Origin of the sequence: Bacillus sp. TH13, from assembly GCF_016651175.1 — a bacterium.
Classification (GTDB): Bacteria; Bacillota; Bacilli; order Bacillales; family Bacillaceae_G; genus Bacillus_A; species Bacillus_A thuringiensis_S.
On record NZ_JAEKEJ010000004.1, the window covers coordinates 1 to 46565 of the forward strand.

Sequence of the window (46565 nt, forward strand, 5' to 3'; positions counted from 1 at the left end):
AAAGTAAACTTAAAAGGGTGCGTCCAAGTTTGGGCGCACCCTTTTTTTACATCCAAAAGTCATCATAATGTACATCTTTGTTAGTTAATTTCTTTAATGCTTTTATAATCTTTTGTGCGTTCTTCATAGTTGGGGAAAATTTATCTCCCTGGCATACACGACTAATAGTTGATTTACTTACTCCGCTTCTTTCTGCTAATTCCTGTTGAGTAATTTTGTTTTTCTCCAGAAAATTGGAGAGCTTCGATTTTCTCCCTTTACCAGAAATAAGCCACTTCACTGTAATCACTCCTGTTTTAAGTTCTTAGTACAAGAGTGGTCAAAGATTTCATTTTTTAAACATCCCGAAAATAGGAATCTTAAACATTATGAAAATCTCCGTTTTAACAAAGATAACTTCTTTCCAGGCTCTGCAGCGTAATGCTTCATATAATCACACATTAAAATGTTAATTAGTTTATCCGCTGTATATCCGTGCATAGGGAAGGTATGAGCCATATCTGAAAAAAACACTTCAATTCGTCTCAATGTCCGTCTATCAATTTTTACAGAAAGTGTACCGTATCGATCATCATTTTCATTAAAATCCAAATTAAAATCCGTATAGTGTTTCTTACTCTCTAAGATTTGATACAGTTGCTCCATACTATTTTTAGAGCGTATATGCTCAAGGAAGTCCTCGACAAGTATCTCAGCTAGATCACTTGCCGTACACTCGTAATCTTCCTCTTCCATATCTTCAATGATAATATTCATCCGGAATAAGTAAATCTTGAGCATCTTTACTTCAAATCGGTATTTCTCTTTTAAGGTCCATTCAATTTTCGTTCGTTCCCACCAACTGTTAGCGCTCATAAGTTGTATTTCTTTAGTCATAACGTCGTATTTACTATACATGCTGTCACCTCACATTGTGCGTAATGCAAAACAAAGGATACGTGTTGCAGCTGCTCGTTGTGACACTCCCCACTCAATAGCTAATTGGACAAGCTGAGAGTGCGTTTTTTGCTCCAATTTCGCGTGAATGTACTTTTTGGTGTCTTTATATTCATACGCATGAATTCGGCTTATATAATCGATTCTGAGATGTTGTGTGATTAATTTGGACATATATTGTGTAGTGGTTATTCCTTCTTTAAAGGCTGAGGATCTTATTAACTGTCGTTGAATTTCATTTACTGGAATTTTTATATCTTTCTTTTTATCTGATCGAGTTTTACGAGGTTGTTGGTTTGTTATTGTAGTAGATTGTTTTCGAGGTTCAAACATAGGGTTGATTACACTCATGTAGCTCCCCTCTTTCGAAAAATCACCCCTTCCCTCTCTTTTATCTCAGGGCCACTTTTCCAAAATTCCATCATTCCATGAAAAAGCGTTGAGAGAGAGGGAGGAGTGGTATTTTCTTTAAATAATTATTTACCAGGTACCATTATTGATGTTATTAATCAAATCCATAGCATTATCAACAGCATTTTCAGAAGGTTTTTCTTCTACTCCTTCATCGTTCTGTATGCCATGAGTATTTATATTGATTAGTAACTTCTTAACTAATTGAAGTGGATCTTCTTCTCCTGCAACTTCAGCAAGTACTTGGTACATTTCTAATCTCTTTTTAATCTGCTTATTTACGTAACCTTTTTGGCCTTTTCCCTGTTCCTCTAATCGAGTTACAAAGTTATAAAGAACCTTATCGTTGTTAGGGTTAAGCTCAATTTGCAGCTTTTTCTTTTGTAAGTTTGTCAAAAACATCACATCCTAAATAGTAGTATCCTAATAGGTTAGCTTCTTGACCATTTTCTAGAACCGCAAATGTAGGGAATTGCTCTTTTTTCTTTTCAATACGCTTTTTATGAAGAGCAGCCATTCCACCAGTCCAGACGATTTTATCGTATACAGCTAAGTTGAACTTTTGAGAAACTTCACGTAATGCTGCATCGTAATGGGTTTGTAATACATCGCTTACTTTTTCCGCTACATCTTTATGAGTGTATAAGTCGTATAGAGAGCCATTGTACTTATAGCCATTCTCTAAGATGTAGTGCATGTTAGAGACGCTTAAATCAGGAGTTTCGCCAATGTTATCACGAACGATTTGCTCAATAGCCATGAACGCTTTCTCACAGCCTAATTCAGTTCCTAGACGATCAATAACAGCATTACCAGACATATCAGTAACGTCAAATGTACCAAAACCACCATCGATAATAAGAATACGATCTTCTTTATTAATAATTTCTTTCTTCACTAAGTAATACTGAGTGCCGACGGGTTGCGGAATAACTAAGCATTGTTTCACTTTAATTGTGATTAACTGGCCATTTACTTTTACTGCAGTTTCTTCCATAGCTACTTTTTGAATCGATTCACGTTGATTACCAAAGTGTGATACTGGAAGACCTGTAACAAGTAATGGAATAGTTACGTTCTTTTTAAAGTCTTTTGCAATGAATCCGAATAGTTGTTTCTTAAACGTTGGATCTTCATAACGTTTCGCTTTATTCTCTCCAAGAGCACGGATTAATGGAAGCTTCGATTTTCTAGCTTCTTCTCCTATGTAGTATGGGAAGTCAGTGTTTGTTAGTTCAATTTTCGTGAAACTAGCTTCATTGTAGTAGTCGTCTACAGGAGCCAACACAGATAATTCTGTAATAACATCTGCCTCTAGTGATTTATTTTTCCTTGAAGCACGCTTTGTAAAGCCATTTCCTAAGTCAATCGCATATGGATTTCCTAATAACATATATATTCCCCTTTCATAACCATTGATTAGTCATTGGTAATTTTGATTCTAACAGATGTTTACGCCTAAATTCAATGAAATATACCAAAAACAACAAAAATATCATTGGTTAATCATTGATTAGTCATTGGATAATGCATTGCGAGGTCGTTAGTCTTCGCAATAACCTCGCAAAATCTATAAAAATGAATGTTACAAAGCAGGGAATCTATAGGCTTGTCCTCCCTAAAATTCGCTGAAATCCCTTATATACTGAGTTTTGAAATATATAAAAATAGTACGGTGTGTGAAATTTTACACTGTCATTAATTCTCTAGATCCTAAATCAAGCGAATTAAATTTATCTAACGATTCCGCTGCTCCAACAAATTCTAAAATCTTGGGTATTTCAAATTTAGATTGAAAATAAACTGTCTTTGCTCTTGGAACCTTTTGGTCACTTTGCAATTTTTTAAATCCAACATTTAATTCATTGTGGAGGACCCGACCAATATTGTTTAATACATCAACTGATCCATGAATTCGTAATCGCGGACGGACTATCATTCTACCTTTTCTTTTTTCTCGAATTGTTCCTAAATCGTGCAATAGTAGAATAAAAGTCTTTACGAACACTATTTCATTAAAATCGCCTATCGGAAAAGAACGCTCCTCTTTAGTAACTTGGGACCATCCCATTTCAACTAGCATGTTCACTAAAGGGTGATTTAAGCATACTGCTCCTTCCCAATAAGGTTCATCGCCTCCATATTCGCAATATCTTATAGACCAACTTCTTTCAACCAACTCTGAAAAACGAGTAACAATCCATTTTCTTTGACTTCTTATTGAAAAACTGTCATTTCGTTTGGAACCGTATCTCCAGGCGATAGCTAATACTTCTGCAAATTCATCTGTCGTAACAAAATGATCAAATCGTAATTGTTCTTCTTCAGTAAACTTGAATTTTCTTGGCATACGTATTCATCCCCTATATGATATTAAGCTCTTTTATATTTCTTTAATACGTCCTCTAAACGTTTACGCTCGTCTTCAGATGCTTGTCCATTTTCCGCTCTGGTTGATGTTGTACTTTCTTCTTCACCAACCCATTCTGGAACCATTTCTTTACGTACCGTTTTATTTTTAGGATTATAGTTACCTTTAGCTTTAATCTGTTTTTTGTTATTACGATGTTTTTCTTCGTACATTTGAATATCCTCAAATGTATCGCAATTGGCAGCATTCCAATTAGTAATTGTTTTCTTTATGTATGCAATAGGTTTATCGGCTTCACCATCAATAGCGCGTTTAATCGATTCAAATACTAATACTGCATTTTCTTCTTCACACATTTTAGTTAATTCAATTTTTGCGTACTTAGTTGTTTTGAAATATTGATTATAAAAATCAATAATGAGATCAGGGATACTCTTACCTACATACTTACTAAAGTAAGTAAAATCGTTCTGTATATTAAATACTTTTGTATTCTCTAAAGAATCTTTAGTCACGTGACTAAAGTTATTTAAGTCACCATTTTTTGCAGAATCCTCATTTTCCTGGTGACTAAAGTTATTTAAGTCACCAATAGATGGTTGAGATTCGTCGTCTTTCTTTTGAGCTTTTTCAGCTCTTTTCTTTTCTTTTAATTTTTTAACACGCTCATTTTTCTTTTCTTTTTTCTGCTTACGTAACTCATCTAATTCAGACATATACGTCCAGTTATCTGTTGTTAATTCCGGTTCTAGTACATATAAACGGTTGGCTTCGTCTTTTACAGATACTTCTTCAAGTAGGGCAGCTGCATGTAATTCTTTTTTCGCTTTAATTGCTGTTGGTTCTGATACTGTTAATAGATAACTAAGTTCAGTGTTATCTAGAATACAGAAAATATTTCCGTCTTCATCGATAAAAGTATCTTTTACTTGCGAAGTTTGTACTGAAAGTTTGTATCGATCACGCAAGATAGAATATAAGACGCGAGCATTGTTGCTTAGCTTTCTATATTTTGGTTCATAAAATAAGTACTGGAATAATTGAAAATATAAATCTGTACTTGCTTTCATACCATTAATACGTCGTTCTTTATTACTTTGAGTCATAACAAAAAATCCTCCAATTTCCACCCCGCCCAAAAATGGGTATAGGAAAATAGAGGATTGTAGTTCACATTTTCTAAAGTATATGCTATCATAGACCTAGCGATATAACTTTAAATATGTTAATACAAACCTCGATCTCCAGTTTCTAATTTTCATCGGTTTAGTAGGCGGCCAAACTTACATCAACCTTTGAAAATTTCGTCGGGGTTTTTCTATTTGTTTTTTTAAAATTTATATAAAAAATTTACATTTGCAATTTATATATCTACCACTTTATGATAGCAGAACTTTGTAGAAAAAAGAAGAGCAAAAGAGAAGACCGTCAGATAAATGACGGTCTTTTTTGTGGATAATTACGGTTATCCACAACCTATTAGTTAATTATTTTTCTATTTTATCTAATAACCAATCTTGAATTTCGTCTTTTAAATCAATACCGACAGTCAAGGTACCTAATACAACTCCTTTGCCGATTATATGTAGATCGACATTTATAGATGGCTTAAGAGTGTTGATGAAATAGGTAACAGTTTCAATATGACGCAATGGAATACGTACCATATTAATTAAACCGCTACTTTGTAAATAGCCATCATTAGTAACCTCTATTACATTATCTTTCCATGAAAAATTGTTTTCAGTTATTGTTTTTGGATTTTTAGAGCTGAATAATCCCATATTTACACCTCAATTTTCATTTAATTCACATGTACCATAATAGCAGATGATATTATTCAATAGACGTCGAAACTTGTCGAACAAAAATAAAAACGAGAGTAGAAGCTCTCGTTGGTTAAATTGGTAAAAATATGTAAAATTTTACCTCTTTATTTTGGAAAAGTTTTCTTATATTATAAATTCAAATACAATATCTTTAATGTGAAATATAAAGCGCTGCAACGCTTCGTATTTCGTTTTAGAATCTTAATGATAGATTCATATTATCTTAATGTACAAAGATGTTTATACGTGAAAATTTGGAGTGTGATGCCTACATAAAATACTTTTTAACTAAGTAAGTGTACTCGACCAAAAGATTCAATGCTTTCTTTTTAGGTTCCGTGTCTAAAACGGATATTTGATCTAAAATAACTTCAAATTGAGGTGGCATGCGATATTCTCTGCCAACTAAATTATCTAATGAAACATTGTAAATATTGGCTATTTCTATTAGTGTTTTAAGGTCAGGTTCAGCTCGTCCAGCTTCCCAATTCGTATAGGTAGAACGAGCGACATTCAAACGATGAGCAATATCGTTTTGTGTTAATCCTTGTTTTTTACGCAAGTGTATTAATTGTTCTCCTAGCAATGGTTACACCGCCCTTTTTAATCTTCGACAATTATAATCGAAAATGGGCAAAGTATTATATATATTTAGATAAAACGATTATAAATTAAACAAATACAAAATAAATGTTTTAAAAAACAACATTAATAAAACGTGTAGAACAAAAGTTCGTACTTGTGGTAAAATATTGATATGGGTTCGAAAAACATCGAAATGCATAATTGCATATTTCATTCTGTTTAATACAAGAAACGTTGTTGTACAGCGGTTTCCTAACTTTCTCAATAGTTTTCAGATAACTTTTCGACAGAATTTTGGAAAATTTGTGGTATTATGAAAACAATAAAAAACGGACGTAAAAAAGACCCACGGTGTAGGTAGTGCGGCAAACACTCTTACACTGCCCCTAAGTGCCTAGGGAACATTGTCGCGGATCTCTTACATAATTATAACACAACTTAGATTGAAAGTGGCGCGTTTTCCTTTATATGTAATAAAATGGGGTTACGTGTCTTTTTGTCCATAAGGAGGACAAAGATTGTGCGAACTTTATTAGATTTGAGTGACATGCAAGAAAGTTTAAAATCAAATGGGTATACGAATCGAAAATTGGCAACAAGATTTAAAGTAACGCATACAACAGTAAATAGTTATTTTAAAAAACAAGATAAATTTGATTTTATGCACTTAGTTGACGCTCTTAGATTATATAAACCTAAGGATGTAGAGTTTAGAAGGAATTGCATTAAAGAATATATACCAAGACTATCTCATAAAAATTTAAAACTGGCGTTAGAAGTTTTAGATATGTTTGGGGAATATGAACTTCAAGAATTAGTAATTGAACAAATATTGAAATCACAAACAAAAAATGGCGATTCACCAACTGTACGTACTAATGTGAAAATCGCTGAGTATTATAAACTTTTTAGAAAAAGAAGTGAAGGAACCATTACTACAAGGGATTTTTTAAATGAAGTTCAAAAGAAAAGAGAAGTACAAAAAAATGCAGAAAACGATTTAATGATTGTTTCGGATTTCAGTGCGATGTATTCATATTTAGATTTCAGTAATTACGAGAAGGTTAACGAATATATCGAAAGCGTATTACCTCGAATTAAAAATGTTCCGAAACATACAAACCGAAATTCTTTTTTGTTACGTGTAAAAGAAATGCAGGCTTCTATTCATCTACATAACAATGGAGATGTGAACAAAGCCAGAGAAATTTGTTTTGAAATTTTAAATGACCCTTTTAACTACTATATGAGTACCAAGGCAATTGCATATTGTAAGTTAGGTGAAAGTTATGCGCTAAGTGATTACGAAATAGCGAAAAACTACATCTGTAAAGCACTTGAACTCATTGGTGTTCCAGTTAATAAAAAATTAGAAAAAAGAAGAAATAAAATATTAAACGTCTTACTATTCTTGAAAATATATCATGGTAAGGAATTAGATTCAATTGATCGTACAAAACTTGATTTAGCAGAACTTGCGTTTTTTTATATAAGAATAGGGAAAAAAGAAGAAGCTATAGAAATCCTTAGAGGTCTTAAAAAACAAAATGGTTATCTTAGTAGTTTTCAGTTGTATTATATGGGCCTTGCAGTTGGAGGAGAAAAAGGGAAAAGATATCTAGAAATGTCTGTAGAAAGTTTTTCTAAATCAGGTGATTTTTTCTATATTTCTCTACCCATCAACGCACTAAAATGTTATAATTAAATTATATAAGTAAGAGGCGGTGAAACGTTTGAAGTCCAAGGTATTTAAAGTTATTTTGACAATTGCGGCAGCTGCTACTTTTACATTTGCACCAGCTACAAAGCAAGATAAAATTAAACATGTAGACGCGCCAGTAATGTATATGGACCCAAATCCAGGTGGCGGTTGATTTTTATAAATAATAATATTAGAAATGACACTATCGTATTCGATAGTGTCATTTCTGCTTTATAGAGAGTGGAAACTTTTTCGATGAATTAATATAAAAAACGATAAAAACTTTCCAATTTAAACGGTGCATATAAAATAAAGAGGATGTAGGGGGAATTAGTAATGAATGTAGCAGTTTTAAACGTTAAAAAAATTGAATTGTCAAATAATTCAAGAGGACATTTAGCAAATAGATTATGGGATTTACTAGTGCAAGGGGAAATGAATGAGAATGAGGATGTAAAAAAACAATTTGTTACTATAGAAAATGCAATTAAGAATAATAAAAAACACGATTGTTAGTGTCTACTAACAATCGTGTTCTATTTTTTGTCGATACCAAGAGCTGCTTCAAACATTCTTAAATACATTTCTTGTTCATGTTCAGGTTTATCTTGAAGTTCTTGAAATAACTCGTCGAATTTTTTTCTCAATCGTTTATGTTGTCCGCTGTCTAGTCGAGGATCATCAGAGAAACCAAGCAAGTAATCAGGAGTACATCCAAGTGCTTCTGCAAACTTAGAAACATCTTTTTCACTTCGATTTTCTTTATTGTTTTCAATACCGGATATAGTCGATTTTTTTAAGTTAACCGCTGCCCCTAACTGTTCTTGCGTCCAACCCCTCATTTTTCGAACGTATTTCACCCTATCTCCACGCATAAGTACTTCACCCTTTTATATAAAAGTCTCTTAATTCACCATTCTAATTATAAAATCACAACAATATTGTATTACAAAAGTTCGGTTTAAGCAAACTTTTGTAATAATCAATAAAAAAGTTTGGAATTTCCGAATAAAAAAAGTTCACATTTTCCGAACTTTTTGGTATGATGTTAATTGTAAACAATAAGCGAGGTGAAATTAATGAAATTTGACAACGAGAGATTGTCTACCATGCTTAGAAATAAAAAGATTAAACAATCGGAGCTGGCTGCTGCAATTAATCGCGCGCCATCAACGGTTTCAGAATATGTTAATGGTACAGGATCACCAGGGGTTAGTGCTTTAACTGCCATTGCAAGAGCTCTAGATACACCAATAGATAGTCTGATGAGAGCAGATGAAGAAGTAGAAAATATGTAATGTAAAAATCGAACTTTGTACGATTTATTTTTTTAACACTCAGTTCGGAAATCAGGAACTTTTAAGGGGGTGAAAATTATGAATCATTTACAAATCGTTGCTAATGAAATACTACCGGTATACCGGAATGATCTTGGTGATAAATTTGTAAATGCCCGTGAACTCCATGAACAAATGATGGTAGGGAAAGTATTTGCTGCTTGGATGCAAGAACGTATTGAAAAGTATGGATTTGTTGAGGGTGAAGACTTTTTTCCAGTTTCGGAAAAAACAAATGGTAGGCCTAAAGTTGAGTTTTGGCTCACCTTAGATGTAGCTAAAGAAATAGCGATGGTCCAAAACAATGAAATGGGACGAGCAATTCGCAAATACTTTATTGAAGTAGAAAGGCGTTTTCGTCAACAGAAGCCTTTAACAGAATTGCAAGTTTTACAAGGAGCGATTAACCAATTAGTACAGGCAGAACAAAGGATTTCGCATTTAGAAACAGAGGTAAGTAAAACAAATACTCGTGTAGATAATATGAGCCAAATCATAGCGTTGGATACTACGGAATGGCGTAAAGATGCAAACTCTATTTTAAATAAGATCGCTCTGAAATTAGGTGGATATGAAATGTATAGCAAGATCAAAAATGAAAGCTATGACATTTTAGAGAATAGGGCTAAGGCAAATCTAAATATCCGTGTACAAAACAAGCGTAAAAATATGGCTTTAAAAGGTGTAACGAAATCGGAAATTAATAAAGTCTCCAAAATAGATGTTATTAATGATGATAAGAGGTTAACTGAAATTTATTTAGCAGTTGTAAAAGAGATGGCAATTAAATATCAAGTGGATAAAGTTTCATAAGTTTACAGGGAGGTTTTAGAAATGAATATTGATATAAATAGTTTGGCAGAAGGTGCAGTTGCAGAAAAACTAGATACAGAGTTTCAAAAAGTATTAAAAAACATGGTAGATCCTAACACAGACCCTACAAAAGCTAGGTCAATTACTTTAACCCTAACATTTAAGGGGAATAAAAAGCGTGAATTATGGGATTGCTCTGTAAAAGCTGTTTCAAAATTAGCGCCTTCAAAAGATGTTGATTCTACATTTATTATAGGTCGCGATTCAGATGGAACTGTTATTGGCCAAGAGTTATCTTCTGGTATACCAGGTCAAATGTACATTGATCGTGAAGGTGATGTAGCTACTGATGTTGGTGAAAAAGTTCCAGTAGCAGAACAGCAAACAACACCTGCACCTACTGAAAGGCAAGTTGTAGATTTTCGTAAGCAACAAACTAACTAATAAATTGTAAAGGGGAAATGAAAAATGATTAAAGAAGCAATTCAGTACTTAGTGAAATTAGGAAACACAGAAACGAAAGAAATTGATGGCCAAACATTTTCAACGCAGCCATTACATGTTGTTGAAGAACCAACAGCAAGAGCGTTATTAGTACGTAATTTATCTGGACTAGTAGACTATGTTAAATCAAATTTTGATGTAGAGGAGCAACTAATGATTCATATTGCAAGCCCTACTACAGTAAACTGCTTTACAGCTATCAATGGGAACTATAACCGCAGCACATTTGTAAAAACAGAAGCGCTTATTCCTGAATTTGATTTTGGCCATTGGCACGACGTAGAAAATTTTATTATTAGCCTCCAATCGGGTTTTGTACTAAATGATGACCGAGAAGTAATGCTAAAAGTTGTTGGGAATATAAAAGAAGAAAATGTTAAATCTTATGGTGATAGTGGTTACTCACAAATGGTTGTAGCACGTGCAGGAACTCAACTTGCAGCGGATGTAGCAGTTCCTAACCCTGTAGCTTTACAGCCGTACCGAACATTTATTGAGGTAGAACAGCCAGAAAGTAACTTTGTTTTCCGTATGAAAGATGGTCCAAGATGTTCTCTTTTTGAAGCTGACGGTGGCGCATGGAAACTAGAAGCAATTGACAACATTAAAGAGTATTTAACTGCTGAATTAGCAGAGGAAATTGAATCTAAAAAGGTATTTATTATTGCGTAATGGATATTGTCTTAGTTGAGAGTACCAATGCCGTTTGTATCTTTGGTTTAGGACTTGGATTACTAGCATTAGCAGCATACAAAGGCGGCATCTTCATCGAGCGAAAACTCGATGAAGATGACCGCAAACAAGAACGGGAAGTGAATGTAATTGGGAATAAGGGACAGAGTGCTTCCTGAGCATGTACAAAGAGCTGAACTCTTAGAGGGGAAGCTTCGGGAATATATGATGAATCGTAAGTTATTACTCTCTCAATGTGAAAGAGCAATGAATTCTGGTGAGTTTACAGCTGCTCAAGAATTAAAAACACTATGTGACAAGCAATCTAGTGAAGCAGTTGCGATTGAATCGGAACTTATGGATCTGTACATGCAAAAGCAGAAGAACGATCAACAAAATAAAAGTAAAGAAAGAAATGAAGTTTTGAAGGTTGCTAAGCATCTAGAAAAGGTTAGTGGAAGTTCGAAGATAGTAGAAGAAATCAAAAAAAGTGTATAAAAAAATACCCATTTGCGAGATGGGTAGTTAAGAAAGAATTTACATTTGCAATTATAACACATTAGTACACATAAACGCACTAGCGGCCATGCAATAAGTGCGTTATATATAAACGATTAAAAATTAAAGGTTGGGAGATGAAATTTATGTTCAGTGCGTTGTTTGACAATAGTGAATGGTGCGATGTTTGCGGTGATGTAATACCAGAATCCGATGTAACAAATATGCATATTGAGGGATGCGAAAAAACGTTATGTAAATCTTGCCGTGGTGAGATGGAAACAAAATTAAAAGTGGTAGATGTCAATGTTTTAGTAGATATGTTAAAAGCGTTAATTACCAAATATGGACGCGATAAGGTTCGTCAGTTTGATCTAATTAAGGCAGAACAGTATGTGAAAGAAAATGACATTACTTTAAACATAGAAAAGCGTGGTGGGCAATTTAACCAAGAAAAATTAGGTGAATTTGTCTCGCTATCTACAAAAGAAATACTAACGATTATAACACTTTTGCAAAGGAAGATTGGAACTCATCTATGGATGAATGCAGTTATCGGATCAGTATTAGAACGTGGATTCACTGCAACACTGCAAATGCAGTTAGAAGGTGAGCATCATGACGGAACAACTGACACTGTTACTGAATGATTCTATAAAACAACCAGATATATTAGAAAGTTCTCCTTTTGATATAAAGAAGGCGAATGTAAAACAAAGGCGAGGATTGTCAAGCTTTGTAGATGTCATGGCTATTATTCCATGCGATGTCTGGAGCGCGGACGAGCTGCCGCGCTCTACAAAACAGGATAATCACTTTGACATGTTCATGGATTATGTCACAGCCATATGGCGTTATAAGAGAAGTGAAGACAAAAGTTTTCATTGGGATTCCGCAGAGAGGATTTGCTGCGCGGCAAGGGAATCGCAAGAGCCACAGCAGCTAAGAATCTATTTAGATAGTGGATTTAGACCGCAATATGTAACTAAATATCTTAAATAACGAAAGGATGTTAATTACTATGGAAGCTGAATTTAAAAGTATTCTTGACGCAGTAAGAGCAATAAAAATAGGGATGAAAACTTTAGAATATTGGGATGACATCTATTTAATTGCTAACAAGAAAGAAGAAATTTATGTAGTATGTGATGATCCTGGACAATTTATAAAGAACGGTTGGAGTAATTGTGGAACGGATGAAGATCCAAGTAAGTATGCGAAAGAATTTAAGGTATTCCAGTACCAACATATAGATAGAGTACGGGGAGTTAGTAAGAACGGTTTTTATCAGTTAGTTAAATTTAAGAATAAGAAACATGAATATGCTCGTAAGGAAATGGATGTGCAATTTGAACAAAGTGTAGATTTTTGGGTTTAGTACAAATTAAGGAGGAATTAAATATGAAAATGACTGTAGTGAATATACATGTAACAAAAATTATTGTGCCGCCATTTAAAGTAGGAGAATGGGTAGCGTTTGAAGGTAAAGATTACACAATGTTTGCAGAGGTACAGGACATTGCTTTTATCGATCAGTACGAGCGCATTGCAGTATATGGAAATTGGGGTAATGAATCGGTTATGAGTGTAGGAGATAAAGGCTGGCAGTTTGCTGATCAGTGCCGAAAAGCAACAGAAGATGAGCAGTATTGGGAAGAACGCCGCAGAGTATTCGCTGCTAAAGGTAGAAAAAACAACGAATTCCATCCTGGCGACTTCGTGAGTAACGATAAACGTGTTTTAACTGTACTACATCAAGAGCCAGAAACGGGACTTGTGGCCGTACTAGTTAACAATTCAGACGAGAGGTTCCAAATAGATCCTAAAGAACTAGAAATCTACTTTTTTGCAGAAGATATGGCGGGTTAATCCATTATGGATAAGGATACATTAATTGTTTTTGTAATATTCAGTCTTATTATAGCTATAGCAATTAGGGTATTCGATAAGAGTCAAAAGTAAACAGCAGGTGAACAAAGCAATTGGAGAAACAAAAGATAATAAATCGATTAATAGATTTGAAGTGTTATAGGCTCAGAGACCGTCAATTGTGGGAATTGGACGAGCTGGAATTGACGGTCTTGCTAATAGTTACAAATATAAAACAATTAAAGGGGATAAATAATATGAAATTTGAAATTACTTGCTTATGTGGAATGAATATACTGGCTAGTTTGGTTGAAAAGGAATTTGAAAATGAAGGTCCAGTTACATCGGTGTTGCCAATTATCGCGACTGAGGATAACGGAATCGGCGGAATCATGGTAAGCGCAGAAGAAAAAGCTATTCATGTAAAATGCACGAATTGCAACAAAACAGCACGCTTCTTGCTAGAAGTACCTTTAGAGATGGTTAATCAAGAAGAAACAGAAATGGATTGGTCGAAAGTTTCTTTTGCTGAACAGGAGGGAAACTAATGGCTGCTGCTCCTACATACAAGTATCATATTTCAATAGTTTTTCCGCAGTGGAGATGTGACCATATTGTTTTTAAGGAAAGTGAAGAGAAAGCAAAATACCACTATTATAAACAGTTTAAAAAGCAGCACTTTATAGATATGCCATTTGAACAATTTGAAAGATTCATTAGTTGCAAGTACCTGGGAGTGGTAGATATCAAAACGCTCTTTGGACAAGAAAACCCATTCCGGAAAATGTGTAATTACAGAAGAATCCCATTTGCAAAACGTGGGATGCGTGTCGAAGTACAGGGAAGAATGGGGACGATCGTCGGGAATTGTAAAAATGATTTGTACGTTATTTTAGATGGTAATCCGGATAAGTTTCGATTTAATCCGTATTGGGAAATTGCTTACTTCAATGAAAATGGTGGCATTATTAAAGATTATCGTAAAGGAGTGTATGCACAATGAGACATACTACAAACTTAAATACTATTACTCCAGAAGAAACGCAGCAAACATTTGATATTACAGAACTTTTCGAAATGCAAAGAGAGTTAGATAAACGAATTGGATATAAAGGTAACGATAAAGTAGATATGCTTTTCCGCGCGTTATTGGTTGAAATTGGGGAAGCGTGGAATGAGACAAGGGCCTTTAAAATGTGGAGCACAGGATATGGAATCCCAAAAGAAAATCTGCTAGAAGAGCTAGTGGATGGATTTCACTTTTTAATGAACATAGTAATTGAACTGGACAGTTATACGTTAAGACGGAAGCTTGTATCTAACTATTCAAAACAATACATCATGAAGAAAAATATAACGAATGTGAATATGTTGTTCGAGTGGTATATGCAGGATATTTTAACTGCAAAACGTGCATGGTGCCATTATAGGGATTTAAGTACAACATTAACCCATTTACATAAAGCGTTCGGTATTTTCTTCCGCCTTTGCTACTTGTATGGATATAAATTTGTAGACATTGTGTATGCCTACAAAGAAAAAAATAAAGAAAACTTTGAACGTCAATTGAGTGGTTATTAAGACAAAATTTGAATTTTGTTAAGAAATGAGGAATGAGAAATGGTTTCTGCAACATTAACAAGTAAGATCAGTGGGAGAGTTATTGTACGTTCGTATACACCAAGACAAATATTAGATTTTCTTGATGAAGAGGAACTTGTTTTGAATATGACTGAATGTAATTGTCAACCAATTGGTGAAACGAACGTTATAGAGTGCAATTGTGATAGTGAATGGGAAGATTATGTATTAGAACTTGAATAATTTCAAGGAAAACTAAACAAAATAGTTATTTTGGAGGGGAAGAGAGATGGGTACAGTTACAAACCATGTACTAAGTCAAATTAATGCGGAATGGCAGCAACAAGGAAATGATGCTTATGCGTTTTTAACAAACGTCCTAATTTGTCCGTTTCTATACAAACAGCTTGAAGATGAGGGGATTTTAGAAAAGCAAACAGATCAAGATGAAGAGTGGTTTGTTTTTGATCCGAATAAGTTTAATAGCATTGAGGATGGTAATTACTTTGAAATTTTAATCTATAGAGAAGAGATAGATGAGTTAATAACATATGAATTTGAGTGATTTATAACAAAATTCTTATTTGAATGGAAAAGGGGGATATAAATGAAGTTTGTTGTGCTGAAGGTTGAGGATGTGTTAAAAGCAACGTCCGTAAGTGAAGGGGTAGTTTTAGAAGGAATTACACAAAAAATAGCGAGGTTGCGAGAAAAAGAAGGACGTAATCCAGATCCTAAATATCATGTGGTTAATCAAGATGAACCATATGCAGAGGAAGTTCTAAACATCATTAAAAAACACGAAGGTGAAATATAACAAAATCTTTATTTGAGAGGGGAACGAAATCGTGAAATATGATAAACAAGAATGTCCGGAATGTAGTAAGCCAGTAAAAACTTTATATAGACCATCAATGAGTCATCCAGGCCCGAATCTTTGCTATTGGTGTAATAAAAGACGTGTTAAAGAAGAAAAAGAAATGAGCGCACAAAAATAAAACAAAATCGTTATTTGAGAAAAAGGAGAATGGAAATGTCCTTAGTGGGGAATTTGAAAGAACTCCAAGAAAAAGTCATTGATGAAAAGGTATTGGAATTTGCAGAGGAAATGGAATGCGTAATAATCGAAAGTGCTGCAAATGGATATTCAGGTTATAGATATCAAATTCATAAAGAAAATCCAGACAAGCATATTCTGCACTCAAAACCATTTACGGAAAAGTTACAAGAATTAATGGATGGTGTGAAAGTTGAATTTAAGGTAGTAGAAAAGAAAAACATTTTAGGTGGATCTTATTACGAACATTACATCCGTTTTAGTTGGAATGACTAATTTCTTAATAAAAAACGCTATTTTATTAGAAAAGGAGAATATGAAATGAAAGACAGTTGGGATGAGCAAGAGCGTTTAGAGATTGAAGCGGAACAAGAAATGATTGCGCAGGCAGAACGTGAAAATTGGATGATTGCAAACAATATGTTTTATGAATATGAAGCTTAATGTTCGGAATTTGATTAATACTTGCAGCTGCTGTTTAAGGATAATGTTCGGTTTTTAATAAAAACTTCATTTTGTAAAAAAAGGAGAATGAAAAATGAGCTTAAAGGAGTACGTCGTTTATAAAGGTGAATCATTCGTATGTATTGGAACTGCAAAGGAATGCGCTCAACATATGGGCGTACTTCCTGAAACGGTTCGTTATTATACAACTCCAGCTTATCAAAGGAAGTTAGCGAAGCGGAAGAAGGCTAGGAATTACTTAACTGTTACGGTTCTTGAGGAAGATTAGTATAAAAATTTCATTTTGTAGAAAAGAGGAATGGATATGAAATACTTTGAGTTTGATAAACATGGATATTGGGCAATGGTTGCAGCAGAGGATGAAGATAAAGCTATCGAGGTTTATGTAGAAGAAGTTGCTGGAGAAAGCATTGAGGAAATAGAAGAAGAGGGAGAACCTACAGAAATAACAAGAGAGCAAGCATTAAACAGATATATCGAATCGTCAATTTCAGTAGCAGGATATTTAACAATTGAGGAAATAACGAAAGAATTTAATGAGCGTAAGAATACAACATTACTAATTGATTCGTCACTAACATAAAAGAGCAGCTAGCAAAAGCTAACTGCTCATCTCCAAGGGGGAACAAGGAGAAAGTAACTTAATGGGTTGTCTACATTATTGACGGAATATTGAGTTTTATTCAGAAGGGACCGAAATATTTTGAGTAATTTTAACGGGGAGAAGTTAACGGAACTTCGGCATTTATTCGGAATGACTCAAGGACAAGCTGCTGAATTGTTAGATGTCGATATTAATAAGTTGATTGAGATAGAGCGATCAAGAATCATTCCGACATTTAATCAAATACAAGTACTGTGTAGAACATTTCATGTTAAACCAAAGTATTTTTATAGCGAATCATTTGTAACTAGCGTGGTAAATCCGAGTTATATTTCTTTTCGATATTAATAAGGAGGTAGAGGGAAATGATTGAGATTAATCTTAAAAGCGGAAGAAGTTTAGGGTGGATATTTGATACTGAACAGGAAATGAAAAAAACGTGGGAACAAATGAAGAAAGTGGATTATACCAAGAAAGGTGCTATTGAATGTAATGGAACTTTAATTCCTTATAGTAGTATTGAATTTCTAAAAATAAAGAAAAACTGAACAAAATAATCCTTTTAATAGAAAGTGAGGAAGCAACATGGGTTACGCAAATAGAGGAATGGCGTTTGAATTATTATTAAACAATACATGTCGGGTTTATAAGGCAGCAAATGTAGGAGTATTTAATAAACGTCCTACACCGATAAAAGTTATAAAAACGGATAAGAAAGGCAATATCCTCAAAAGCGCATGGAGCAGTAAATCTACAGTGGATTACGATGGCGTATACAAGGGGAGAGCGGTGTATTTTGAAGCCAAGTCTACAAAAGAAACTACTAATTTTCCATTAGATAAAATAAGTAGACATCAAATCGATTATTTAAAAGATACATTAGAACATGGAGCGATATGTTTTTTCTTAATAGAATTCAGAACAGATCATATTGTTTATTTTGTTCCGATTTCATTAATAGCAGAATATTATGAAGCCATGCTATATGATGGTGGCCGTAAATCCATTCCAAGAAAAGAATTTGAGGAACGTGCATATGTAGTAGAACAAACAAAACGCGCTCCAGTTGATTATTTATTGAATGTTGATAAATTAGAATGGCCAAGTATTAGTTAAATTTATAGAAGGTGAAGATATGAATGCTAAAGAGGCGCGTATCAAAATTCTAAATGTACAGGATAAGTATTGTAAAGATTGTGAGTATCGATATCAGCAATTGGATCATTGTAGCTCAAATTGCACCATAGGGAAAGAATTAATAAAACTAGGTGTGTTTCTAGGTGGCAAAGAAGAAGTACAAAAGCGAAAAAGGAAGACGAAAGAAGAATGGGATAGAATTTGTGTGAAAGCTGCAGCTATGAGAGAAGATGGAATGACATACACATCTATAGCTAAATTCTTCGGTATGGCAGATGGGAAAAGAGTAGCAGAGCAGCTGAGGAAAAGAGGCTTAGTGTAAAATTTCACTTACCGTAATGGAAAGAAAAATAAAAATAATAAAAGTAATAGTCCGCATTTAGAGGACGTTGTTTATGTTTGGGATGAGATTTCTTCCTATGTATAGCCAGCGTCCTCTTTTTTATATAAAAGGAGGAACCTGGCTTATGAAAGAGTTAATAAAGCAGTACAAGGAAACGCTAGAGCAATTAGAATTATCAAAGAAAGGTGCTACAGAAAAGGATGCAGAAATAATTGGTGAAATGATATCAGATATAGAATATGTAATAGAGTGGATGTGTACAGCAAAAAAGCCAGGTAATCGCCGAGGCATTGAACGTAGGGCAGCATATCAGCGTGAGAGACCGTGTGATCCGTTATTAATGCAAAGATATACACGTAGTACGGTAATGCCAGTGTATGAATGGGATACGGAAGCGAAAGAGAGTGTCATATCTGAATGGGATCGTATACAGCTAGAAGATGCATTATCAACTCTTACAGAAAGAGAAAAGGAAATATATGTAATGTCTAGAGGGCATGGTTTTACACAGGAAAAGATTTCTAAATATTTAGGTGTAAAGAGAACTACTGTCCAAGAGTATTTAAAAAGAGCAGATAAAAAGATTGGCGAAAGATTGAACGGAAGTTTATTTTGTATATCTTAGAATCCTCTTTTGAAAAAAATGTCGAAATTTGTCGTCAAAAAGCCACCTATATATGAAAGGTTAACGAGACCTGTTCCGATGGTATCTGTTTTGAGTGACCCAGTGTTTGCTCGTATATAGATTCTATAGGAACGTTTTTTTTCAATACACAATGTGTGATGAGATATTGCGAATCTCATTGTTACAAATCATTTAATAAAGGGGTTGGTTCTCATGTAGTAAAAACAAACACACCACCTATTAAAAAGGCGTCGGAAGAAGTGCAAACGTCTTGATATAAATCCTTTATAATTCGATATCGGTCAGCTAAGGCCATGCGACAGCCGAAGTATTGACCATTCCTATTCACAGGGAGGACTATTTTTAGTCTTCTCTCAGTCACTGAACACAGGGCGTGTAGCCATACTAGTTGATGCGGTGGCTGAGAGAAGGTTGAGAGTGATCTTGACCTTTGATTCACATAGACATATCCCCTATGTTCGAACGTGAATTTCTCCCATCCCCTTTAATATTTTTATAAGCCGTAAAAGAACCGTCATTTTAATAGTGGCGGTTTCTTTTTAAAAGAAAGGGTGAGGATATGAGTAATAAAGCAAATATAGAAATAACAATTATAGCGAACAACGAATTGTTAGAGAAACAGTTAAGAAATAGCAATTTAAGTGATGAAGCAGCTGTTAAGGAATTAAGAGTAGTCACCATCCCATTAAGTAACAATAAAATCATTAGTATTCCTTATCTAAAGAGTGAACTGTAGCATCCATAAAGGGTGCTTTTTTCTTTGTTATATAGAAATTACACATTAAACGCACAAGTAAACCTTATACAATCGTGCGCAAGTATTAGTTCGCATTAACAGAAATGTCGTTGTATGAGTATTGTGCGTTGTCTTATATACCTATGGAATATAAGAATCTGAGTAACCGAACGTTACGCAGCTTTATTAGACAAATTAGACACCTAAAAAAGGGGAAGGATGAGGTATAGTGGATAGCTCATATATCGATGCGCAAATTAATCAAGTAGTAGGTCAGGTTAATCAATTGGCAGATACAGTAGAAAGGGTAACAAATGAAGTAGTAATCCTTAAAGATGAGATCGCTACAATTAAACGTTCTGAAATAATTAAAAAAATTAATGATAGCGAACCAGTCGAAATGAATTGTAAAGTTAGCGTTAATTTAGATGGGAAAGCAATAGCTGAAACTACTATTGAACATACAGCAGATTCTATTCATGTAACACCAAATGGCGTATTTACAAGAGAAGAAAATCGAAAGAAACAGTTTTGATTAAATCAATAGCAATTATAGCGGGCGCTGCCTTGATCTGGGTGGCGTCTTGTTTGTTGTTAAGGAAAGATAAGCGCAAACGTGTTGCATTTAAGTTCAAGGGGGTGGAGAGGATGAAATCTAATGTTACATTTTCCATGCACATGAATGGTGTAGAAAAAGATGCAACTGAGTATGTTAATGGGATAGCAAGAGTTGCTATTCTTCTGCTTGATATTACGGATAGAAACATAGTAGATAAATTATTAACTCAGGTTGGCCAAGAAGAGAAGATTTTTATTGAATCTGCCCTAGCTGGAGTGAAACATCATTCTCAATAAATATAGTGTCTCAAAAACATTTGATTGTGAGACGTGCAATTTGTTGGTTTTAAATCCTATTAAATCAACAAATTAAAATCTCAAAATCATGTATCAAAAACAATTGAATTTGAGACAGGGAATTGATACAATATAACCATCAAATATAAAAGGGTGATGGTGTATGATATTCGGTTATGCCAGAGTTTCAACAAAAAAACAAAGTTTAGATATGCAGTTAGATGAATTGAACCGTTATGGATGTGAAGAAATTGTAACAGAAAAGGAAAGTGGCGCTAAGAAAGATAGAAAAGAATTACAGCTGCTCCTTAGTAAACTTCGAAAAGGTGATAAATTAGTTGTCTACAAGTTAGATCGATTGGGCAGAACCATGCACCAACTGGCTAATTTATTACAAGAATTCAATGAAAAAGGAATTAATTTTGTTTCTATTAAGGATGGGATTGATACATCTACTACGATGGGACAATTTTTATTTCATATATTCGGCGCTGTAGCCGAAATGGAACGTGCAGTTATTAATGAACGTGTTGTCAGTGGTGTTGCTGCAGCGAAGGCAAGAGGAAGAGAAGGTGGCAGAAAAAAGGCACATACTCCACAGCAAATTGAGGGTATGATGGAAATGCTATCGTCTGGTAAAACCAAAAAAGAAGTTTGTGAAATGTTTGATGTAGCTAGAGCTACTTTATACCGTTACATAAATGAATATGAAGCTAATACTAAACAATTAAAGTAGCGAATCTGCTGCTTTTTTATTTTGGAGGAGGATGAAGAATGGAGTCTATAACAAAAATAATTGCTGATTTTGAAAAAAGAATTAACGATCTACAAAGAGATAATGAAGGTTTAATTCAAACGTTAAATTGTGTTTCAGCAAGTGTAGAAGCATTAGGTGAAAAGGTTGATATGTTAGAAAAGGGATTAGCAACAAAAGCGGATATAACTCATGTTCAATTAATAAATAAACAATCTGAAATAATTAAGAAGATTAACGATAGTAAATCCATTCCTATGGATTGTAAAGTTGGAGTTTCATTAGATGGAAGAGTTGTAGCGGAATCTATTGTCGAACATACAGCTGATTCAATCAAATGTGGCGTAATTAAAGGGAGTGAGATAAATGAAACTAGATAAACAAGAACAAGCTGTTGTAATTGGTACATTCATTTCAATGTTAGGACAGGATGTTGTAAATGAACGCATTGATAAAAAGAAATTAGAAAGTGTACTTCCTATCTTTAATGAAATGCAAGATAATACAACACCAAAGCAAAAAAGAGAAGCGATGATTAGTTTGCTTGGTAAAACGTTGGATGAATTCTTAGAAAAGTAGCCATAAAAAAACGGAAAAGTAACTCGTATTGGGGACGAATTACTTTTCCTAATGGCAATGTTAACTCTATTATAACAACTTGTATTAATTTGGTAAATATATATTCTTAATTTTCCATAAAATCATTTAGATATTATCGTGAGGTGGTGGTTATGGCCAAAGGTAAGGTACATACATGGCTGACAAAAGAAGGGTTACTAAAAATAGAAGGATGGGCACGTGATGGACTTGTAGACGAACAAATTGCCAAAAACATCGGTATTAGTCGTGCCACGCTTAGTAACTGGAAAAAGAAACACCCACTAATTACAAGAGCATTAACTAAAGGTAAAGAGGTTGTAGATCGTGAAGTAGAAAATGCTCTTTTGAAAAAGGCACTTGGATACACGTATGAAGAAGTTATTACCATGCGGCAGGAAGTAGAAGAGGATGTTTTTCAAGACGTTGAAGTAAAACGTATTAAAAAACAAGTACCACCAGATACGACTGCTATTATTTTTTGGTTAAAGAATAGAAAACAAGATACATGGCGTGACCGTAAAGAATTTGATCATAGCGGTGAAATGAAACAAACAGTAGAGCAAACAACAGATTTAAGCAAGTTGTCAGTAGAGGAGCTGAAGCAAATTGAAAACATCCTTAAAAAAACTACCGACACTTGATGTTATTAGGAAAGAACTTGCCAGAAGGTCATTTGCTGAGTATGTGGAATACGTCCATTTTGGTAATTACCGACACTTTAGGCATACCAGATTAATATGTGACACACTGCAGCGAATTGCAGATGGTGAGCAGTTATATGTACTAATTGAAATGCCACCACGGCATGGTAAGTCAATGACAACGACGGAATCATTCCCGTCTTTTTTTATTGGTAAAAATCCAGAGAAGCGTGTAATTGTTGCTTCGTATTCAGATAATTTAGCTAGAAAGTTTGGTCGTTTGAATAAACAAAAAGTGGCCAACTTTGGTGATGAGTTATTCGGATATAGGCTATCGGATGATAATGCCGCAAAGAACGACTGGTCACTCCAGGATCATAAAGGTGGAATGATTGCAACAGGTATTGGCGGCTCCATTACTGGACAAGGTGCAGATTTATTAATCATAGATGATCCATTCAAAAATGCAGAAGAAGCCAACTCCCCTACTATACGTGAAAAAGTATGGGATGAATGGGAATCTACACTCTCTACCCGTCTTCATAAAGGTGCCTCTGTCATCATTATTATGACGCGTTGGCATGAAGATGATATTATTGGCCGTTTATTAGAGAGAAGTCCTCATGATTGGATTAGGCTACGTTTACCTGCTATTGCAGAAGATGAGGATGATTTACTTGGTCGTGAGATTGGAGAACCTCTATGTCCAGAACTTGGATACGATAAAGAATGGGCCAAAATTAAGAAGGCTGAGGTTGGTACTCGTACATGGTCATCACTATTTCAGCAGAGGCCAAGTCCAGGAGAAGGTGTAATCTTTCAGCGTCAATGGTTTGTTAAATTTTATACAGTTATTCCTTCAGATATAAGTGAACAAATGCAGTCCTGGGACTGTACGTTTAAAGATACAGAATCAAGTGACTTTGTTGTTGGCCAAGTTTGGGGTAAACGAGGTGCTGATAAGTATTTATTAGACCAAGTAAGAGACAGAATGGACTTTCCTGCTACATTACGAGCAATAAGGGCATTAACTGCTAAATGGCCACGCGCAGGAGTAAAACTTATAGAAGATAAGGCAAACGGTTCTGCGGTTATACAAACTTTACAAAGGGAAATACCTGGCATTATAGGAGTAAATCCTGAGGGTGGAAAAATCGCAAGAGCACAAGCGGCAGCACCACAGTTCGAAGCAGGTAATGTGTATTTACCAGATCCATCAATAGCTCCTTGGATTCATGATTTTATCGAAGAATTTATTGTGTTTCCAAATGGTAAGAATGATGATCAGGTAGATGGTACATCACAAGCTTTAAATAGGTGGAACATACCGCAGGAAACGAAGTATGTTGTTGCTCCTGTTATTGGGGGAATTAAGAGGAGGTGAATATTATGGGCATTAGAAATTGGTTCTCTGGTAAGAAAAACAAGAGAAACGATAAGTTAAGAGCAAATGTTTCTGCAGCTGTTCGTTCTTCTGTAAAAGGATTTCAAGGTGGTAAACAAACACAGAACAAATGGGAACAACAATTCATGTGGTATAACGGGCCTATACGACGTTCTGAGTACCGGACAAAAGATGTTATGGAAAGTCTGAGAATGATACGTGACATTGATCCGGATGCGAGTATGGCGATATGGAACTTTATTCGATTGGGTAATAGTGGCCATGAATTAGAATGCTTAAAACCTACTGGTAAACCAGACAAAGCAGCGCAGGAAGTACTTAATGATATTGCTAAACGAGTAGGAAAAATGTATGGAGGCGGTACAGATCAGCTAATTGGTGTACTATTCCTCACTGCTATTACTCAAGGTGCAATTGCATTAGAAGTGGAACTAACAGAAGGAATAGATGATGTAGTTGATTTCCATGCAATTGACCCTTCTACTTTAGATTTCCGTTTTAACAAAGAAGATAAACAATTAGAGTTGGTTCAGAAACAGGACAATGGAGAATACAAAGTCTTAAATCAAGAACAGGTATTCTATTTCCCTCTTGATCCAGACGTAAATGATCCGTATGGGCGCTCTCCTATCCTGCCAATATTGCAAATTATCTTTTTCCAGGTGCAAGTTTTACGTGATTTACAAAAGGTAGTGCACCATCAAGGACATGCTCGGTATGATATTAAAATTGTTGAAGAGTCCATAATGAAAAATATACCACCACATATACAAGGTGATCCTGATGCGGTTCAGCAATACGTCCGAGGTTATATAGACGAAGTAATAAGTATGATGAGCGAATTAGAACCAGACGATGATTTTTACCATACTGATAGCGTGGAAGTGAATATTACAGGTGGTATACAAGGTAAGTCTATGGATGTTACAAAAGTCATTGATGTAATTAACCAACGTGTAACTACTGCGTTAAAGCAGCTGCCTATTTTATTAGGTAGAAATGAGGGAACTACAGAGACACATGGTACCATTCAATGGCAAATCTATGTAGCAGGTATTGAAAACATGCAGCGTGGTATTAAGCGTTTATTAGAGCGTGCTTATAACGTAGCTCTGCAGGTGCATGGCAAACAATCTAAGGCTAGACTTACTTTTAATTCAATACGGGTTAATGACCGCGAAAAAGAAGCAAATGCCGAGAAGATTGAAACAGAAACAAAACAAGCTCAGGTTGCTGCAGGTTGGATTGATAACAACGAAGCAGCACAGCATATGGTTGGCCATGATGCAGTAGCAGAACCGCAAGCTCCCTCTGTTCCACCTGCAGTAGAAAGAGGTAAGCGGCGGCAAATGAAAAAAGAAATTAACATGCGTGCTGATTCTGAGGAAGATGAGTATGTAAAAGAAATTGATTTACCTTGGTCTTCTGAGATTGCAAAAATCACAATAAAAGCTCGTGAGGAAATGCATGCTTTACTGCAGAATCAGTTAGAAAGATATATTGATAAGTTACAAGAAGCACCGGAAGTTCCTACTCGTATATTGGTAGATATACAGCGTATGCCAAAAGGAGAACGAATTCTAGAACCTATTAAAGCGTTTATTGAATGGGTTCGTAAACATATTCTCGGTGATTCTGTTCAAGAAATTGAAGAATGGAATGAACTAGCTTATAAATGGTCTGAGCAAGCCGGATTAGTAGCAGGTGAAGAAAATTTATTTGAAATTGATCCAGAGCTTAATTTTAACTTCCGTGATGAGAAGCTGCTCCGATGGCTTGCAAATCGTGCATATAAAAGTGCAGAACTTATACAAGGCACAACAGATGAAGCTGTTATTATGACTCTCTGGGATGTAGCAGCAGAAGGAAACTATACAATTCAGAAGTTTTCCGATGCACTGCAGGAATCCTTTGAATTTAGTGATACCAGAGCAACTACAATAGCTCGTACAGAAGTAATAAACGCTTCTCGTGCAGGGCAGTTTCACTCTGATGATCAAAGTGGAATGGTAATAGGAAAAGAATGGCGTTCTGCAAGGCAACCAGATAGAACGCGTCCTGGTCATTATGATGCTAATGGACAGATTCAACCATTTGACAAACCGTTTGAAGTAGCAAATGGACAAGGTAGTCTAGAGAAACTAATGTTCCCTGGGGATGATTCTCAAGGAGCTACTGCTAGTAATCTAATTTGTTGCCGTTGCTGGTATAAGCGAATTCTACAAGGCGAGGAGAATAAATTAAAGTGATATTAAAAAAAGTAATTGTGTATTTCAAATTACGCAGTGAAAGAAAATATAGATACGAGTTATTACGTGAGATTCGCCAAGAACGTGATTACGATATTGGGAAACTACAGTTCGCAAATAGGCCTTATTCCAGACCTACATTAAGACCAAATGGAACGCGTGATATTTTAACGACGAGCCGATTTATTCAGAAATTATTGGATGAAGGTGTGCGATTCTAAAATTGCTTAGCTTGGTTTTTTTCCGAAATGCTGGCGGCACCAGAATATAGAAAAGTAAACCATAGTTTATAAAGGTATACCTTTATAAACTGTTTATTAATATCTATGAAACACAAGAAAACCACGTTTATAAAGGTTATAAAAAATAATTTATAAACGTTTATTAATCTTTGATAACTTTGCAAACACTAGGAGGTCCATATAATGTCAAAAACAAATGAACAAATTGAAAACACATTTAGTTATCATCCTCCAGAGGAAGGGCAACCAGAGAAATATGAGGCTTTACGAGAAAAGGCTAAGGAATTTGCATACTTAATCGATGAGTTATGTCCTGCTTCTCGTGAGAAATCAGTGGCTTTAACTAATTTAGAAACTGCAGTAATGTGGGCTAATGCTGCAGTTGCACGTAATTAAATCTACGTTATTTGAGAGGAGGTGAACGATTTATGAGTGAAGCAGCACAGGTTTTACATCTACCTGTTCGTTTAAGCCTTGAGCAAAACCAAGATGTTGATTTAGAACTCATTAATAGGCATACTATTGAGCCGGTTACTATGGAAGAAATATTTACGTTTAGTGGTAACTGTTCAAATGATAGACAAGATTCATATTTTACAAGGATGGACCCAACTACAACATTACGAAACTATGCAGAAGATTTAAAAACAGGTGTTTCATTATTAAATGGTCATGATATCTCTTTAGTTCCATATGGACGTAGCTATGATGGTATTCTTGTCCCTGCTGCAGATGATGCAAATAGTCTCAATGCAGTAAGAGGACACTGGTACATTATGCGAGGACTTACCTTAAATGGTGAGAATACGAATGACACTATTAAAGCTATTCAAGGCGGCATTATTAGAGATATGTCAGTTGGATTTGGTGGAGATAAAATGTCATACCGCTGCGGATCATGTGGCCGTGATTTATGGGATTGGGAATGTCCTCATATACCTGGTTTAGAAGATGAGCACGAGCGAATTTCATTTTCCTGGATTGTAGATGCTCATTTACGAGAAGTATCTACTGTATACAAAGGTTCGACACCAGGGGCCTATATTGATAAAGCGCGTGAATATGTGCAGCAGGGACAACTATCACAACAAAATATCGAAAGACTAGAACGCCAGTTCCAAGTTCGCTTGGATGACAATAAGCGTTCATTTTTTATGTCTAAAAATTCAAAGGGGGCACGTAGTGTGGGATTATTACAACAGATTACAGATGCTATTAGAGAAAACAAAGTCGAGAAACGAGAAATTTATAAATTACTTGGTGAAGAAGGAGAAACTTTCCGTCAACCAGATGATATTGCTATTCGTAATGAGCTTGGTGATAATGCCTCCGTAGCTGGTGTTAAACAACTAAAAGAAGAAGCAGAGCAAGGGCGTACTTATGCTGCTGATATGGTAAATAAAGCTGTTGAGTCACGTACTAGAGCACAAGGTGACAAATTCGATGCTGAAAAATATCGTCAAATGTTAGTTCGTGCTGCTGATTTAGATTTTGTAAAAGAAGAAATTGATACTTATGAAGCAATGGCCAAAGAGCGTTACACACCTGGTCGTCAAGTTGGTGGAGATCCATTAGGTGGAGGAGATCCAGAAGACGATGTAATTGTATCAGAACGATTTGAAGGAGGGAATAAATAATGTTTAACAAAGTAGGCGGTATTGTACCAGATAGTTATGGTTTATCACTCACTGTATTCGCACAAGATGCAACTTCAGAAAGTCCTGTTAAAGCAGGTACACCTTTAAAGTTTGCTACTACGGGACCATATCACGCTAAGAAAGCAGCTGCAGATGATGCGATTGTCATGACTGCAAAGCATACGGTTAAATCCAAAGATGCCCCTTTAGGTGTGCATGTATATGGTTATTCTCGTAATGCAGAATTCCCTTACAGTGGAGCAATTGCTATTGGCGATTCGGTTGTTGCTGATGGCAATGGTGGAGTCAAAAAGGCAGCTGCTGCAAATGGCTCTTATGTTTACTTGGTTAACAGTACGAAAAAAACAGTAGAAGTTTTACTACCTTAAAGGAGGAAGTCACATATGAAATTTAAACATAAAATTAAAAACAGTCGTGGCGAAGTGATTGAACTAGCAAACGGCACTGAATTAACAAGTGCAATTGCAGAGGCTTCTGCTAAAAACGGACGTATCGCAGGACAAGCTGGAGATTTAATTAACAAAAATAGTTCTGCTACTTTCCGTTCTTATCTTGATGCGCAAGGTGTTACGTTAAAAGATGCTATTCGCGCCTTAGGAATTAACGATATAGGTTCCCAAGAAGTACGTGCTTTGTATCAAAATGACAATACAAAACCACTATTTAACGCAGTATTAGAAGATGGTTTCCGTGAAGGATATCTTGCAGCTGGTCGTGCTTCTGAGTTAGTTGGCCAAGTAATCCCTATGGATCAAATGTCTTATCAATATTACACGCTTGAGAATAAAGATAACGATGATTTAGATTTAAGTTTCATTGGACAAGGTGCTCCAATTCCGGTTGTATCAATTAAGCTAGACACAGACCACACAATCTATGTGTATAAACGTGGCAACGGGATTGAGATTACTGACGAGGCGAAATCAATGAAATTTGATATGCTCGCTTTACATCTACGTAAACGTGGTATGCAAATTGGACGTACTGATGAGAAACTGGCAATTCAACGATTATTAAACGGTTACTTTAAAGATGGAACGGACGCTGCTCCAACAATAGGTGTAAAAACTGCGAATGATTGGAAAATCTCAGATATTTGGTATGCTACACAATACGCAAATCAAAAATATGGATTCACTTACAATCGCAGTGTTATGAATTTAAAGACTGCAGAACAATGGGCAACTCAAAAAGAAGCAAACGGGAATTTAATCTTCTTAAATGAATTGAAAAATGGAAGTATGCCAGATGTATTGCATACAACACCATTCATTTCAGAAGATGTACCAGATGGACGTATCATGCTTGTGGATACAAGATTCGCATTAGCTGAATATCAGTACAAACCATTCTCTGTCGAAAGTGACCGAAGTGTTAAAACACAAGTAGATGGATCATATGCAACTGTCACTTCTGATTTTATTCCATTCGATCCAAATGCACGTATGATTCTAACGCTTGACCAAGCTCGCTAATAAGGAGGGCTAAGATATGGCCAAAAAAGATTTAATCGCAGATATTGTTAAAGAAAATCCTTCTTTGGATCCAAAACAGTTAGATGATAACTATACAGTTCCTCAATTGGAGGATTTACAGAAGCAATTGCGAGAAGAAAAAGTTCTTCCTGAGACACCCAAATACAAATTGAAGGACCCTAACACACAGTATGCAGAATGCTATGCGGAAGGGTCTTTTACTTTGGCTGGAGATCAAGAAAAAGAACTACCTGCAGCACCATCAAAAACGCTATTAGATCGAATTGAATATGGTTTTATCGTTGAGGTGAAGTGATATGTATGCTTCTCCTGCAGTTGTAAAAGAAAGGACCTCTTTTATAGAGGTTTCTTCTCTTTCTGATGAAAAACTACAGTTATATATAGACCGTGCTGCTTCATGGATTCATAGAGAAGTGAAACGTACATTCGAAAATGAGACGAATAAACAGACACTCTCAGACCTTCTTACTGCTACCGTATTGCTCGTTGAGTATCTTTGGTACCAAGATCATCCGGAAACGAAAGAGGCGCAGCTGAGCACAGCATCTAGCGAGAAAATAGGGAATTACTCTTATACACTTCGCGATGCATTAGGTGGAAATACTGCAGATGAAATGAAATTCGGAGCAAATAGAACAGGGATTAAAGAATTAGATTTAATTCTCGACTCGTTACGGGCAAATAATACTATTACTGGCTTCAATTTTTTTGGTGTATCTGGACCATCGAGGGTGAAACGATGAGATTTGAAAGCTTGCTAGTCCATCGCTGCACTTTAATAAAACAGAACGTTATTATTGGCCAAGACGATTATGGCCGAGATATATACGGGCAGGAGAATATACCAGATGTCCATTGTCGCTTTGATCAAATAGAAAAACGAGTGACCAATAATGATAACGGTGCCGATATTATTATCCAACCAATCCTTTACTTAGCCGCTTCTCAAGAAATTGAAGAAACCATGCTGATAAAAGATATACGAGATAAGCAAGATAATTCCTTATTACCTGGTGTATATGGAGTTAAGAAATTATCCCGTGAATATAGCAAGATTAGACTCCATCATTATGAAGTGGAGTTAAAAAAGGAGCGTGATTAAATGGGGATTAACATCAATGTAAGGTTAGATCCGCAAGCGCGCCAATTCGCTAGACAAATACCAGGGAAGTTAAAAGAAGCTCGCCAAAAAGCGGTTGAAGCAGCTGGAATGGTATGGGCCGATGAAGCTAAAGAAGTAACACAAGAGGACAATCATATTGATACTTCTCTTTACATTAACTCTATCGGTTATTTAACTAATATTCCTTATACCAACAAAAGCGGTAAGGGTGAACGTGATGCTACTGAAGCAGATGTTGTTCATGAGTTGACAGAGGGTGAAGCTAAAACAAACCTAGAAATTGGCTCTGATGTTTCTTATGCTTCTCATTTAGAAAACAGATATAACATTATGGCCAGAGCATTAGATAGAGCAGAACCGCGTATGCAACAGGTAGCTGAAACGCAGGTTCGATTAATTTTAGAATAGGGGGGATATATTTGACTGATTACGTTGATCCAATCCCTCATATTGTGCGTTTCTTTAAAATATTTGGCGTTAAATGTTATGGGAACACATTCCCTTTAAAAGCAGAATATCCATCGATTTGTGTGAAGGTGGCAGGAGGTAGGGGTTTTACAAGATTACAAGTAACCTCACGCTCTGAAAAAGATGATATTGAAGCTATGAATGTATTAATAAATGCTACAAATATATTAGAACGTCATACTGCGTCCATTACAGGGTTGGAAGTCGAATGGTGTGAAAAAGAGGGTAATCCTACTCCTTCTTTTGATGCAGAAACAAATAAATTCCAAGGTTGGTGCTACATGCGCTTAGAGCACTTGGAAGCATAGAGGTGAATGAATTGACCGAAAAAAAGACAACAAAACAACAGATTTTATGTGAAGGTCCCGTCGAAGGTAACGGGGCTTTATTTTATAGATTGCGTGCTGATTTAGATATCATGCCAGGACAACTATTAGAAATCGGTAATGGTAAAAATGAAACAATTACAAAAGAAGAAGCAGAATTATTACTTGCTGCTCCTTCTTGGAACTTTAGAGAGGTGGCTAAATAATGAGTTTATATAAAGTTACTGCAAAAAATATCGTAGGTGGCGCTGGTCGTTTAGTTTGGGCTCCTTTTGGAACTACTCCTCCAGAAAAAATTGCGGATGTTATGTCTACAGCAGAGCCTTATGATCTGAAAGGACCTTGGAAAGACTTAGGTGCAACAAAAGAAGGAATTGAAATTTCTCGTGGATTTGAGACAGAAGAATTTGAAGTGGATCAATTGAAAGGCCCGGTTGATACGGAAATTACAAATTGGACCCACGCTCTTAATACACAATTAGCAGAAAATACAATTGAAAATCGTCAGTTAGCTTTAATTGGTGGTCCTATTATCGAGACTCCTCCAGAATTAGGAACATCAGTTGATACAACTGGAGAATTAGCAATTAATGCCACGATTATAACGTTCGCTGCTGCTCCTGGAGCTGATTTTAAAGCTGGCGGATATTTAAAGATCGGTAGTCAGGTTTTAAAGATTAATAAAATCTCTGGTAATTCTATCTATCTAACAGAGCCAATTACACAAGCGCAGCCTACAGCAACTAAAGTATATCCAGTGAAAAGCCTTGGAACTAAAAGAATTGGTTATGGTTCTGTAAGTAACATACCAGAAATTATGGTAGCAAATATCAGTCAAAAGAAAGATGGCGGTTTATACATGGCTGTATTCCGCAAATGTAAAGTTAGTGGTGACGAAAAAACACAGACATTCAGCAAGGAGAAACGTGTACTACCATTAGGTTTACAAGCTTTCGCTGTAGAAGGTCTACCAGAGTCAGAAAACATTTATTACGAAATTGAAGAAAGTCGATAATCTTTGAAAAAAGGTAGGAGGAAGAAATTTATGAAAAACATTTTAAATTCAATCGATGTAGACGAGCATATTGGATCAGTCACTCTATCAAATGGGAAGCAGCTACTGCTTCCTAAAATTTCTATGAAAAAAGTAATTCGTATCGTGAAATTCATTGGTGTAGATGGATTTCGTATTTATAATCAAGCACGTGAGATTATGATGGATGAAACGATAGATATTTTTGAAGCATACGCACTAATTTTAGAATCATTAAAAGAAGAACAAATCATTCATATTCTATCTATTTTACTAGACGTTTCGGATGAAGATGCATTAAAACTCGATCCAAATGAAACATTGGAAGTTTTACTTGAGTATGCTGATAAAACTGATTTAGGAAAAACTTTTACTCTAGTCCGTCAGTTAGTGAAGAAGATCTTCAACAAGGAACTGCCGGACTTCAAAACACTAATGGACAAATGGTTTCCAGAGGTAGAGGCGGAGACTCCTGGTCTGAATTTATCGAAGGAATCGTCACCTCAGTAAGCTTTGTAGCTACGCATTATTCTTATAGCGAAGAATATGTACTTGATCATACTCCAGATTGGATAAGAAGAAAGTATAACGACGCTCTAAAACAAAAGTACCAAAATTACAGAGAAACTGTATATGGTCAATTTCAGAGCTTGCTACTATTTGCGGATCAATTGCTTAATGAGGGCAAAAACTTTAATGAAATTCTTCCTCCTACACCTGAGGAAATCCAAAAAGAAGAAATAGAACAAAAACAAGAAAATAGTAAATTTACGCAAGGAACATGGTGGAAGTCTGGGTAAAGTGCCCAGACTTCTTATTTTTTTGGGAAGGAGGAGAATGAATGGGAAATGCAGGACGTTCCTCAATAGATATAACCGCAGACGACAGTCAGGCCAGACGGACCTATCGACAGTTCTTTGATTTTATAGAAGACTCCGGACGAAGAACTCAGCGTAGAATGCGTGATTTTAATCCAATGGAAGGTATTGAACGTGGAATGCGTTCGTTTAGTCCATCTGAAATATTAGATCAAGAAATAAATCGGATGGAGAACCGATTAAGTCGATTTAGTCCCGAACGGCAGATGGAATGGCAAATGAGAAGGATGGCAAGAAGTATAGCCCGTCCTATTTTAAATTTGCCAGAGCATCTGAGACCTTTTCGTAATGACTTAATTCGTACTCGTTTTGAAATACAGCGTATGGGCTTGGTCGGTACTGAATCATTGGATCAACTGGCTGATGCTGCTATAAGGTCTCAAGTTCCGTTAAGTCGGATGATGAGTGCTACAAGCAGTGGTAAAGATGCAGCGAGAGCTATTCAAGAATTAGGCGATACAACAAGAACAACCCAATTAGCCATTATGGGGCTTTCTCGTGACGGAAGAGTGCGGGTCTCAACAGAAGAAGCTCAACAACAAATGCGTCGTTTTAACGAACATGTTAGAGAGACTAGACAACGCTTAGAGCAGTTACGTGATGCCGGTGATATGGCATCTTATCATGAAGGTATGAGACAGCTTGAGCGACAAATGCGAGAAGTAGACAGAGCAATGCAAGCTGCTGCTCGTGGCGGTACTGCTTATACAAATATGTTGGATCAATTAGGGATTCATACGGCCAATACAGCTAACAGAACAGCAATTGCTATGGAGCGTATGAGAGGTAGTTTCATGCGTTCTATTGACCACATGAATGCGATGAAAACTCAATCTCAAAGAATGATGGATGCCTTAGGCGATACAAGTCATATTCAACGGATTGATAGGGCGTTTTTGCAAGTTGGGGACAGATTAGAGCGAATGGCTCGTCAAGGTACTGCAGCAAACATCGCGCTACGACAACTAGGCCCAAATGCTAGTATGAAAGACCTCATGGATCGCGTTCGATTAATTAATACTGGTCTGATGAGAACTCAACAATTAGCTATAGTAGCAGGTATTGCACTTGTTGGATTTACTACTGTAATGGCTAAAGCTTCTTTCGGTCCAGATCCTGCTGAAGTTCGTAAGCAACAAGGGAAAATACAAGAATCTTACAATGAAGCTTATAACAAGCGTTTACAAGAACTTACTGATTGGGCTGGATTATTTGAAAAAGTCGAATTAAATGCTGTTAAACCGAAAGCTTTAAAAGATAATCTACAAGCGCAAGTCACTATCTTTGAAAAATGGGTTGATAATCTAAAAGAACTGACAAGACGTGGCGTGGATAAAGGTCTAATTGCAGAGTTAGAGAAAATGGGACCGAAAGCGCTTGGTGAAATAGAAGCCTTAAATTCGATGTCAGATAAAGAGTTAAATAAATATGTGGAACTTTGGCGGCGTAAAGGTCAATTAGCACGAGAAAAAGTAACGGATGAACTTTCATATTTAAAAGAATCGACTCAAAGACAAATCCGAGAATTAGAGGATTCGCTAAAACCACTTGGTCTGGCTTGGGAGCGATTTAAAAATACCTGGTCTAAAGCAGCTGAACCATTTGTAGAAACCTGGGGACGAGTTGCAGCGACGGTTATTGATGCAGGAAATGCTGTTGGTGAATTTGTTATCAAGCTTAATGAGTTAAACCCTAGTATATCAGCAGCTGCAGGAAACTTTGCATACTTAGTAACAGCAATGACTCTTCTTTTATCTCCTATGGCTATAGGGATTGGAAGAGCAGAAGGAATGAAAGCAGCATTTAATGCTTTATGGATGGTTATTTCCCCTATGGCATTAGGATTCCTTCGTATAGTCGGCATGGCTTCGCTTATATCAGGTGCTCTCGTAATTATAGTTGGATCACTTATGAAAATGTGGGATGCTTCAGAAAAACTACGGGATTCAGTCACTAATGGATGGGACGCAATAAAATCTGCGTTTTCAGCAGGATTTAATTCGGTTAAAAGTGATTCTGAAGAAACCGTCAGTGTATGGCGACAAATGGGAGATGCACTTGCAGGAGTCGTTGATTTTATGGTGATGTGTATAAAACCATTTGCTGAAATTTTTGGTGGAATGGTTGCAAGTATCATTGAGGGCACAAAAAAGGTATCTGGTTCATTTTCTCAAGTACCACAGGGAGCACAGCATTATCAAGATTTAAAAGATAAAGCGATTCTTCATATGATGGAACTAAGAACAAAAACCGGTGAAGAAGCTGAACAAGCGAAACAAAAAACTATCCAGGCATTTCAAGAAATGACTAACGAAGTTATTAAAGAACTTGAGGGTAAAAAGGGTAAGTTTGAAATAATGTTTGCTCAATTGATGGGGGTAGTACCTGAGGGTGCTCAAAAAACATTGGAAACGGTGAAAAATAAAATTGTAGATCAAATTAATAAACAAATTGATGCTGCAAGAACTGCTAACCAGGTCCTTATGGAAGGTGTCCAAAAATATCAGGGCGACGTTGCGAAAATGCCAAAAGACTTTGCAGAACAATATCGTCAGGCTATGGCTGTAGCAGATAATAATATTAAGTTGTTCTATGATAAGGCAAGTCAACTTACCGGATTAGCTCAAAGCATAACTAAAGGCGGTATGCTGAGTGTAGAAGCTGGTAAGAAAAAAATGACTGATATTATGACTACTTTTAAAGATGGTGTCGATGCTTTAACAAAACAAACTGATGAAATGCGCGAACAACTAGAAAAAGAAGTTAAGCTCGGGAATGTTGATGCATCAGATCGTAAAGCTGCTTTAGATGCAATCGATTTATATGAGAAAAAACACGTTATGGATCTTATCGGTATTCGTAACGAAGGAACAAAAGCGTTAGAAAATAATTTAAAAGCCGAAGATGCAGCACTTGTTCTGGCAAATCCTCGTAAAAAGGAATTAGAAAAAGCTGCTTGGTATGAGAAATATAAAGAATTATTATTTGGATCAGAAACTTATGGCGAGGCTATGACTCGTTTTAATAGCGAACAAGAAAAAGCTGAAAAAGCTCATAAAGATGCACTTTCTAACTATGAAAAGCAATACGGTAGAGACAAAATTGAAAATCTAAATCAATACACTGCTGAATTATCTAAAGGTACCAAGTCTTCTATCATGTTAGCTGAAACGATGGCTAAAGAAATAGACGGTAAGATGAAAATTGATTTAGGACCTGCTGGAACATTTACTGTCCAGTCGTTTGTTGACAAACTGAAAAACGGTGAATTACAGGCGAATGATGTAGCAGTAGCTAATGCTAATAAATTAAAAGAAGTATATAAAGTTGATCTATCCGAAAGTGGTATTGCATCTATGCAGACCTTTACGCAAGCTATGGTAGGTAAAGATACTTCTGAAATTAAGCAGGCATTGGGTGTGAAGCTCTCAAATGATACAAACATTGACCTTGGAATCTATGGTCAAATGACAATCGGTACATGGATGCAGGGACTTCAAAATGGTACTTTATCGTTTGATACTGTATTTCAATATTTCCAACAACAAGTGAAAAACGGAGTAAAAGTAGATGCCACTGCAGAAGGTCAAGCTAACATGCAGACGCTTGTAAACGGGATGAATGCAGGAGCTATTTCTGTTACTCAAGCAGCTCAGCTAATCGGGCTAGATATCAAGAGCAATGCTAAAGTTGATCTTGGTTCGGAAGGTACATTCACTGTCGAATCACTTATATTAGGTATGCAAAGTAAGCAAATAGATGCCCAAACTGCTGCAACCATTATTAAAGAATTAATCGCTAATGGTGCAAAACTCGATGCTACGAAAATCGGTTCTGATATCTCTGATACTCTGGGATATGGATTAGGTTCCAATCCCTCTCCTGTTAATGCAGCAAATCAAACAAAAAATGATGTTCAGAGCATTTTAGCAACTACAACGGATGGTGGTGGTGGTGCTAAGGGTGGCACTGAAGTTGGAGACGGAATTATGTCGAAGCGTGGTTATATCAAAGGGAGCGCTTTAGATGTAATAGCTGCAGCGCATGATGGGTTAAACACAATTGATGGTAATCCAGCAGGACTAAAAGGTGGAGTTGGTTTTCATACGAGTTTGAGCGGTACGAAAGGCGCGGCTCAAACTGCTGGTTCAAATGTTGCAGAAGGCGGAAAAAGTGGAATGAGTGGTGTTTCTGGTTGGGAAGGAATCGGTTCAAAACAAGGTAAAGAATATGGAGGGGGAATAGATAGTTCTATGAGTGGTGTTAAAAGTATAGCTGGTGGATGGATTGATAAAATCAAAAAGCTCTTTGATTTTACGTTAAAATTGCCAGATATACAATTAGGGAAATTACCACGATTACCGCAACCGAGAATTAGTGGTAGTTTTAGTTTAACCCCTCCATCTGTACCTAGTATTGAATGGCATAAATACGGTGGATTCTTCGATTCAGCTAGAATCATTGGTATCGGTGAAGCTGGTCCAGAAGCAGCGGTACCGCTTGTTGGTCGTCGTATGGACCCATTTGCAGATGCAGTATTTAACCGATTTGCTCAGCAATTCGGGGGCGCATTTGGTGGTGGGACCCCATCTGGTAATAGAGAGGGCAATTTAACTGTTCATTTAACAGCTTTAATGGATGGTAAATCAGTGGCAGAAATAACGACGCCATATACAACAGAAATACAAAGAAGAGAAAAAGAAATAAGTGATCAATTTTAAGGAGGGTGCTCATGGGTCAATATCAAAGCTTTACATTTAATAACCAAAGAAGAAACTATATTTTAATGCCTAGAGGTCGTAAAAGGCCTGCTTGGGCACCTGTCAAACGTAATTTCTTAAACATTCCAGGATATCCAGGTGCAAGGTTATTAAATACAGAAGTTGAGGCACGTCAAATTGATGTGCCTCTTATTGTTAAAGCGCAAGACATTGCTGATTTACAAAAAGTCAAAGAAGATTTAGCAGATTGGTTAATTACAGAACAGGAATGTGAACTGATTTTTGATGATGAACCAGATCGTACTTATTTAGCCACTGTAGATGGCTCTTTTGACGCAGAAGAATTAGTCAATCGAGGAAAAGGTGTAGTTACATTTATTTGTGGAATGCCATATAAATTAGGGCCTAATAAAACAGCAGAATTTCAATCAGGTGAGCGTGGGTTAATAGCAAATGTTCAAAACAAAGGAACTGTTCATTCTAATCCTATTATTGAGATTGAAGTTACGAAACCAAACACTTTTTTAGATGTATGGTTCGGTGGGGTATCTTTAAGTGATCGAGATTATTTTCGTATCGGGATGCCACTAAAAACTGTGGAAAAGCCTGTAGAAAGAAATCAACGTATAGTATGGGATGAAATGGCCACTACTGTTGGATGGAGTAAAGTCAGCACAATGGAAGATGGTGAGCCCGTCGGCGAAATGAAATCAGATAAATATCAATTTTATTGTTCTGATTTTGGTACTGGAACAGGTAAAGGGTGGCATGGTGCAGCTGTTAAAAAGAGTATACCTGGTGGACCCGTACAAGATTTTATTATGCAAGCCTATGTTACTTGTAAGAGTAAGAAAATCAATGAAATGGGACGAGTTGAGATAGCAATACTCGATGAAAATAGTAAGGTGCTTTCAAAAATTGCTATGTCTGATGTGTTTTGGCAAGCTGAACAAAATTTTGGAACGATGGTAATTGGATATGATAATAAGCCAGGGAAAATAGGTTTAATTTATGAGAGTGGTGATTATCCGAATACATGGAATCAGTATTATGGTAGGTTGTGGATCGCTAGAACAGGTAATGATTGGGAAGCTTATATTTCAAAATTTCTTCCTGGAACAGAAAAAGATGATTCAGAACGCTTTGCAAGATGGACCGATAAAGACAATAAACATATGGAAAAAGCAGCTCAAATACAGATTAGTATCATGCAGTGGCAAGATGTTCCACCAGTAGAAGCGATGACAGTTTCTGATTTAAAATTTTGGAAAGTGAATTTAAATACTTCAAATACACCGCCTTATATAGTTGATGTTGGCGACAAAGTTGTAATTGATACTGAAAATAGTCATGTAACGATTGAAGGTAAGGATGCAATTAATATTAAGGACTTTTTCAGTAATTTTCCTGTCATTAATAAAGGTGCTAATACATTAGAAATCATGCCTTCTGATATCGGAAAAGCAAAGGTTAAATATAGGGAGCGTTTTAGATGAGAACACCCAGCGGATTACTTCATGTTATTGATTTTAAAACGAGCCAGATTGTTTCAGCTATACAACCAAAAGATTATTGGGATGATAAACGTCATTGGGAAATCAAGAATAATATCGATACTTTAGAGTTTAAAGTATTTGATAACACGAAATATGCCGCAACACTTATGCAACAAAACTTAGTATTAAAAGAAGTGCGTGATGGTCGTATTGTTCCTTATGTTATCAATAACGAAGCCGAAAGAAATTCAAAGGATAGAACTCTTACTGTGCGAGCTTCTGGCGCTTGGGTTCAAATAGCCAAAGACGGAATTATAAAACCTCAACGTATAGAGAGTGAAACAGTTAATACGTTTATTGATATTGCTCTTAAAGATTCAAAATGGCAACGTGGAATAACAGATTATTCATCCTTCCACACTATGACTATTGACGAATTTATCGATCCTCTCACTTTATTAAAGAAAATTGCTGCTTTGTTTGAGTTAGAAATCCAATATCGCGTCGAAGTAATGGGTTCCAAAATTACTGGCTGGTACGTAGATATGATAAAGAAGCGAGGCCGAGAAACTGGCAAGGAAGTAACTCTAGGAAAAGATTTAGTTGGCCTTAGAAGAATTGAGCATTCTAGAGATATTTGCACAGCACTTGTGGGTTTTGTACGAGGTGAAGGTGACAAACTTATCACGGTTGAGAGCATCAATAAGGGACTCCCTTACATCGTTGATAATGACGCATTTCAGCGATGGAATCAGCACGGGAAACATAAATTCGGTTTCTATACACCAGAAACATCAAACCAAGATATGACTCCAGAGCGACTTATGACTCTCATGAAAACAGAATTAGGGAAGCGAGTCAATTCTTCAGTTTCTTATGAAGTAGAGGCACAATCTATTGGACGTATTTTCGGACTAGCACATGAACTAATTAACGAGGGCGATACTATCCGAATAAAAGATACGGGCTTCACACCTAAGTTATACCTGGAAGCACGTGTAATTGCTGGTGATGAATCTTTTACGGATCCTACACAAGATAAATATGTGTTTGGTGATTATCGCGAAATTACTGATCCAAATGAAGAACTACGAAAAATATATAATCGTATTCTTAGTTCACTAGGGAGTAAGCAAGAACTGATAGATCAGTTAGATAAATTAGTGAAAGATGCAAATGAAACAGCTAGTGATGCTAAGAAAGAATCCGAAGCAGCGAAAACATTGGCTGAAAAAGTGCAAGAGAATCTTAAAAATAACACGGTAGACATCATTGAAGCTAAGAATCCACCGACAACAGGACTTAAACCTTATAAGACACTTTGGCGTGATATTAGCAATGGAAAGCCTGGTATTTTAAAAATATGGACAGGCACAGCTTGGGAATCGGTTGTACCTGATGTTGAATCCGTTAAGAAAGAAACACTCGATCGGGTGAATAAAGATATTGAGTCCGCCAAAACGGAATTAAATCAAAAAGTTCAAAGTGTAGAAGGTAAAGCGCAAGAGATAGCTGGACAAATAGTGGATGTTCAAAAGCAAGTCAATGGAAAAGTGGATCAAACATGGGTTAATACACAGTTAAAAGATAAAGCCGATAAATCTGGAGTGTTTACAAAAGAGGAAATTAACAATGGATTTATTGGTAAACAAATCTATGAAACTGATAAACAAGGGAACGTGCAGAAATTCAAGGATATTAATACATCTATTAGTCAAACGAATGAAGCTCTTAAACAAAAAGCAGAGAATTCAGAGCTAACGAAAACAAACGATGGCTTAACTAAACTGCAAAACAAAACAAATGAAATTGAAACAACAGCTAATGGCACTAGACAAAAGTTAAGCGAACTAGAGACTACTGTTAATAATACAAATGTCGGTGTAAGAAATTATGTCCTTGATTCTGATAAATATATATATCCACCTAGTACTATGCAAAATTTTAAATTTGTAAATGATTTAAAAGACTTACAAGGTAAACAGGTTACACTGAGTGTTTCTGTTGAAATTAAAAATGCTAAAACGGGTGTTAGTCCAAATAATAGAATTGGCTTTGAACCTTCTATACGATATTCCGATAATTCAATTCAACATCTAGGTGCTTGGTTACGAATAACAGATGGTATGAATTTTAAAGGCATCATAAGTACAACTGTGTGGATTAAAGATATAGAAGTTTTAAAAACAGAACAGAATGCAGTGTATATCCAATGTGGCGGTGACTATGTAAAAGTAGGTAGACCTAAAATAGAAATCGGAAACAAAGTAACAGATTGGACACCAGCGCCAGAAGATCAAGTAACAACAACTGATTTTACTAAAAAGACGGTAGAAATTGAGACTACTATTAAGGGTATTAATACTTCTGTTAGCAATATTCAAAATGAACAAGGAAAGCTCGCAGAACGTGTTACTAAATCAGAACAAACCGCAGATGGATTTAAGCAATCTATTGAATCGTTAACTAAAAAAGATAATGATATTAGCAATAAATTAAATACAGTAGAGCAAACTGTGGAAGGCACAAAAAAGACAATTTCCGATGTGCAGCAAACAACAACTGAGCTTAAGAAAACAACAACTGACATTAAAGAAGAAGCTGGGAAAATTTCAACAAAGTTAGAACAGATTGAGGCGCGTGCTGTAGGTGGTGAAAACTGTCTAATCAATACAGGACCAAATGAAAGACCTCAAACAATCGGGATGATCGGTGGCGCGGTATTGAATAAAGTTACATCATTTGTTCAGCCTGGCGAATACGTAGCGATTGAATGTCAAGATCATACAGACGCCTTTTATCAATTCCATCTAGATAATACTAAGATAGGAGACTTTGAAAAAGAGAAAGATATAACAATATCTTTAGACATTCAAAATGATGTGCTTTTAGATTTTATTTTATTCCAATACATCAACGGATCGTGGAGTGAGTCAGTACAAAAGCCTGTGCCAGCTAAAGACTGGCGTCGTGAGTCATGGACGTTTAAAATCGATGTTCGTGCTACTGGTTGGGGATTTAGAATTCGTTTTGCTAGAAATGAAGCATCTAAAGGGAAAAGGTTCCGTTTCAAGAAAGCTAAACTTGAAAAAGGATCTGTTCCAACAGACTTCAGCAAGTCAACATATGAGCTAGAGCAAAGTGTGGATGGTGTAAAAACTACTGTAACTAAGGTGCAGGATAGCCAAGCCGGATTCGAAAAGCGTATGACTACAGTAGAACAAACAGCATCTGGGTTATCTTCCACAGTGAGCAATTTAAATAATGTAGTATCAGATCAAGGGAAAAAGCTTACTGATGCAAATACAAAACTCGAACAACAGGCAACAGCAATCGGTGCGAAAGTCGAGCTTAAACAAGTAGAGGATTATGTTGCTGGATTTAAGATACCTGAATTGAAGCAAACGGTTGATAAAAATAAACAAGATTTGTTGGGCGAACTAGCTAATAAACTTGCAACTGAGCAATTTAATCAAAAAATGACTTTGATTGATAACCGCTTTACTATCAATGAACAGGGTATCAATGCCTCGGCCAAAAAGACAGAGGTATATACAAAAGATCAAGCAAATGGGCAATTTGCCACATCATCTTATGTAAGAGATATGGAAACCCGTCTTCAGTTAACAGAAAAGGGCGTTAGTATATCTGTAAAAGAAAATGATGTAATCGCAGCATTCAATATGAGTAAAGAAAACATTACTTTGAATGCGAATAGGATTAACTTAAGAGGTTTTATTACAGCGGATCATATCAAGGGGCAAGTTTTAGAAGGAGTAACACTTAAAACGAGTGGAAACAGATTTGTTGAAATAAATAAGCAAGACATGAAAATATTTGATTTAGATAGACCGCGTGGATATATGGGATTTATGGAAACAAATGATGGAAGTATTCAACCTTCACTTGTTCTTGGTTCTGATAATAGAAAGTTCGCTGGTACAGGATCGTTCTATATTTATCAAGTCATGCCGCGAATTAATGGAGTCGAACAACCTTCTAAAGCGTGGGCAACATTTGGAGTTTCAAAAGGAGAAACTGCAGAAGGTACTAATAGATGGTCATCATATATTAATATGCAAAATGATGGTGGTCATCTGAGCGCATATGCAGATGGGCAATTTCGTTTTAAAAACTTGAATGATATTATCTTTGAATCTGAAGGATGGGCTCCAGGAGCGGGTTATTTTTTTGTAACTACAACTGAACCGCATGTTTTTACAAATAACTGGGGGCAGTTTACTTTCAAAAGAAAAGGCAGTGACTATAAAATACATTTCGTAAACGGCGCCAACGATCATGATTTAATCCTAGGGAATGCAATGATAAGATCAAGCATTGTGCAAGGTTATAACAATGGCTTGCAGATTAAAGATATGATGGGTCAGGGATGGAAAGATATAGAATTAAGAACACTACGAGCTAAAGAAAATATATCTGCTACAGGGCGTATGTGGGCGCAAGAATTTATCCCTAATTCTTCTCGTACGCTTAAAACGGACATAGAAGACCTTCCATTCTCTGCTTTAGATAAAATCAACTCTGTAAACATCAAACAGTATCACTTTATAAGAGATGTTGAACGCTTCGAGTCAGGGGAGTCTATTACACTTCCAATTAATTACGGTATGATTGCGGAGGAATCTGACGATGTATTCACCACACCACAGAAAGACGCTGTAACACTTTATAGCTCGGTTGCAATTTCTATTCAAGGAATACAAGAAGTTGACTTTAAAGTTAAAAATCTTCAATTTGACCACGGTATGTTGAAGCAGGAAGTTCATACTCTTAAAGAACAACTTGAAGCAGAAAAACTTGAGAAAGTTTCAATGAAAGCTGAAATTGCTGAATTAAAGGTATTAGTACAACAATTAATAAATGAGGAACCAAAGCAGCCATAAGCTGTTTTTTATTTTGCATAAAATACGGCTTTTATAAGAAAAGAGGGACAAATAGATGTCTCTCTTTTTATTTTGAAATGAGGTGGTCAAAATGGAAGGGTTACAAGATGTAAGAAACGATGTTCAAGAAATTAAGCAAGAGATCAAGGACATTCGTTTAGAGATTAAAGGGTTAGAAATACGAACAACTGGTAACGAGAAAGATATTGATAATATCAACAAACAGTTAGATAAAATCAGCGCCAATACTACCTGGATTTTACGACTTATCGTTGGTGGGATTGTTGGAGCAGCTCTCACTTTCTTTTTGAAGGGAGGTGGTATGTAATGTTTGAAATTACTGTAATGATTGCAATTGTAGTAGGTCTTTCACAGATTGGAAAAACAATTGGATTACAAACAAAATATGTTCCGTTACTAAATTTAACGCTTGGCATTATGCTAGGCGTTTTATTTATGGGCGGAGATATCAAAACAAATGTATTCCAGGGAATCATCATTGGACTATCAGCAAGTGGATTATTTGACCATACAAAAATTATGAAAAAGGATGTTGATGCTAAATGAAAAAGACAATGAAACATATTACCTCGTTACTTATGATTCTAGTACTTGCTGTTTCTTTTGCTACAAGTGCTTTTGCTGATAGAACGCTTATTATTCCTGATTTACCGAAACAACCTTACCGTTATGGGGTAGGTGCTTATGAGGGCGTTGTAGCGCATTCTACAGCAACTCCAGAAGCTCCAGCTATTAACATTCAAAAATATGAGTCTCGAACATGGAGAAATGCATTTGTTCACTATGCAGTCGATTGGGACGAAACAATCCAAATTGCTGATACAAAATACATTGCTTATGGTGGCGGTCCTGCTGCTAATAAACGATTTGTACATGTAGAGTTATGCGAAACAGCGGACTATACAAAATTCAAACGCAGCTATGACAAATACGTTAAGTTACTAGCTAAAATCTTACGTGACCGTGGTTTATCTGTAGAAAAAGGATTGTGGACACATAGCGATGTAACTCATTACCTTGGCGGTACGGATCATGAAGATCCAATTGATTACTTAAAGTCTCATGGCGTTTCAGAAGCTCAATTTAGAGCAGATGTACAAAGAGCATACAATAATTCTAGTGTAGATGTTTCTGTTCCTGAGAAGCCATCTAAACCATCGGAAGTACCAACAGCAGTAACAGACGGTATCGCCTATATTGAAGGTTACAACGTTAACTTACGTAAAGGACCAGGTACAAGCTATTCTAAAATTCGTCAACTAAACAAACCAGAATCTTATATTGTGTGGGCGGAAAAAGATGGTTGGTTAAATCTTGGTGGAGATCAGTGGATTAATAATGATCCATCTTATGTTAAGTTTAATAAGAAAAGTACAGTAGATTCTTCTATTGTTGGAAAGCGTGTTGTTTCAAAAGTTAACAATCTACGTTTCTATGATGCTCCATCTTGGCAGGATAAAGATGTGGCTGGTTCTGTAGATGCAGGATTAGGATTTACAATTGATGCGAAAGTAAATGTAAATGGTTCACTGCAATATAAAGTACACAATAGCAAAGGTAAAACATACTATATCACAGCAAGTGAAGCCTATGTGTATG

General features: G+C 36.0%; 66 protein-coding genes. 56 read left to right on the plus strand and 10 right to left on the minus strand.

What is annotated here, in order from left to right:
* Positions 1-46: 46 nt before the first annotated feature.
* From JFU02_RS01330 to JFU02_RS01370, 9 genes are all read right to left on the minus strand, one after another.
* The gene (locus tag JFU02_RS01330) at positions 47-280 is read right to left on the minus strand and encodes a helix-turn-helix transcriptional regulator (RefSeq protein WP_000871592.1); all 234 of its coding nucleotides are present in this window, start codon (positions 278-280) and stop codon (positions 47-49) included.
* An 86-nt stretch (positions 281-366) separates the two neighbouring features.
* Positions 367-897 carry a hypothetical protein gene (locus JFU02_RS01335; protein WP_201069448.1) on the minus strand — a complete coding sequence of 177 codons (531 nt, stop codon included), beginning with the start codon at positions 895-897 and terminating at the stop codon, positions 367-369.
* A 9-nt stretch (positions 898-906) separates the two neighbouring features.
* Positions 907-1287 carry a hypothetical protein gene (locus JFU02_RS01340; RefSeq protein ID WP_201069449.1) on the minus strand — a complete coding sequence of 127 codons (381 nt, stop codon included), beginning with the start codon at positions 1285-1287 and terminating at the stop codon, positions 907-909.
* 129 nt (positions 1288-1416) lie between these two features.
* A complete protein-coding gene (locus JFU02_RS01345) occupies positions 1417-1749 on the minus strand; it encodes a peptidylprolyl isomerase (protein WP_201069450.1) in 333 nt (110 codons plus the stop codon).
* Complete coding sequence (locus JFU02_RS01350) at positions 1709-2740, minus strand: ParM/StbA family protein (RefSeq protein WP_201069451.1); 1032 nt, start codon at positions 2738-2740, stop codon at positions 1709-1711. Before JFU02_RS01350 ends, JFU02_RS01345 begins: the two co-directional genes overlap by 41 nt.
* A 294-nt stretch (positions 2741-3034) precedes the next feature.
* Positions 3035-3697: a hypothetical protein gene (locus JFU02_RS01355; protein WP_167316845.1), complete on the minus strand. Its 663-nt coding sequence runs from the start codon at positions 3695-3697 to the stop codon at positions 3035-3037.
* A 23-nt stretch (positions 3698-3720) separates the two neighbouring features.
* Positions 3721-4824 (minus strand): replication initiator protein A, encoded by a 1104-nt coding sequence (locus JFU02_RS01360; protein ID WP_201069452.1) that lies wholly within the window; start codon positions 4822-4824, stop codon positions 3721-3723.
* A gap of 381 nt (positions 4825-5205) precedes the next feature.
* Entirely contained in the window at positions 5206-5502 is a 297-nt protein-coding gene (locus JFU02_RS01365) for a hypothetical protein (protein WP_201069453.1), read from the minus strand.
* 313 nt (positions 5503-5815) lie between these two features.
* Entirely contained in the window at positions 5816-6133 is a 318-nt protein-coding gene (locus JFU02_RS01370) for a helix-turn-helix domain-containing protein (protein WP_201069454.1), read from the minus strand.
* A 519-nt stretch (positions 6134-6652) separates the two neighbouring features.
* Between JFU02_RS01370 and JFU02_RS01375 the strand changes: the two genes are divergently transcribed.
* The 3 genes from JFU02_RS01375 (at position 6653) to JFU02_RS01385 (ending at position 8350) form a co-directional block, all read left to right on the plus strand.
* The gene (locus tag JFU02_RS01375) at positions 6653-7837 is read left to right on the plus strand and encodes an AimR family lysis-lysogeny pheromone receptor (RefSeq protein WP_201069455.1); all 1185 of its coding nucleotides are present in this window, start codon (positions 6653-6655) and stop codon (positions 7835-7837) included.
* A 28-nt stretch (positions 7838-7865) separates the two neighbouring features.
* On the plus strand, positions 7866-8006 hold the full coding sequence (locus JFU02_RS01380; protein WP_201069491.1) for a hypothetical protein: 141 nt from the start codon (positions 7866-7868) through the stop codon (positions 8004-8006).
* 164 nt (positions 8007-8170) lie between these two features.
* Positions 8171-8350: a hypothetical protein gene (locus JFU02_RS01385; RefSeq protein WP_201069456.1), complete on the plus strand. Its 180-nt coding sequence runs from the start codon at positions 8171-8173 to the stop codon at positions 8348-8350.
* 20 nt (positions 8351-8370) lie between these two features.
* Here the strand turns inward: JFU02_RS01385 and JFU02_RS01390 are convergent, their stop codons facing one another.
* Entirely contained in the window at positions 8371-8709 is a 339-nt protein-coding gene (locus JFU02_RS01390; protein WP_073519175.1) for a helix-turn-helix domain-containing protein, read from the minus strand.
* A gap of 234 nt (positions 8710-8943) precedes the next feature.
* On the opposite strand from JFU02_RS01390, the gene JFU02_RS01395 reads away from it, so the two are divergent.
* The 53 genes from JFU02_RS01395 to JFU02_RS01650 form a co-directional block, all read left to right on the plus strand.
* The gene (locus JFU02_RS01395; protein WP_242488008.1) at positions 8944-9132 is read left to right on the plus strand and encodes a helix-turn-helix domain-containing protein; all 189 of its coding nucleotides are present in this window, start codon (positions 8944-8946) and stop codon (positions 9130-9132) included.
* A gap of 78 nt (positions 9133-9210) precedes the next feature.
* On the plus strand, positions 9211-9984 hold the full coding sequence (locus JFU02_RS01400; RefSeq protein ID WP_207193662.1) for an antA/AntB antirepressor family protein: 774 nt from the start codon (positions 9211-9213) through the stop codon (positions 9982-9984).
* Positions 9985-10005: 21 nt separating this feature from the next.
* Positions 10006-10428, plus strand: a complete 423-nt coding sequence (locus JFU02_RS01405; protein WP_201069458.1) for a replication terminator protein — start codon at positions 10006-10008, stop codon at positions 10426-10428.
* Positions 10429-10452: 24 nt separating this feature from the next.
* A complete protein-coding gene (locus tag JFU02_RS01410) occupies positions 10453-11160 on the plus strand; it encodes a hypothetical protein (protein ID WP_201069459.1) in 708 nt (235 codons plus the stop codon).
* Between the two features lie 225 nt (positions 11161-11385).
* The gene (locus JFU02_RS01415; RefSeq protein WP_481748746.1) at positions 11386-11658 is read left to right on the plus strand and encodes a hypothetical protein; all 273 of its coding nucleotides are present in this window, start codon (positions 11386-11388) and stop codon (positions 11656-11658) included.
* A gap of 146 nt (positions 11659-11804) precedes the next feature.
* Complete coding sequence (locus tag JFU02_RS01420) at positions 11805-12308, plus strand: hypothetical protein (RefSeq protein ID WP_201069460.1); 504 nt, start codon at positions 11805-11807, stop codon at positions 12306-12308.
* Positions 12277-12660, plus strand: a complete 384-nt coding sequence (locus tag JFU02_RS01425) for a hypothetical protein (protein WP_063220748.1) — start codon at positions 12277-12279, stop codon at positions 12658-12660. Before JFU02_RS01420 ends, JFU02_RS01425 begins: the two co-directional genes overlap by 32 nt.
* Positions 12661-12679: 19 nt before the next feature.
* Positions 12680-13036 carry a hypothetical protein gene (locus tag JFU02_RS01430; protein ID WP_087988228.1) on the plus strand — a complete coding sequence of 119 codons (357 nt, stop codon included), beginning with the start codon at positions 12680-12682 and terminating at the stop codon, positions 13034-13036.
* A gap of 23 nt (positions 13037-13059) precedes the next feature.
* Positions 13060-13527, plus strand: coding sequence for a hypothetical protein (locus JFU02_RS01435; RefSeq protein ID WP_201069461.1), 468 nt, complete (start codon positions 13060-13062; stop codon positions 13525-13527).
* 257 nt (positions 13528-13784) lie between these two features.
* Complete coding sequence (locus JFU02_RS01440) at positions 13785-14075, plus strand: hypothetical protein (protein WP_000667219.1); 291 nt, start codon at positions 13785-13787, stop codon at positions 14073-14075.
* Positions 14075-14530, plus strand: coding sequence for a hypothetical protein (locus JFU02_RS01445; protein ID WP_000718448.1), 456 nt, complete (start codon positions 14075-14077; stop codon positions 14528-14530). The genes JFU02_RS01440 and JFU02_RS01445 overlap by 1 nt, the downstream gene beginning before the upstream one ends.
* Positions 14527-15108 carry a dUTP diphosphatase gene (locus tag JFU02_RS01450; RefSeq protein ID WP_001216605.1) on the plus strand — a complete coding sequence of 194 codons (582 nt, stop codon included), beginning with the start codon at positions 14527-14529 and terminating at the stop codon, positions 15106-15108. The genes JFU02_RS01445 and JFU02_RS01450 overlap by 4 nt, the downstream gene beginning before the upstream one ends.
* A gap of 39 nt (positions 15109-15147) precedes the next feature.
* Positions 15148-15351: an acetyltransferase gene (locus tag JFU02_RS01455; RefSeq protein WP_201069462.1), complete on the plus strand. Its 204-nt coding sequence runs from the start codon at positions 15148-15150 to the stop codon at positions 15349-15351.
* A gap of 46 nt (positions 15352-15397) precedes the next feature.
* Positions 15398-15673: a hypothetical protein gene (locus JFU02_RS01460; RefSeq protein WP_201069463.1), complete on the plus strand. Its 276-nt coding sequence runs from the start codon at positions 15398-15400 to the stop codon at positions 15671-15673.
* Between the two features lie 42 nt (positions 15674-15715).
* Positions 15716-15925: a hypothetical protein gene (locus tag JFU02_RS01465; RefSeq protein ID WP_144502679.1), complete on the plus strand. Its 210-nt coding sequence runs from the start codon at positions 15716-15718 to the stop codon at positions 15923-15925.
* A gap of 31 nt (positions 15926-15956) precedes the next feature.
* Positions 15957-16106: a hypothetical protein gene (locus JFU02_RS01470; protein ID WP_201069464.1), complete on the plus strand. Its 150-nt coding sequence runs from the start codon at positions 15957-15959 to the stop codon at positions 16104-16106.
* 35 nt (positions 16107-16141) lie between these two features.
* Positions 16142-16441: a hypothetical protein gene (locus JFU02_RS01475; protein WP_061665829.1), complete on the plus strand. Its 300-nt coding sequence runs from the start codon at positions 16142-16144 to the stop codon at positions 16439-16441.
* 45 nt (positions 16442-16486) lie between these two features.
* Entirely contained in the window at positions 16487-16609 is a 123-nt protein-coding gene (locus JFU02_RS32375) for a hypothetical protein (RefSeq protein ID WP_256942093.1), read from the plus strand.
* 94 nt (positions 16610-16703) lie between these two features.
* Positions 16704-16898: a hypothetical protein gene (locus tag JFU02_RS01480; RefSeq protein ID WP_201069465.1), complete on the plus strand. Its 195-nt coding sequence runs from the start codon at positions 16704-16706 to the stop codon at positions 16896-16898.
* 36 nt (positions 16899-16934) lie between these two features.
* Positions 16935-17213, plus strand: a complete 279-nt coding sequence (locus JFU02_RS01485; protein ID WP_098322599.1) for a hypothetical protein — start codon at positions 16935-16937, stop codon at positions 17211-17213.
* A 120-nt stretch (positions 17214-17333) separates the two neighbouring features.
* Positions 17334-17582, plus strand: coding sequence for a helix-turn-helix domain-containing protein (locus tag JFU02_RS01490; RefSeq protein ID WP_201069466.1), 249 nt, complete (start codon positions 17334-17336; stop codon positions 17580-17582).
* 17 nt (positions 17583-17599) lie between these two features.
* Positions 17600-17782, plus strand: coding sequence for a hypothetical protein (locus tag JFU02_RS01495; RefSeq protein WP_021728831.1), 183 nt, complete (start codon positions 17600-17602; stop codon positions 17780-17782).
* 37 nt (positions 17783-17819) lie between these two features.
* On the plus strand, positions 17820-18350 hold the full coding sequence (locus JFU02_RS01500) for a Holliday junction resolvase RecU (protein WP_201069467.1): 531 nt from the start codon (positions 17820-17822) through the stop codon (positions 18348-18350).
* 19 nt (positions 18351-18369) lie between these two features.
* Complete coding sequence (locus tag JFU02_RS01505; RefSeq protein ID WP_201069468.1) at positions 18370-18693, plus strand: hypothetical protein; 324 nt, start codon at positions 18370-18372, stop codon at positions 18691-18693.
* A gap of 145 nt (positions 18694-18838) precedes the next feature.
* Complete coding sequence (locus tag JFU02_RS01510; RefSeq protein ID WP_201069469.1) at positions 18839-19339, plus strand: sigma-70 family RNA polymerase sigma factor; 501 nt, start codon at positions 18839-18841, stop codon at positions 19337-19339.
* Between the two features lie 580 nt (positions 19340-19919).
* A complete protein-coding gene (locus JFU02_RS01515) occupies positions 19920-20096 on the plus strand; it encodes a hypothetical protein (protein ID WP_201069470.1) in 177 nt (58 codons plus the stop codon).
* Positions 20097-20325: 229 nt separating this feature from the next.
* Positions 20326-20631, plus strand: coding sequence for a hypothetical protein (locus JFU02_RS01520; RefSeq protein ID WP_201069471.1), 306 nt, complete (start codon positions 20326-20328; stop codon positions 20629-20631).
* Positions 20632-20744: 113 nt separating this feature from the next.
* Positions 20745-20951 (plus strand): hypothetical protein, encoded by a 207-nt coding sequence (locus JFU02_RS01525; protein WP_130067803.1) that lies wholly within the window; start codon positions 20745-20747, stop codon positions 20949-20951.
* Positions 20952-21114: 163 nt separating this feature from the next.
* Positions 21115-21687 carry a recombinase family protein gene (locus tag JFU02_RS01530; RefSeq protein WP_201069472.1) on the plus strand — a complete coding sequence of 191 codons (573 nt, stop codon included), beginning with the start codon at positions 21115-21117 and terminating at the stop codon, positions 21685-21687.
* 38 nt (positions 21688-21725) lie between these two features.
* Entirely contained in the window at positions 21726-22085 is a 360-nt protein-coding gene (locus tag JFU02_RS01535) for a hypothetical protein (RefSeq protein ID WP_201069473.1), read from the plus strand.
* Positions 22072-22284, plus strand: coding sequence for a hypothetical protein (locus tag JFU02_RS01540; protein ID WP_000762692.1), 213 nt, complete (start codon positions 22072-22074; stop codon positions 22282-22284). Before JFU02_RS01535 ends, JFU02_RS01540 begins: the two co-directional genes overlap by 14 nt.
* 152 nt (positions 22285-22436) lie before the next feature.
* Positions 22437-22946 (plus strand): hypothetical protein, encoded by a 510-nt coding sequence (locus JFU02_RS01545; RefSeq protein ID WP_201069474.1) that lies wholly within the window; start codon positions 22437-22439, stop codon positions 22944-22946.
* Positions 22912-24330, plus strand: a complete 1419-nt coding sequence (gene terL, locus JFU02_RS01550; RefSeq protein ID WP_201069475.1) for a phage terminase large subunit — start codon at positions 22912-22914, stop codon at positions 24328-24330. Before JFU02_RS01545 ends, terL begins: the two co-directional genes overlap by 35 nt.
* Before the next feature lie 5 nt (positions 24331-24335).
* On the plus strand, positions 24336-26600 hold the full coding sequence (locus tag JFU02_RS01555) for a phage minor head protein (protein WP_201069476.1): 2265 nt from the start codon (positions 24336-24338) through the stop codon (positions 26598-26600).
* Positions 26597-26821, plus strand: coding sequence for a hypothetical protein (locus tag JFU02_RS01560; RefSeq protein WP_201069477.1), 225 nt, complete (start codon positions 26597-26599; stop codon positions 26819-26821). The genes JFU02_RS01555 and JFU02_RS01560 overlap by 4 nt, the downstream gene beginning before the upstream one ends.
* 204 nt (positions 26822-27025) lie before the next feature.
* Positions 27026-27238 carry an Acb2/Tad1 domain-containing protein gene (locus tag JFU02_RS01565; protein ID WP_130067788.1) on the plus strand — a complete coding sequence of 71 codons (213 nt, stop codon included), beginning with the start codon at positions 27026-27028 and terminating at the stop codon, positions 27236-27238.
* A 32-nt stretch (positions 27239-27270) separates the two neighbouring features.
* Positions 27271-28479, plus strand: a complete 1209-nt coding sequence (locus JFU02_RS01570) for a hypothetical protein (RefSeq protein ID WP_201069478.1) — start codon at positions 27271-27273, stop codon at positions 28477-28479.
* Positions 28479-28868 carry a hypothetical protein gene (locus JFU02_RS01575; protein WP_201069479.1) on the plus strand — a complete coding sequence of 130 codons (390 nt, stop codon included), beginning with the start codon at positions 28479-28481 and terminating at the stop codon, positions 28866-28868. Before JFU02_RS01570 ends, JFU02_RS01575 begins: the two co-directional genes overlap by 1 nt.
* 15 nt (positions 28869-28883) lie before the next feature.
* Positions 28884-29975, plus strand: a complete 1092-nt coding sequence (locus tag JFU02_RS01580; RefSeq protein WP_201069480.1) for a phage major capsid protein — start codon at positions 28884-28886, stop codon at positions 29973-29975.
* A 16-nt stretch (positions 29976-29991) separates the two neighbouring features.
* Positions 29992-30291, plus strand: a complete 300-nt coding sequence (locus tag JFU02_RS01585; RefSeq protein WP_130067792.1) for a hypothetical protein — start codon at positions 29992-29994, stop codon at positions 30289-30291.
* A gap of 1 nt (position 30292) precedes the next feature.
* Complete coding sequence (locus tag JFU02_RS01590; protein WP_201069481.1) at positions 30293-30739, plus strand: head-tail connector protein; 447 nt, start codon at positions 30293-30295, stop codon at positions 30737-30739.
* Complete coding sequence (locus JFU02_RS01595) at positions 30736-31098, plus strand: hypothetical protein (protein ID WP_201069482.1); 363 nt, start codon at positions 30736-30738, stop codon at positions 31096-31098. Before JFU02_RS01590 ends, JFU02_RS01595 begins: the two co-directional genes overlap by 4 nt.
* Positions 31099-31527, plus strand: a complete 429-nt coding sequence (locus JFU02_RS01600; RefSeq protein ID WP_207193664.1) for a hypothetical protein — start codon at positions 31099-31101, stop codon at positions 31525-31527.
* Between the two features lie 11 nt (positions 31528-31538).
* Positions 31539-31895 carry a hypothetical protein gene (locus JFU02_RS01605; RefSeq protein WP_130067795.1) on the plus strand — a complete coding sequence of 119 codons (357 nt, stop codon included), beginning with the start codon at positions 31539-31541 and terminating at the stop codon, positions 31893-31895.
* 11 nt (positions 31896-31906) lie between these two features.
* A complete protein-coding gene (locus JFU02_RS01610; protein WP_130067796.1) occupies positions 31907-32119 on the plus strand; it encodes a hypothetical protein in 213 nt (70 codons plus the stop codon).
* A complete protein-coding gene (locus JFU02_RS01615; RefSeq protein ID WP_207193665.1) occupies positions 32119-32928 on the plus strand; it encodes a hypothetical protein in 810 nt (269 codons plus the stop codon). The genes JFU02_RS01610 and JFU02_RS01615 overlap by 1 nt, the downstream gene beginning before the upstream one ends.
* 30 nt (positions 32929-32958) lie before the next feature.
* Entirely contained in the window at positions 32959-33456 is a 498-nt protein-coding gene (locus JFU02_RS01620) for a hypothetical protein (protein WP_201069483.1), read from the plus strand.
* Between the two features lie 331 nt (positions 33457-33787).
* Positions 33788-38545, plus strand: a complete 4758-nt coding sequence (locus JFU02_RS01625) for a phage tail tape measure protein (RefSeq protein WP_201069484.1) — start codon at positions 33788-33790, stop codon at positions 38543-38545.
* Positions 38546-38556: 11 nt separating this feature from the next.
* Positions 38557-40041, plus strand: a complete 1485-nt coding sequence (locus JFU02_RS01630; protein WP_201069485.1) for a distal tail protein Dit — start codon at positions 38557-38559, stop codon at positions 40039-40041.
* Positions 40038-44945, plus strand: a complete 4908-nt coding sequence (locus JFU02_RS01635) for a phage tail spike protein (RefSeq protein ID WP_201069486.1) — start codon at positions 40038-40040, stop codon at positions 44943-44945. The genes JFU02_RS01630 and JFU02_RS01635 overlap by 4 nt, the downstream gene beginning before the upstream one ends.
* Before the next feature lie 91 nt (positions 44946-45036).
* A complete protein-coding gene (locus JFU02_RS01640) occupies positions 45037-45273 on the plus strand; it encodes a hemolysin XhlA family protein (protein ID WP_000398730.1) in 237 nt (78 codons plus the stop codon).
* The gene (locus tag JFU02_RS01645) at positions 45273-45512 is read left to right on the plus strand and encodes a holin (RefSeq protein ID WP_086874390.1); all 240 of its coding nucleotides are present in this window, start codon (positions 45273-45275) and stop codon (positions 45510-45512) included. Before JFU02_RS01640 ends, JFU02_RS01645 begins: the two co-directional genes overlap by 1 nt.
* The coding region (locus JFU02_RS01650; RefSeq protein ID WP_201069487.1) for an N-acetylmuramoyl-L-alanine amidase at positions 45509-46565 on the plus strand (1057 nt) is incomplete at its 3' end. The genes JFU02_RS01645 and JFU02_RS01650, both read left to right, overlap by 4 nt.

Excerpts from the sequence above, each read along its gene's own strand:
- JFU02_RS01530 (WP_201069472.1), top strand. The coding sequence starts at position 21,115 with ATGATATTCGGTTATGCCAGAGTTTCAACAAAAAAACAAAGTTTAGAT.
- JFU02_RS01385 (WP_201069456.1), top strand. The coding sequence starts at position 8,171 with ATGAATGTAGCAGTTTTAAACGTTAAAAAAATTGAATTGTCAAATAAT.
- JFU02_RS01535 (WP_201069473.1), top strand. The coding sequence starts at position 21,726 with ATGGAGTCTATAACAAAAATAATTGCTGATTTTGAAAAAAGAATTAAC.
- JFU02_RS01335 (WP_201069448.1), bottom strand. The coding sequence starts at position 897 with ATGTATAGTAAATACGACGTTATGACTAAAGAAATACAACTTATGAGC.
- JFU02_RS01625 (WP_201069484.1), top strand. The coding sequence starts at position 33,788 with ATGGGAAATGCAGGACGTTCCTCAATAGATATAACCGCAGACGACAGT.
- JFU02_RS01540 (WP_000762692.1), top strand. The coding sequence starts at position 22,072 with ATGAAACTAGATAAACAAGAACAAGCTGTTGTAATTGGTACATTCATT.
- JFU02_RS01590 (WP_201069481.1), top strand. The coding sequence starts at position 30,293 with ATGTATGCTTCTCCTGCAGTTGTAAAAGAAAGGACCTCTTTTATAGAG.
- JFU02_RS01595 (WP_201069482.1), top strand. The coding sequence starts at position 30,736 with ATGAGATTTGAAAGCTTGCTAGTCCATCGCTGCACTTTAATAAAACAG.
- JFU02_RS01460 (WP_201069463.1), top strand. The coding sequence starts at position 15,398 with ATGGGTACAGTTACAAACCATGTACTAAGTCAAATTAATGCGGAATGG.
- JFU02_RS01510 (WP_201069469.1), top strand. The coding sequence starts at position 18,839 with ATGAAAGAGTTAATAAAGCAGTACAAGGAAACGCTAGAGCAATTAGAA.
- JFU02_RS01640 (WP_000398730.1), top strand. The coding sequence starts at position 45,037 with ATGGAAGGGTTACAAGATGTAAGAAACGATGTTCAAGAAATTAAGCAA.
- JFU02_RS01555 (WP_201069476.1), top strand. The coding sequence starts at position 24,336 with ATGGGCATTAGAAATTGGTTCTCTGGTAAGAAAAACAAGAGAAACGAT.
- JFU02_RS01350 (WP_201069451.1), bottom strand. The coding sequence starts at position 2,740 with ATGTTATTAGGAAATCCATATGCGATTGACTTAGGAAATGGCTTTACA.
- JFU02_RS01340 (WP_201069449.1), bottom strand. The coding sequence starts at position 1,287 with ATGAGTGTAATCAACCCTATGTTTGAACCTCGAAAACAATCTACTACA.
- JFU02_RS01500 (WP_201069467.1), top strand. The coding sequence starts at position 17,820 with ATGGGTTACGCAAATAGAGGAATGGCGTTTGAATTATTATTAAACAAT.
- JFU02_RS01495 (WP_021728831.1), top strand. The coding sequence starts at position 17,600 with ATGATTGAGATTAATCTTAAAAGCGGAAGAAGTTTAGGGTGGATATTT.
- JFU02_RS01585 (WP_130067792.1), top strand. The coding sequence starts at position 29,992 with ATGGCCAAAAAAGATTTAATCGCAGATATTGTTAAAGAAAATCCTTCT.
- JFU02_RS01645 (WP_086874390.1), top strand. The coding sequence starts at position 45,273 with ATGTTTGAAATTACTGTAATGATTGCAATTGTAGTAGGTCTTTCACAG.
- JFU02_RS01570 (WP_201069478.1), top strand. The coding sequence starts at position 27,271 with ATGAGTGAAGCAGCACAGGTTTTACATCTACCTGTTCGTTTAAGCCTT.
- JFU02_RS01440 (WP_000667219.1), top strand. The coding sequence starts at position 13,785 with ATGAAATTTGAAATTACTTGCTTATGTGGAATGAATATACTGGCTAGT.
- JFU02_RS01430 (WP_087988228.1), top strand. The coding sequence starts at position 12,680 with ATGGAAGCTGAATTTAAAAGTATTCTTGACGCAGTAAGAGCAATAAAA.
- JFU02_RS01425 (WP_063220748.1), top strand. The coding sequence starts at position 12,277 with ATGACGGAACAACTGACACTGTTACTGAATGATTCTATAAAACAACCA.
- JFU02_RS01630 (WP_201069485.1), top strand. The coding sequence starts at position 38,557 with ATGGGTCAATATCAAAGCTTTACATTTAATAACCAAAGAAGAAACTAT.
- JFU02_RS01580 (WP_201069480.1), top strand. The coding sequence starts at position 28,884 with ATGAAATTTAAACATAAAATTAAAAACAGTCGTGGCGAAGTGATTGAA.
- JFU02_RS01480 (WP_201069465.1), top strand. The coding sequence starts at position 16,704 with ATGAGCTTAAAGGAGTACGTCGTTTATAAAGGTGAATCATTCGTATGT.
- JFU02_RS01405 (WP_201069458.1), top strand. The coding sequence starts at position 10,006 with ATGAATATTGATATAAATAGTTTGGCAGAAGGTGCAGTTGCAGAAAAA.
- JFU02_RS01575 (WP_201069479.1), top strand. The coding sequence starts at position 28,479 with ATGTTTAACAAAGTAGGCGGTATTGTACCAGATAGTTATGGTTTATCA.
- JFU02_RS01415 (WP_481748746.1), top strand. The coding sequence starts at position 11,386 with ATGATGAATCGTAAGTTATTACTCTCTCAATGTGAAAGAGCAATGAAT.
- JFU02_RS01395 (WP_242488008.1), top strand. The coding sequence starts at position 8,944 with ATGCTTAGAAATAAAAAGATTAAACAATCGGAGCTGGCTGCTGCAATT.
- JFU02_RS01345 (WP_201069450.1), bottom strand. The coding sequence starts at position 1,749 with ATGTTTTTGACAAACTTACAAAAGAAAAAGCTGCAAATTGAGCTTAAC.
- JFU02_RS01525 (WP_130067803.1), top strand. The coding sequence starts at position 20,745 with ATGAAATCTAATGTTACATTTTCCATGCACATGAATGGTGTAGAAAAA.
- JFU02_RS01465 (WP_144502679.1), top strand. The coding sequence starts at position 15,716 with ATGAAGTTTGTTGTGCTGAAGGTTGAGGATGTGTTAAAAGCAACGTCC.
- JFU02_RS01390 (WP_073519175.1), bottom strand. The coding sequence starts at position 8,709 with ATGCGTGGAGATAGGGTGAAATACGTTCGAAAAATGAGGGGTTGGACG.
- JFU02_RS01485 (WP_098322599.1), top strand. The coding sequence starts at position 16,935 with ATGAAATACTTTGAGTTTGATAAACATGGATATTGGGCAATGGTTGCA.
- JFU02_RS01505 (WP_201069468.1), top strand. The coding sequence starts at position 18,370 with ATGAATGCTAAAGAGGCGCGTATCAAAATTCTAAATGTACAGGATAAG.
- JFU02_RS01400 (WP_207193662.1), top strand. The coding sequence starts at position 9,211 with ATGAATCATTTACAAATCGTTGCTAATGAAATACTACCGGTATACCGG.
- JFU02_RS01635 (WP_201069486.1), top strand. The coding sequence starts at position 40,038 with ATGAGAACACCCAGCGGATTACTTCATGTTATTGATTTTAAAACGAGC.
- JFU02_RS01355 (WP_167316845.1), bottom strand. The coding sequence starts at position 3,697 with ATGCCAAGAAAATTCAAGTTTACTGAAGAAGAACAATTACGATTTGAT.
- JFU02_RS01475 (WP_061665829.1), top strand. The coding sequence starts at position 16,142 with ATGTCCTTAGTGGGGAATTTGAAAGAACTCCAAGAAAAAGTCATTGAT.
- JFU02_RS01620 (WP_201069483.1), top strand. The coding sequence starts at position 32,959 with ATGAAAAACATTTTAAATTCAATCGATGTAGACGAGCATATTGGATCA.
- JFU02_RS01600 (WP_207193664.1), top strand. The coding sequence starts at position 31,099 with ATGGGGATTAACATCAATGTAAGGTTAGATCCGCAAGCGCGCCAATTC.
- JFU02_RS01455 (WP_201069462.1), top strand. The coding sequence starts at position 15,148 with ATGGTTTCTGCAACATTAACAAGTAAGATCAGTGGGAGAGTTATTGTA.
- JFU02_RS01615 (WP_207193665.1), top strand. The coding sequence starts at position 32,119 with ATGAGTTTATATAAAGTTACTGCAAAAAATATCGTAGGTGGCGCTGGT.
- JFU02_RS01360 (WP_201069452.1), bottom strand. The coding sequence starts at position 4,824 with ATGACTCAAAGTAATAAAGAACGACGTATTAATGGTATGAAAGCAAGT.
- JFU02_RS01410 (WP_201069459.1), top strand. The coding sequence starts at position 10,453 with ATGATTAAAGAAGCAATTCAGTACTTAGTGAAATTAGGAAACACAGAA.
- JFU02_RS01545 (WP_201069474.1), top strand. The coding sequence starts at position 22,437 with ATGGCCAAAGGTAAGGTACATACATGGCTGACAAAAGAAGGGTTACTA.
- JFU02_RS01515 (WP_201069470.1), top strand. The coding sequence starts at position 19,920 with ATGAGTAATAAAGCAAATATAGAAATAACAATTATAGCGAACAACGAA.
- JFU02_RS01420 (WP_201069460.1), top strand. The coding sequence starts at position 11,805 with ATGTTCAGTGCGTTGTTTGACAATAGTGAATGGTGCGATGTTTGCGGT.
- JFU02_RS01445 (WP_000718448.1), top strand. The coding sequence starts at position 14,075 with ATGGCTGCTGCTCCTACATACAAGTATCATATTTCAATAGTTTTTCCG.
- JFU02_RS32375 (WP_256942093.1), top strand. The coding sequence starts at position 16,487 with ATGAAAGACAGTTGGGATGAGCAAGAGCGTTTAGAGATTGAAGCGGAA.
- JFU02_RS01450 (WP_001216605.1), top strand. The coding sequence starts at position 14,527 with ATGAGACATACTACAAACTTAAATACTATTACTCCAGAAGAAACGCAG.
- JFU02_RS01565 (WP_130067788.1), top strand. The coding sequence starts at position 27,026 with ATGTCAAAAACAAATGAACAAATTGAAAACACATTTAGTTATCATCCT.
- JFU02_RS01365 (WP_201069453.1), bottom strand. The coding sequence starts at position 5,502 with ATGGGATTATTCAGCTCTAAAAATCCAAAAACAATAACTGAAAACAAT.
- JFU02_RS01435 (WP_201069461.1), top strand. The coding sequence starts at position 13,060 with ATGAAAATGACTGTAGTGAATATACATGTAACAAAAATTATTGTGCCG.